This is a genomic window from Mucilaginibacter segetis, assembly GCF_016522075.1.
In the GTDB taxonomy this organism is placed as follows: Bacteria; Bacteroidota; Bacteroidia; order Sphingobacteriales; family Sphingobacteriaceae; genus Mucilaginibacter; species Mucilaginibacter segetis.
Genome location: NZ_JAEHFW010000002.1, coordinates 57,672 through 115,342 on the forward strand (window position 1 = coordinate 57,672; position 57,671 = coordinate 115,342).

The window sequence follows — 57,671 nt, forward strand, 5'->3', positions numbered from 1 at the left end:
ATATCCGGTCACCGTAATTGATATCTGCTCCTGCGATTCTATATATGCCTGTTTGCTCTCGTTGAATTTTAAAGGCTCAATCGTTTTATCCCACTTTAACTGATTAAACTGAAACAAGGGCTGACTATAGCCCAATGCATAAGGCACCCCATTATAAAGGTTATTATGCCGGTCAAAATCATGAAACCGCTGCATAGAACTGGTGCCGTAAATGGTACCGCCGGTAGCTGTGATACTTTGACTAAAATCAAGTTGCAATGACGAATTATCGTTATTTACCGCTCTAAAGACAATTGTGCCGTCTGGCTGTAGTACCGGCTGTGTAGTTTTACTATAACCTGGTAAAATACCATTTAATGATAATTGCGGCTGATAATTAGATTTAAATGTACGCCATTGCCAGTATTTGGTTTCACGGACGGTAGCAGCCTGTTTAGCAGCTATAGAATTGTTTTTGGCCATCTCAACAACCTGCCGGAGGCTTAATCTAACTGTATCGCTGCGGTTATTAGCTGCAAATACCCTTGTTCCTGTTGCAAATATGATGATGAGGTATAAATATTTCATAGCATCATTATTTTATCGTAAGCTCTTTGGCATTCTTATACTCGCTCATATCTGATGTGATAACCACATCACCAGGTTTTAGGCCATCTTTTATCTCTACAAAATCAAAGTTGCTTAAGCCGATTTGCACAGCCCTGCGTTTTGCCTTATCGCCATTTACGACGAATATATTCTGGTTTGCAGCCCCTTTAAATGCTGCGCCATTAGTAACACGCAGGGTATTGCTGTGCACAGCCGTAATCAGGTAAACATCCACTTTCATATTGGGACGAAGCTGCTTATTGTTGCGTTCTTCAAGCTGCACATCAAAATTTACTATACTATTTTGCACGGACGGATATACATTAACCACACTCCCTTTTAACTGCATGTCATTTATGCGCACTAACACTGGCATACCATTATGCAGCTGATCCAAGTAAGTATCACTAATGCTGCCCATCACTTTAAAACTCCCCAGATCAGCAATACGTGCAAGAGCATCGCCTTCGTGAACCGTGGCGCCAATATTTTTATTTACATAAGTAACTACACCGCTACGGGTAGCTACAATATCAGCCAGTTGCAGCTTGCGGTGAAGTTCATCCAGATCGTTTTGCTGGATCGCTAAAGCTATCTCGGCTTCTTTTATTTCGATCTGCATGGTTTGCTGCTTGCTTTTTATCTCATTTTCCAACTGTTTTTTCTCCAGTTGCGCTACTTTCAGGTTAAGTTCTGCTTGTTCAATATCTTCACGGGTTCCTCCACCGGCTTTAAAAAGTCGCTTGGCGTTTTCCACAGCATCGGCCAGACTGGCAATGCGAAGTTGTTTAATGTCGTTATTTGATTGAATATCAAAGAATGTTTTGCTAAGGTCGAGTTTGAGCTTGCTTATTTCGTTTCGCTTGCTTTGCAGTTGAAAATTGTTCTTTTCAAATTCCGCCTGTGCCGCAGATTTATCCAGGGCCAGAATAGATTGCCCATGCCTTACCGCATTACCGGCATCCATCACTACGCTTTTTATAGATGCATTGATAGGGCTGGTCAATATTTCCTCAAATTCCGGCAATACCTCACCCGAGGCATTCAAGGTATTTTCCACGCTGCCTATGCTTACTACAGCCGTAGTGATATCGCTTTTTTTAATACTACTTTTCAAGATGGTGCGCACAAGCCAAATTGCACCACCCAGCAAAAGTACTGCAACAATGCCTGTAATGATCCCTTTCTTCTTCTTTTGGGTTCTAACTTCCTGTTCTATTACTTGGTCCATTTATGATGTTATGACCAACTTCATTTACAAGATAAGTACCAAATTTAACAACCTATTATTCAAGTACTTAAGTAAAATAAATATTAAAAAGTGATCGATATCGGACAAAGTTTTTCGATAGTGGGATAATTGTGTGTATGGGATGCTGAGAATAATTTAATAAACCCATCCCGCTCCGGGAACGCCTCCAAAGACACGACTAAATTTGGGGCGTTTTTGAAAGATTTGATTAATGATATAAGTAAATCGAGCATTTTTAGGCCTATAATGACTGGCGGACGTGGACATCGAATCATCGAACCGCTTTAACAAGTGAGCTTTACTCTTGTATCTACTTGATTAACAGTAAGATAAAGTAATAAAAGAAGGGCAAGCGACCAATTTTTCGTGCTTGCCCATTCTGGCTCCCCAGAATGGCCTCGAACCCCAATCAAATAGCAGTAAAGATTTGCAAATCCTGAACCAAACGGTTCGAGTTTAGTCCTATTGGGGCTACCTGAAAATGAGGCCTTTAGATTAACTTCTAAGGGCCTTTGTTTTTTCTGGTCATATTAGCATAAAATTTTTACTTCTTATAACCAGCCTTCGCTTTATTCGCCTTTTGGTGTTGCTGAATATAAAAACTATTGGTTGTTATTCTGATCGAATCACGCTCGACGGCAACTTCCTGTAACGAGTTTTCGTCGATATAAAACTTGGTTATATCAGTTATCTTTTCACCGTCTGCAATCGTCGGATAATGGTTAAAGTCAATTTTTCGTTTCTCAAAGAAATCTTTGAGCGGCAAAAGATTGGCATCGCTTTTTAACTTGACCAGCAACACGCTCTTTTCAGGAATATCACCGAAGCGTTGCTTTATTTGATCAACATCCAATACATCCATCTTTTCGATTTGAAAAGAGCTCATGATGATATGATGCGCCTTGATATCGGATTTGCCGTCTCGGCTTTTTATTACCCAAAGCACACTGTCATCTTGTTTAGATAATTGCGCAGCAGCAAATAATGGCACTAATGACATCCACAAAAATATTCGAAACGATAATTTCATATTAATTATTTGGTTTAAATCCCGAAACTTCGATAACTCTCACAAAGGCATTAGGAGGCACCGGTGAGGCATAATGGCCCGTTTCGGGATCAAAATATTCAATTGTGCCGTTATCATTATAGCCTGTTATCATCACTGCGTGCTGATTGCCCGGCATTGTTTCAATTAAGCCCATCATAGGATGTCCACTGTTTATTGATCCGATAATATTGCCAGGGGCAGATTCCGTAAAGCTCATATAATGATCCAATAATTCGGTAACGCGTTGCGGAGATATACCATCTACGCCACTTAAAATATTATTGATTTGTTGACTGTTCAATTGATAATTTTGAAAGTACCATTGGAAACTAGTTCCGACAGAAATATTACCCCCTAAGTATTTGGAAATCCACTCCAATGTTTTAAAACTACACATCCCGCCCACTTGTTGATCAGTGTTGTTTTTTGACGGCAGGCGATTTTTGTTGGCCAGTTGATGCTGTGCGTTGCCACCGCCTGGGGGCGCAGTTCCGCCACCATTATTTGGCTGCGTTGTGTTTGTCGTTGAGCATGAAGTTCCAAGATATTCAGAAGAAACAAGGACGTTGTCTACATAAGTATCTAAGTACCAACTGGTGCAAACAACTTGCGGATTATCAGAAACCGGGCCACCTCCGCTGCCAGGGTCTTGCACCAAATTCGGCTTGACGCTTTGTGTCTTAGAACTATTAGCACCATACTTCACCAATGGGGCAAAATTGCCGTGCGTGTAGATGCCGCCAAACACAAAGTCTCCTGTTGGTGTGAATAGGAGCTCACTACCTCCAAAATCTGCATCCATGTGATTATAGCTATTGGCATTAAATTTTTCTAATCCCTTTGTGCTGTAAGCCGAATCGGCTGAAAGCACCCTGATGAAACCCATATATTTGCCATTATTTTTCACAAACACAAAAGACGTTTTTGTGTACTTTCCGGTGGGATTTCCAGACAGAGCCGATTTGAATTTTGATGTAATTTTAGACGGGTCATCAAGCGGTATTTCTAAAATAGTTACCCCATATTCGGAGTATTGGACTGCTTTATTCCAATTAGGTTTTACTAACTTACTGTAATCCGGATTTTTATTGTTCGAAACCGAAAATGTTTGAGCATTTTGACCCGACTGAGCAGTACTATTATAATTAATGTCATACCAATTTTTCGCTTCGCTAACATCTAATGCTGGCCCGACCACAGCATGTGAAATTTGTCTATCGTCTTCTTTGGTGCAGCCATAAAACACAATCACGGCAAAGCAAATAGTTGCGAGTAAGCGAGCAGGAAAGTGAAAGTAATTTTCATTCATAAAAAGCGCTTTTGTGAGTTTCTCGAAACGAAACGAATTTACGCAATAGATATGAAATTTATTGATAGTTGATCGAATTATCTGACATTCCGGTATAATTACCTGTAAGGAAAGTTGAACGCTTCAACTGCCCAAGGCTATCCTGTTAGATTTTTGGGCATCCTATTGTATACCATGCCGCGAACAGATGCCCGACCTCAAAGCTTTATATAATAAGTATAAAAGCAAAGGTTTTGAAATCGTATCTGTTTCCATTGACGAGGATCAATGGAAATGGAAAAAAGCATCTGCTCAGGATTCCATCCCGTGGTATAATATCGCTGAATGTGTTGACCAAAGTGATTCCAAAAATATCAGGAATTTTGTTATTAAAAGTATCCCGGCAAATTATGTATTAAACAACAAAGGTGAGTTGATGGGACGTAACATGAATTTGGATAGCTTAAAAGATATGCTTAAGGATAAATTAAACAAATAACTTAGAAGCCGCCAACCCCATCTGGCGCGAGTATGTAGCACGGGATGAAAATGTTTGGTGCTTGTGCCGCTTATGCTCGGTAAATCACAGGGTCTGTTGAAATTATTTCAAACAATCCCGGTATTCCACAATAATCTTCGCGCTCTGCTGTACGTATAATCTTCTGTACGTTCAGTAGGGGCACGAGTACGCCCGGCACTTGACCAACGCTGCATCTCGCGCCAGAATGAGTATTTGGTGAACTGAATACATTGTCGGTCAAATTAATAGTTAGTCTTATTTGATCAGATAATCCGGCGGAAATATTTCCTGATTATACTTATTTGCAATTGATGTAAGTTGCTCTGCAACCTGCGGCGTCATTTCCGGTACCGGTAAAAACTCGCCGAAGGCTACAGGTGTACCTATTTCTTTGAAGAACTCTTCAAGACCGGCCGCAACCACAACACACAAGATATGGGCATTACGCGCGCTTTCATTTTTGAAGGCATGTATTGCGCCGCCTTTTGAAATGCTGATAAAAGCCCCTTTTTTTGCAATATAAGTCTGGGTTTCTGATCGAACCACAATTTCCCCGTCGATTACATAAAATGATTCCTGAAAGCCGGCATGGGCATGCGGACCCGGCCCCCCTCCGGGAGGGATCAGCATATCTATCATGGCGAACGCTCCATTTGTTTCTTTACCGGTAATAAGCAACCGGTAGTTATTCCCCGCAACTGCTAAATTAGTACCAGCCTGCGGGTCTATTGTAATGATGTTTGTTGGTCTCATGTTTTTTATTTTTAAGGATGTGTGTTAAAGAATTTTCAGCATAAAGCGTTAATTAAATAATACCGGATAATCGGTATAACCTTTGGCGCCCGGGGTGTAAAGGGTGGTAAAGTCGGGTGCGTTCAGTTCTGAGCCATTGATGATACGCTGATCCAGATCAGGGTTGGCCAGAAATCCCCGCCCGAATGCGATCAGGTCTGCATCCCCTTTTTCAAGTTCAGCTTCGGCCTTCTCGGCGGTAAATGTATTACAGTAGATCAATGTACCCTCAAATTCGGTACGGATAGCGTTCAAGGTTTGTGCAGGAACCTGCGGACTTAAACTGATGTGGATGTAAGCAAGGCCAATGCGATTGAACTCCCGGCTTAAATGAACGTAAGTCTCCTCGGTGGTGTCTGCGTCATAAACTTGCAGATCTCCAAGAGTAGAATTAGGTGATATTCTTATACCTACCTTATCTTTACCTATAGCATCAGCTACTTGCTGTGCAACTTCAATAGCAAACCTCGACCGGTTTTCAACACTCCCTCCATAGCTGTCTGTACGATCATTAACGTTCGGGTTAAGGAATTGCTCGATCAGGTAACCATTTGCACCATGCAATTCTACTCCGTCAAAACCAGCAGCTATCGCATTTTTAGCGGCGGCTACATACTGGTCAATCACCTCTTTTACGCCTTGTGTTGATAACGCTACAGGTACGGGGTAATCCTGCATACCTGCGGTATCGGTGTGCATTTGCCCCGCTGCCGGAATAGCGGACACGCCAACTACCTGCACACCTTGGGGCAGGTTAGCCTGATGACCGATACGCCCGGTATGCATGAGCTGCACAAATATTTTGGTATTGTTTTGATGTACGGCTTCGGTTGTTAATTTCCAGCCTTCTATCTGTTCTTTGGAAAATATACCGGGGATACGGGCATAACCAAGCCCTTCAGGTGCCGGTGCGGTTCCTTCGGTAATGATCAATCCTGCTCCGCGGCGCTGGCTGTAATATTCGGCCATTAAGGCATTTGGCAGGTTATCAATAGTGCGGCTGCGGGTCATGGGAGCCATTACTAAATGATTTTTTAAATTCAGGGCCGGGCCATTATAAGGCATCAGTAACTTTTTCATATCGTTGTTTTGTTTTAAATGATATGTCAAAGGTCTGCAGGAAGCCGCGTTAAAAATAGCGCGTCGCGCCCGAAAAATAGTCCAATCCGCCAGAAGTATTGAAAAGTGGTTTATCCGGCGAGCGTATACTTTTTAGGGGTGGTGCCGAAATGCATTTCGAAAAGTCTTGAAAAATGGCTCAGGTTTGAAAAGCCCAGCCGATAACCCGCCTCAGACACCGAGTAACCGGCATGCTTTAATAAAAAACCCGCTTGCTGCATCCTTTCATTCTGGTAAAAATTATAAATGGTGTCGCCAAACGTCTGCTTAAATAAATGCTTCATTTTGGTTTCGCTTAAGCCCGCCTTAACAGCAAGTTCGCTCAAATGAGGCGGCTGCCCCAAATCAGCCAGTATTATGGTCCTGATGAGGTATAATTTATCGACATCAGATTTATTTACCGGGCTTTGCTTCTCCCTATCCCTATCCAGCAGTTTATCAAATAAGAGATAGATCATTTCATGCGCCTTAATACTGTAAAACAGATCGCTTAGTTTATTTTGCTCGTTGATCTCAGAAACGAGCTTCAACACCCTTGCCACTTCCGGATGCATTTTTTCGTGGTAAAAGAAATGACCATTGCTATGTAAAATTGTTTCCAAAGGGCCGTTTACCTGATCTATCCGCAGCAGCGAAGAGAGCACTTGCCGCCTGATGCCGATCACGCCAAAATAAACCTCAACATTAGCCGGAAAAATTGTTTCTGTAGATAGCGCGGTTGATGCTACCTGAATGGACGATCCGTTCTTTTTTAAAAACTCAATTGCGGTTTCCCTGTCAACAGCCGATGTTGCAGGCAGCTCATTGCTATTAAATACAATAGATATTAAATCACTATCCCCCGCGGGCGATTTACGCTTTAAATGAAAATCTTCTTTTAGCGTATAATGGTGCAGCACAAACTTAAAGCCGGGCTCTATATCAACCATCTTAATATGCCCTTCGCCCATATGTGCCGGTATTTTCAGTTCATTATTAAAAACGGGGATATTAAAATAATCGCCAAAACTTTTTACAAAATCAAAGCCTGCCTGCACTGTAAATTCGAAAGTCATGTTTAAAAATAGGTTTTTAATCTCAATTTTCTGTATCGCATCATTCACCTTAATCATAAGGTTCAGATAAATAAAACTGTAAAAAAGAAAGATCGTATATACTTTAGTCAGGCTCCCGAGTCGCCCACTCAAAACCTTTAACTATTCCATTAAAATATTTTGTTTAGTTGTCGTTTTATCAATATTTTGTTTTCTCAAATCTCGCTATATGAAAACAATCGTACTGGTATATTTATGCATCATTACTTGCGGGTCAGCTTTTGCCCAAAAGATCTACACCGGGAATGAAGCCGCTGATTATGTTCAAAGTGAAAGAGACAAGGCCTGGGTTTATTATGATAAAAAAGATCACAGCATGGCCGAAATTGAAAAAGCTATTCGCATACTCGATAATGCAGTTGCTTTTCTGGACACACCTTACATAAAGGAAATGGCCAAAACCAACCCCTACCTTTATTACAGAAGGCAGGATGCCCTGCGCGACCTTGCCGGTGGTTATGCAATGGCTAATAAGAACGACTCAGCCAGATTAACGCTGATCAGGATGTATAATGCTAACGCAACCTCCAACGCAGCGAGAATTTTGTTGACGGATACCATTTTTACTACTGTCCGTGATGAACCATGGTTCCGCGATATTGTTACCAAGCTGCAAAACAAGGGGAATATGTGGAATTACAAGGCATTGAATACACCTTACCAGGCATCGCTTCCCGAAGCGGAGAAGCTGGCGGGGCTTGCTTTGCTTTGGACGCAGGCCAGATACAATTTTGTGAATTTTGACCGCTTAGATAAAGACTGGAATCAAACCTATCTCGATTTTATCCCCAAAGTTCAAAATACTAAAACCACAGCTGAATACTATAGGGTGCTTATGAATTTTTATGCACAACTCAAGGATGGACATACCAATGTTTATGTGCCCGATTCTTTGGCCGCTGAGTTTTATTCCAGACCGCCATTCCGTACAGAACTAATAGAAGGCAGAGTGTTCGTGACGCAGGTGATGAGTGACAGCTTACTTAAAACCGGCATTACACCCGGTTTAGAGGTGCTAAAAATAGATGGGCAGCCCGTAATAAGCTACGCGGAGCAAAATGTAAAACCCTATCAAAGCAGCTCTACCCCGCAGGATATGGAAGTAAGAGAATTTACTTACGGCCTGTTATCAGGACCGAAAAACAAGCCTATAGCCTTTCAGTTCAAAGATCAGAAAGGCAACATCATTGACCGCATAGTTCCACGTACCGGTTATCATGATGTAAAAGGTTTAAAAACAATGGAATATAAAACCATCAATAACATTGGTTATCTCACTATCAATAATTTTGAAGATAATTCTATCATCAAGCAATTTGATTCGCTTTATACCGCAGAAATTTCAAAAACCAAGGGATTAATTATAGATATCAGGTATAACGGAGGTGGAAGCGGCAATATAGGCTTTAATATTATTAGCCGTTTAACTGACAAACCGTTTAAGATCTCCGCGTCTAAAACACTAAAATATGTATCCAAACCAAATGCAGAGCCTTTTTGGGAAGATAATGGCCCCGGGATATGGAATGCTAACGGAAAAATTTATTATGACAAACCTGTAATTGTTCTTATAGGTCCGCGCACATTCTCTGCGGCGGAAGATTTTACGGTGGCTTTTGATTTTATGAAACGGGGCAGGTTAGTTGGCATGGCAACGGGTGGCAGCACCGGGCAGCCTGTACCATTTGATTTACCGGGTGGCGGCTCCGCCCGTGTTTGCGGTAAGCATGATAGCTACCCGGACGGGAAGGAATTTGTAGGTATAGGTATTATGCCTGATATTGTAGTAAAGAAAACCATTAAAGACTTAAGGAACGGAAGAGACGCTGCAAAGGAAACCGCGCTAAAGCTATTAAATTAATTATCAGCGTTCGATGATCAAAACCTAATATACATGTTACTCAAACCGGTGTTTGATAAATGAGAAATATTTATAGAGCTATTATAGGATATATAACACAATCAATCTACTTTTAAAGCCTATAATTATTTATATGAATAAACAATTAATAGTTGTAACACTATTACTGATTTTAGTTCTTAATGGTTGCAAAAAGGATAAGAATGATCAAACAGATAAGCTTACAAATTTGGAAGGCAGCTATCATTCATCAACAAATATGGAATTAACCCCACCTGTTATGTATACACAGAGTGGGATTACAACTGATATAACAGTTATAAAAAATTATTTAACGCGAAAAAATATAATAGCGGATTTCAAGTTTGATACAAATACAGAATCTGTACAAACGGAACTACTGACTATAAATATTGATGAAAATTTAAATGTAAACGGAAGGATATTTGTTGAAGGCTTTGCAAGTACAAATTATAAGAATGTAAACGGAATAATCATTACCCAATCCGATACAGATATGCTTATACAGGGTAACAAACCCGATACTACTTACCTTAATAATTATATATTCCTAAATGTAGGCAAAACAGAGCCGATAAATAGTGCTCTTCCAAACGGGAAGTATGTTACTTTACCTCAATTAAGATTGGCAATAAAAGGGAGGGATATTTATCTATCTGAACTGAAATATTATTATTATTCACAAAACAATAACGGATATTCTACTGCATCTTCACATACATATGACCTTGTAAATCCAAACCTCTGCAAGGAACTATTTTCAAGAGACACCGTCATTGTTCAACAAGGGCTAATTAAATTAATTAAATAGATACACACTAATAAATTAAATCATATTTATAACTATCCGTAAAAGCAATATCATCGCTTTGGCTATTATATGCGATATGTGTACTTGTAACACTCTCCAGTACGTTATTGCTTATCTTATAATCATAACTATATTCATTATAAACCTTTCCATGTAAATCAGCATTAAAATACATTTTCATAGACTTAGGTAGCTTTTTAACTAAAGCCAAAGCAATAGGATTTAGGTCACCATAACCTAAAAATTGTATAACTTCCGGATCAACCTCAATTTCTTCCGTAGCTCCCGCTATTATCCAGGTGTTCCCTCCCGTGAAATCCCCTTTTTCCTGCCAAATACATTTGGTTAATTCATTATTATTATTGTATTCATAATCATAATAATATTGTTCCTCCCTATAATGGTATATACCCAAAGGCTTTGTTAGTGTTATGCGTAATACTTTACCGGCGCTATCGTAGTTATAATCATATTCGTCCGACACCTCATTATAGGGCACAAACGTACCATTACCTATTTCATGATATTGCAAAGGGATAATTTGTATTTTAATTAAGCGCCCCGCCGTATCATATATGTATTTATTTATTAAAGTGTTATCACCTTGTTTAGTAGTCACTTCGCTTATTCTTCCATTTTCATAAGCATAGGTTGTAAGTGTATTTTGACTAACGTTTCCGTTTGCATTAAGCACTTTACTTGAAATCAAATGGCGATTATCATCATAAGTATAAACCTTGTTAAAAACCTCATTACCTGATGATAACGCCGACTGCTTGATTAAAGTTACCTGCGATGCAGCTTTAACAATCCCGGGCTCATCCTTTTTACACGCGGTTGCTGAAAACAAAAGAACTATAAAAACAATAAAAAGTCGTAGGTTTAATAGCTTCATTATATTATAAAGTTAATTATGCGAACATAATCAATAATTGAATTCTACGTATGTTTTTACCTAACACTTTTCAGTACTTGCTTTAACCTTCTGTAAAGTTATTAAATAAAGCATTTAAAGAATTTTAGTAATAAACGGCTACTTCATTAAGCGCTTTTCTTTTAATGTCAGGAATAAAGCATTCCTCTGCAGGATACCCTACCGGCAACAACAGGAAAGGTTTTTCGTTATCGGGTCGTTGCAGCACCTTCGATAAAAAATTCATCGGGCTGGGTGTGTGTGTTAAAGTAACCAATCCTGCATGATGAATGGCAGCTAACATAAACCCACAGGCTAAACCGAGCGATTCGCTTACATAGTAGTTGTTTATCTTTTTATGGTCTTCACCAAACTCATAATTCCTTTTAAAGGCTACTATAAGCCAGGGAGCAGTTTCCAAAAAGGGTTTATGCCAGTCGGTACCCAATGGTTTAAGTGCTTCCAGCCACTCGTCGGGCATCCTTTTGTTATAACTTTCGTATTCTTCCTTTTCGGCTGCCTCCCTGATTTGCTTTTTTATTACGGCGTCACTAACGGCACAAAACGTCCAGGGTTGTTTATGTGCGCCTGACGGAGCGGTTGATGCCGTTAAAATAAGATGATCAATAACCTGCTTTGGCACTGGCTTGTCAGAGAAATCCCTCACCGTGCGCCGCTCATCCATCCACCGCAAAAACTCTCCGCTTTTTTTGATCATCTCAATTTCGCCGATTTCTTGTTTATGATAAGCGATGTACGGGTACCCATCTATCAGTTTACTTTCGGAATTTTCCATTTTACTGCTTTTTTAGCAAAGTAAAGTATTGCAAATGAATAAACGCAGTTGGCTTTGTTGTAATTTATGCATTTAATTTGACAGTACTTTTATAGGTTTGCTGTTAATGGAACACCTACTGGATAACCCCGCATGGAGCGCCTTAACGTCTAACAATAAAAATTTGTCGAATGGTAATGCTCATGCCAGGTATTTTGATAAAGAAGTTTCGCCCATAGTCGGCCTTATTGAAAATACAGAGGAGAATTTACTGGAACTATATAATTTAATTCCGGATGATAGCCCTAAACTATTTGTTTCGAAGGATGAAATGCAAATTCCACAGCCCTGGGAGGTATTAAACTACATCCCGGGTTATCAGATGGTACATGAAACTCAAACCCCGTTAACCGAAAGTGGTTTAGCAATATCACCGCTAAATGAAATGCATATACCACAAATGCTGGCGCTTACCAAACTTACCAAACCCGGTCCTTTTGCAACTCGTACTATCGAATTCGGGCACTATTCAGGGATATTTGAAGCAGGCCAACTGGCGGCTATGGCCGGGCAGCGTATGCATGCCTATAATTATGCTGAGGTGAGCGCTGTATGTACTCACCCGGATCACACCGGTAAAGGGTATGCCCGGCAATTGCTCATTCAGCATATTAACCGCATCCTGGCAAATGGTGAAATCCCTTTTCTGCACGTACGGGATGATAACGATCGCGCTATAAAAGTTTACCAAAGGCTGGGTTTTGTAATTCGTACACGGGTGAATTTTTATTTTATAAAAAAGTAAGGATAATAAGCATTTTTTTTATTGTTTTACAATAAATAATAATTGTTTATTAATAAATTATAATTTATTATTGTGTTATAATAAATTATACATGAAAGTCAAAATCAATACAAATTTTTTGGTGAACAGCATTGTTACCATCATTGTAATATTGCTCTTAATTTATTTTGCAGTTATAATTTTAGGCACGTCGCAAAGTGTAAGTGATGATATCGTTTATGTTACTGAAGACTACCTTAAACCTATTGAACCTGTTGTTTCAGATTCTTTGCCTTATTCGGAGTACAAGGAGTTAAGTAAGAAGGCCGAGAAGATACGGGATCTGAAGAACGGCGACTGGCTGCATTTTGGAGGTATTGGTATTGCGGAAGTTATAGGAACGGGTGGGGCAATGTATTGTGATACCTGCACAATGGCGAATACCACAGATATACCGGGTGTAAAGCAGGATTATATTTTATTACATGGATGGACTTTAAAACCTGAAAGTTGGATATATGACGACATTGTTTTTCACATTGAAAACGGTCAATCTTACATCCGTAAAACCGTAAAAGATAAACGAAAATACGGTTTTAAAAGGGTAGATGTCCCTGTAAAGTTTCGTTATTCGCGCACAGATGATTGTTTAATGATTCCTATAAGTAGCTCTTTAAAAATGATTTTAAACATTGTATTAGGCGTGATTGAATTTTCAATTTTTATTTATATGTTTTATTTGATCGCTGCCTTTTTAAAGTTCATTGTTGATATTTCAAAAGGCCTCCCATTTACCGACAGCAATTTACGCCGACTTAAACTTATCGCTGTTAGTTTAATAGCCTTTCCGATCATTACCTTTCTATTGAATTATGTTGTGCGGGTGATATTTAATAACTATTTCACTCCTGATGTGGCGGCTAAAATAGGTGTTTGGGGTAGTTGGTGGCGATTTATGATTACCGGTATTATATTTTTGATGCTGTTTAAAGCTTTTAAACAAGGGAAAACTTTAAAAGAAGAACAGGACCTAACCATTTAGCCATGCCGATAATAATTAATCTTGATGTAATGATGGCTAAGCGAAAAATGTCACTAACAGAGCTTAGCGAAAAAGTAGGCATAACTATGGCTAATTTATCTATACTTAAAACGGGCAAGGCAAAAGCTGTACGCCTGGAAACATTAGAGAATATTTGCCGGATATTGGATTGCCAGCCCGGCGATATCCTGGAGTATGTCAAATAAGCACTCTATTTATTATTATCTTCCATTCTTTGTAATTTGACAGCTTGTTATATCCAAAATTTCAATACGGGTTAAAATATGGCTACAAATGACCAAATTATGGGTAGTATCAGGGATATAAATGATCTAATTTTGGGGTAAATAACAAAACAATCATGAAAGTAATCTGGAAAGGTGTATTCCCGGCGGTCACCACAAAATTTACTGCCGATGACCAGCTTGATTTTGCCGCGTTCGATAAGAATATTGAAGCGCAGATAGCAGCAGGTATTGATGGTATAGTTTTATGCGGTTCGTTAGGTGAAGCCAGTACGCTTGCAGATAATGAAAAGATCAGCCTGGTTAAGCATACGGTATCGCTTTCAAATGGCCGTTTACCGGTTATATTTAATATTGCCGAACAAGCTACAAAAGCGGCCATAGCCATTGGCAAAAAAGCATTGGATGCGGGTGCCGATGGACTGATGGTATTACCGCCTATGCGTTATAAAGCAGATGATCATGAAACCGTAACCTTTTTTAAGGAAGTGGCTAAAAATGTGCCCTTGCCTATCCTTATTTATAATAATCCGGTGGATTATGCTATAAATATTACGATGGATATGTTCGCACAACTGGCAGAAGAAAGCAATATACAGGCCATTAAAGAATCCTCACGCGATGTTAGCAATATTACCCGCCTGTTCAACCGTTTTGGTAACAGGTTCAGCGTGTTCACAGGAGTAGATACCCTTGGTATGGAAAGCCTCGCCGTAGGTGCCGATGGCTGGCTGGCCGGTTTGGTGAATGCCTTTCCACGCGAAACGGTAGCCATCTATCGTTTAATGCAAGCAGGCCGTTATGATGAAGCCAGAACTATTTACCGCTGGTTTTTACCATTGCTGGAGTTGGATATTCATCCTAAACTGGTGCAATATATCAAACTTGCCGAAGCATGCGCAGGTTTAGGTACCGAATATGTACGTGCGCCGCGTTTAGCAATTACCGGGGCCGAGCGCGAAAAAATATTGAATATTATAAATCCGGCCATAGCCAATCGACCGCAATTACCCGAAGGTAGCTGGGGCGTGGCAAATAAATTAGTTATATAACCCGTACTATGACAGGACAAAATTTAACAGGTTATACCTACCAACCCGCTACTACTAAACCCTTCACAGCCATAAATCCGGTAACGGGAAAGCAGTTGGAGGGTGATTTTTACCCGGCTAACCATGCCCATGTAAACCACGCGGTACAATTAGCTACTCAGGCCTTTCCGGTATATAAAAATATAGCTAAAGACAAAAAAGCTGCTTTTTTGCGCGCTATTGCTACGGAAATTGAGGCTTTGGGCGATGTGCTTATTGAGCGTGCATCTGCAGAAAGCGGCTTGCCCTTAGGGCGCATAAAAGGTGAGCTTGGGCGCACTTGCGGACAGTTACGCCTGTTTGCCGATGTAGTTGCCGAAGGATCATGGGTAGAGGCCGTTATTGATAGCCCGTTGCCAAACCGCGAGCCGATGCCGCGCCCGGGCTTGTGTAAAATGCTGGTGGCACTTGGTCCGGTGGTGGTATTCGGGGCCAGTAATTTTCCGCTGGCTTTTTCTGTGGCGGGTGGCGATACAGCTTCGGCACTTGCAGCCGGATGCCCGGTTATCGTTAAAGCACACCCGGCACATCCGGGTACGGGTGCTTTAGTTGCTGAGGCCATACGTAAGGCTGCAGAACAAACTCAAATGCCTGATGGTGTTTTTTCATTACTTTTTGATGATGGCTTTAGTGTTGGCGAGGCATTGGTAAAACACGAAAACATTAAGGCAGTTACCTTTACCGGCTCGTTTAAAGGCGGTATGGCTATATATCAGTTGGCGCAACAGCGCCGCGAACCTATTCCTGTTTTTGCGGAAATGGGGAGTATTAATCCGGTGGTATTGTTACCGGGCATCCTGCAAAATAAAGCAGAAGATATTGCTGCGCAATACGCGGGTTCTATTACCTTGGGTGCCGGGCAGTTTTGTACTAATCCGGGCCTGCTGTTAGGTGTGGCATCCCCTGAGCTGGCCCGTTTTGAAATGGCTTTGGCTAAAGCCATTTCAGCCGTACCTCCATCTACCATGCTTACACCGGGCATATACCAGAACTTTAAACATTTATCCGCAGAACTACTTCAGCAAAAAGGAATTGAAGTGATAGGTACAGGTGCAGAACCGGAAAGCGATGGCGATAATCAGGCTGGTGCATTGGTAGCTAAAGTAAAAGCGGTTGATTTTATAGCTAATCCGGCACTTAGCCAGGAGGTTTTTGGCCCGTATTCCTTATTAGTAGTGGCAGATACCGTGGAACAATTAAAACAACTGATAGATGTACTGGATGGACAGCTCACCGTCACCATTATGGGTGAAACGGACGAGCTTTCGGACCATAAAGAATTAATTGAAAAGGCTGGTAATAAAGCCGGGCGTATCATTTTAAATGGTGTGCCCACGGGCGTTGAGGTTTGCGCCGCAATGCAGCACGGCGGCCCCTTCCCTGCAACTACCGACAGCCGTTTTACATCGGTTGGTACATCGGCAATACGCCGGTTTGTGCGCCCGGTAAGCTGGCAAGGATGGGGGCAGGATTTTTTACCGGATGAATTGAAGGATGGTAATCCTTTAAATATATGGCGAATGGTTGATCAGCAATGGACAAAGGACTAATATGGCGGTAAAAACATTTTTTTGTGTAGATGCCCACACCTGCGGCAACCCTGTACGGCTGGTAGCCGGGGGCGGCCCTGTGCTGCATGGCAACAACATGAGCGAAAAGCGCCAGCATTTTTTAAAGGAATATGACTGGATAAGACGCGGCCTGATGTTTGAACCCCGCGGGCACGATATGATGTCCGGCAGTATACTTTATCCACCGCACAATCCGGAAAATGATGTTGCTGTTCTGTTTATTGAAACCAGTGGCTGCTTACCCATGTGCGGGCATGGCACTATCGGCACTATAACTATTGCTATTGAGGAGGGCCTGATAAAACCTAAGGTGCCCGGTATTGTGCGTATGGAAGCACCCGCCGGATTGGTGATGATCGCTTATAAACAGGACGGCCAAAAGGTAACTTCGGTAAAACTAACCAATGTGCCATCGTACCTGGCGGCAGAAAACCTGGAAGCGGAGTGCCCCGGCTTGGGCAGGCTTACATTTGATGTAAGTTACGGAGGGAATTACTATGCCATCATCGACCCGCAAAAAAACTTTAGCGGTTTAGAAAATTACGCGGCCGACCAGCTTATTGCCTGGAGCCGTGAATTGCGCAAACGAATAAATGAACAATATACTTTTGTTCATCCGCAAAATCCGACCATTAATAGTTGTTCTCATATTTTATGGGCTGGTAAAACTTTATCGGACGATGCCACAGCGCGCAACGCGGTGTTTTACGGTGATAAAGCCATAGACCGTTCGCCATGTGGAACGGGTACTTCTGCTCGGATGGCACAATGGTTTGCGCAGGGTAAACTGAAGGTGGGTGATGAGTTTATACACGAAAGTATAATTGGCAGTAAGTTTACTGGCCGCGTGGAGGATGTGGTGGATATGGAAGGCCATAAAGCCATTATACCAAGTATTGAGGGCTGGGCCCGGATTTACGGGTACAATACTATAAAGATTGATGACGACGACCCGTATGCTTATGGGTTTCAGGTAATATAATTGGCGGCAGATGCATAAAGTAGTTGTAATAGGCGGCGGTATTATCGGGCTAAGCACAGCGTATTACCTGAATAACGCAGGTGTTGATGTGGTGGTGCTTGATAAAGGACCGCTTGACGATAATTGTTCGTTCGGGAATGCAGGCATGATAGTGCCGAGTCATTTTGTTCCCCTTGCCGCACCCGGTATGGTAGAGCAGGGCATCCGCTGGATGTTTAACAGCAAAAGCCCCTTTTATGTAAGGCCATCCTTAAACATGGAACTTATCTCGTGGGGATTGAAGTTTTTAAAGAGTGCCAGCAAAAAGCATGTGGAGCGATCGGCTGTTCCTTTGCGCGACCTGTCTCTGTTGAGCAAAAGTTTGTACGCTGAGATGGCCGAAGAGGATGGCTTTAACTTTGGATTGGCCAACAACGGGATATTAATGCTGTTTAAAACACAAAAAGCAGCTGACGAAGAGGTGCACCTTGCCAAGCGAGCGCAAGCCCTCGGGCTGGATGTAGAGGTGCTGTCGCCGGAAGCCTGCGGACAGTTACAACCCCACTTAAAACTCGATGTAGCAGGCGCGATACATTACCGCTGCGACGGGCATTTAATGCCGCATATACTGATGCGCCAGCTATTAATCCATTTGCAAAGCAAAGGTGTTGCTATTAAACGTAACAGCGAAGTTGTGAAGATTGAACAAACTCAAAATAAATTAACAAAGATACACACCACTTCCGGCGTGTTTGAAGCAAACGAAGTGGTAATAGCAGGTGGCGCATGGTCGCCGCAGGTAGCCAAACTTGCCGGACTAAAATTACCTTTAATGCCGGGTAAGGGTTATTCCTTTATGCACGATGAACCCCAAAAGCGGATGGATATTGCAGCTTTGCTAATGGAAGCGCGCGTATCGGTAACACCAATGGGCAATCAGATACGTTTTGGCGGCACTATGGAGCTTGGCCCTGTAAATCATCAAATTAACCGTAACCGTGTGAGGGGAATAGTAGAATCCATTCCCGAATACTTTCCTGATTTTACACCGCAGATGCCCGATAATGCAAATATATGGCATGGTTTCCGCCCGTGCTCACCCGATGGATTACCTTACATCGGCAGGGCAAAAAATTACAGCAACCTGCTGATAGCAGGCGGCCATGGCATGATGGGGCTGAGCCTGGGGCCCGCCACCGGCAAGCTGATAACTGAATTAATAACGGGTAAACCAACATCAATGCCTTTAACAGCATTTGATCCCGGCAGGTACCAATAATTATTGCCGTAATGAAAGTATTGCCGTTCACTATTCCGGTCCCGCATGATCATACCATAATTGTGCAGGATGAGGTGCTGCCATACTTTTATCCACATTTGCACCGTCATAAAGAAATACAGCTCACTCATATTTTAGAAGGCGACGGAACGCTGATAGTAGTGAATAACATGCACACGTTCAGATCGGGTGATGTGTTTTTATTAGGACCTAACCAGCCACATGTTTTTAAAAATGGTACTGAATATTTTGAGCCGGATAGTACTAAACAAGTTCGTGCCCTGACACTTTTCTTTGATCCGGAAGGAAAACTAAAATCGCTTTTTACTTTACCCGAAATGAAGGCGATACATGGCTTTATACAACAAATGGGTAGCGGGTTTAAAGTACCGCAGGCCCAGCAGGCGGCGATATTAATATTACTGAAGGCGTTAGTAAACAGCGAAGGAACAGATCAGCTACTTAATTTTATACACCTACTTAAGTATTTCAGTAAAGCCGGAGATATGCAACCAATTGCCCCCGGCGGTTATACCGGGATTATTACCGATACCGAGGGTATGCGTATAGGCGTAATATATGATTATATAGTGGAGAATGCGGGTAAGGCTATGTCACTTGAGGAGATAGCCACACGGGCGCACATGACCGTACCTGCCTTTTGCCGTTATTTTAAAAAGCATACGCGACATACTTTTGTAGCCTTTTTAAATAAAATAAGGATTAACAATGTTTGCAAAATGCTGAACGAAAAGCAAGGAGCCAACATTAGCGCCATAGCTTATACCTGCGGCTTTACAAGTATTAATAATTTTAACCGTGTATTTAAAACCGTTACAGGTAAAACCCCGCGCGAATACATACAACATTACAACGGACTGCAACGCCATTAAATTCTAAAAACAAACGCTTTCGGCAAGCAACAAAAGCGAAACCACCCTAAGTTACAGGGGGCTTCGCTGTATAGCCTATATAGTTTATGGATGTCCGCTTCCACCTGCTGCACCATACACCTGGCCGGTGGCAAAGCTGGCGTCATTTGCGGCAAGTTGCACATAAATTGAGCCAAGTTCAGCTGGTTGTCCCGGTCTGCCCAGCGGTGTTTGTCCGCCAAATTGCTTTAGTTTTTCCTGACTTGCTCCTCCGCTAACCTGTAAAGGAGTCCATACGGGGCCCGGCGCTACACCATTAACACGAATGCCTTTAGGGCCTAATTGTTTAGCCAGCGATCGCACATAATTGGTAGTGGCCGCTTTGGTTTGGGCATAATCATACAAATCCGGTGTGGGGTCGGTAGCCTGTTCGGAAGTTGTGCTAATTATCACAGAACCGGGTTTTAAATGAGGCAAAGCCGCCTTAATTATCCAGAATGGCGCATAAATATTTGTCTTCATCGTCCAGTCGAACTGCTCGGTAGATATATCAAGAATAGAATCATGACTTTGCTGCCTCCCGGCATTACTTACCAGAATATCCAATCCACCGAGTTGGGCAACCGCTTCGGAAACAAGTTGTTTGCAAAAATCCTCTTCGCGCAAATCGCCGGGAATCGCAATAGCTTTAACGCCTTCCGCTTTTATAAGCTCAATTACCTCCCGGGCGTCAGGCTCCTCTGTAGGGTAATAGTTGATAGCCACATCTGCACCCTCGCGTGCGTAGGCAATAGCTGCGGCACGTCCCATACCGGAATCGCCCCCTGTTATAAGTGCCCTACGTCCTTTTAGCCTGCCACTGCCTTTGTAGCTTTTCTCTCCATGATCGGGCTTGGGATCCATTTGGCTGGATAAACCCGGCCAGGGTTGCGATTGGCCATTAAAGGGTGGCTGCGGATATTTAGTTGTAGGATCCTCTAAAGGAATTGCTGATCGTGCTTGTGAAGAGCCGCTTCCCCCTCCAAATGCCGGTGCTGCCGCTAAGGCAGCAATAGCTGTTTCTTCGCTGTCGTCCAGCTTTAGGCGGTTTGTATTGTGTTGTTCGCTCATAGTTTATTTCTTTTAATAAAGAAACCAAATGAATTTAGATAGGTTTTTAATTTTTAATTAAATTCAGAACATCTATCAGCAACGGGAATTGTGGGATTTTTATTGATCATTTTGTGGAAAGATGCGTATCACCTTCATAAATCTGCCCATGTAATAACTATTTAGCGGTGTTTCTGTAACTCCATATGCACCACCCGAGGTAGAGTGGATAAATTTCAACGGTTCACCAAAGCGCGATACCAATATCCCCATATGTCCTACTATTCTTACCGTACTATCGGTACCGGTAAAAAGTATCAGGTCTCCGGCCGTGGCTTGTTTCAAGGCTATTGTTCTGTTAACGTGGGTGAAGTCAACTGAACTACGGGGTACATTAATACCAAAATGATTAAATACATAAGTGATAAAGCCGGAGCAATCAAAACCAAGCGAGGGATCAGCAGAACCATATTTATAAGGAACACCCTGCAGTGTACGGGCAAAATTGATTAATTGTGCCGGGGTGGTTTTTCCGGTAAAAATGGTATCTGTTGAGGAATGGATATTGCTCACGCGTGTCTCCTGATTATCCGGAAATACCGTTACCATAGAGTCGTCAACTAAAGTACCGCCAGTGTCGCTTGCGGTATAAACAAATGTACGCCCGTTATCTGCGCTATTACACGACAGAAAAACAATCAGCAAAAAAACATAACTGGTTAAATAGCGCATACTTTCATAAAAGAGAATTACACGCAGGTTGTTTGATTAGTTTGTATCAATGTTGTAAACAATTGATATATTGTTAGCGAAATCTATTGCCTGAACATTATTGTGAACAACATCAGCGTTTTTTTGAGAATCGCTAAACCTGTACAAAGTTAATGAATGCCCAAAACACCAATCCTGAGCTCCTGCAAACAAAAAAGCATTTTGAAATTCTTGACGGGCTAAGGGGTGTGGCTGCTTTAGCCGTTGTTACTTTCCATTTCATGGAGATGGCTTATACCGATTACAGCCAGAATTTTATTGCGCATGGGTTTTTAGCCGTGGATTTTTTCTTTTGCCTTTCGGGATTTGTTATTGCTTACGCTTACGATGATCGTATTGCCCATATAGGTGTGATAGAGTTTTTCAAGTCAAGACTTATCAGGCTGCATCCTCTGGTTATTTTAGGCTCCATATTGGGGCTACTGGCCTTTATGTTTGATCCGTTTGGCACTTCGGCCAACTCTTACGGCACAGGTAAGTTAATACTTATATTTCTGAGTTCTGTATTGATGATTCCCTATCCGGTGATGCCTGAACGGGCATTTAACTTGTTCGGGTTAAATGCACCCGCATGGTCATTATTTTGGGAATATGTAGCTAATATATTTTATGCCTTTGTTTTATATAAAACAGGTAGGCGTTGGCTGGGCTGGTTAACTATGCTTGCCGCTGCAGGCATTTGCATAGTGGCATACCGGTCAGATAATTTACTGGGTGGCTGGGCCGGCTCTAATTTTTGGGATGGATGTGCGCGAATAAGTTATTCTTTTTTAGCCGGAATGCTTATATATCGCAGCAACTGGATCATCAAAAATAGACTGGGTTTTCCCGGACTAACAGTGTTGTTAGTAGTTGCCTTTATAATGCCTTTCAGCGCATGGAACTGGTTAACAGAGCCGCTGGTAGTGCTATTTTACTTCCCCCTGTTAATAGCATTGGGTGCAGGATCGGTTTTATCAACTGGCTTAAAAAGGCTGTGCGTATTCTCCGGTAAAATATCCTACCCCTTATATATGACGCATTATGCCGCTTTATGGATTTTTATGAACTACTACACCGCCTATAAACCGGGTACAGCTAAATTATCATTGATCATAATAACGGCAATTATATTATTAATAAGCGTTGCCTGGCTGGTAATGCTATTATATGACAATCCGTTACGCAAGTACCTCAACAGAAAAAGAAACAGCGCTAATCAAGTTAAATAGCATTATTCGCTCTCGTAAATGGTTGAATAGATGGAGGTAAGTGTGTTGGCATTAAAATTAAGCTGTACCACATTGTATTGCCTGCTATTTATTACCGATGTAAAATACCATTGCGTTGAAGCGCTCATTGCGGGATCATAAACCTTGTTAATATCTTTGGAGAAAATAGATAAGCGTTCAAATTTATTAGCATAGGATGCTATTTTTTTAATGTTTACCAGTTTTTGGTAAATGGTACTGATCTGATCGTTAACAGCGATGGTGGCATTTGTTGAATTGCCGACCGGCCACTTATTAAGCTGTATCCCGTCATTCGTCCAGATGGATTTTACTTTATCATTCTCAAAATAAATTTGGATCCCCGTGCCTGTGCCCTTTTGCTCATCTAACAAGATCGAGGTATACAAAGGGAGCCTGTCCTTCAAACTATCAAGTTGAGTAAATACATTACCCACCACATTTAGATAGCTGATTTGTTGAGTGGTTTTGTTAGCCTGAATGGTAGCATATATACCGGTGCTCGTTTGGCCGATAGTTAAGCCCAAAAACTGACCACTGGTAAGTGTATCCTGCGAAATGATCTTTGCAGCAGGCGGATCAATTATGATACCATTGCCGGTGTTTTCTTTTTTACAACTAAAAAATGCAGCAGAGACCAATAGGAAAATATAAAGCTTTTTCATGTCTAAACGAGTGGTTTGTTACTTATACGTGCCACATTAAAAAAACGCTACAGGGTTTATGTTTAAAACCAATCATGTCGCGATACACCCCTTACATTGGCACAATAACACTCCGTTTTTTATTTGCTATGCTATAAATTTGACTTGCTAATCAATTATCAATATGAAAATAGTAAGGGTACAATACACCACCAAAGCCGAATATGCTGCCCGCAATCAGGAAAACATTAAAGCTGTTGTAGCGGAGCTGAAAAGCATTAACCATCCGGGTGTTAAATACAGCACCTATTTGCTGCCGGACGGGAAAACTTTTATGCATTTTGATCATTTTGAAAACGAAGAAGCGCACCAATTTTTAACTTCGTTAGCCTCATTCAAAAAATTCGCGGATGAGTTAGAAGCAAGTGAACCGGAAACAGAACCTAAGCTGGAATTGCTAACCCTGGTTGCCTCTACTGAGGATCTTTTTGAATAATATTCTGATGGCGCCTGTCCTTTTTTAATTTGACAAGTAAAATAGCAGCCATAATTTCCACCCCTAATCCAAATCCGGTTAACAGGCCGGCTAAAAGATCGGTAAGATGAAACACTTTGTGTATTGCCGGAACCGTTGATACCACCAAAAGGCCAACGATAAGCATCATTGTTAGTTTTTTTGCATCGAGGTTTTTCATACTTGTTTTTCTAATAATTATTAGATGCCGCTTTAATGCATCTGTTACGGATTAGCCGGCTTATTTAACTAAAAACTATGCTAATCAATATTTGGTGTGTTAAATATATGAATTTACACAAGCATATTTGAATAACAAGTGATTGTAATTGAAGTTTTTATGGGCTATATTTACTTTTATAAACCAAACGGGTGATTGTACCACCACATTAACTAAATCAAATCATGAAAATTAAGCTGTTTGCCTGCCTGTTATTAAGTGCCTTTATATGGGCAAATACTACTGTTAACGCCCAGGCCCCTACTAATAAAGCAATAGAAACCAGGATAGCGGCGACCATAAAAAAATTAACGCTTGAAGAAAAAATATCTATGTTGCATGCCAACGGTATTTTCAGCACTGCGGGGGTGCCACGCTTAGGTATCCCGGGATTGATGACCGACGATGGGCCATTGGGGGTGCGGGAAGATGTTAAGGAAGGATGGGGGTCAGCTAACCTAACTACTGATTCTGCTACATTTTTCCCTAACGGATCGGCATTGGCAGCAACCTGGAACCCGGCTTTAGCTTACCGCTACGGGCATGATTTGGGCGAAGAAGCACGGGCGCGAAATAAAAGTATAATACTTGCTCCGGCATTTAATATAACCCGCACACCCTTAGGCGGCCGTACTTATGAATATTATTCCGAAGATCCTTTTCTGAACTCTCAACTGGCAGTACAATCCGTAAAAGGTATACAAAGCCAGCATGTTGCTGCATGTGTAAAGCATTACGCTGTAAATAATCAGGAAGTTGAGCGTGGCCGGGTTAATGTGCTGGTAGATGAACGGGCACTACGTGAAATATACCTGCCTGCTTTTAAAGCTTCAATAACCGAAGGTAACGCATGGACTATCATGGCAGCATATAATAAGTTCCGCGGGGTATATTGTTCGGAAAATGATTATCTGCTTAATAAGATATTAAGAGATGAATGGGGCTTTAAAGGTATTGTTATTAGTGATTGGGGCGGCACACACAGTACGGTTGATGCCGCAAACAATGGTCTTGATCTGGAAATGGGATCGAGACCGCCTTATAAAAACTATTATTTTGCTGATAAACTACTGGATTCGGTAAAAGCCGGCAAGGTAAGTATGAAGGTAATTGATGAAAAAGTACATCACATTTTATGGGTGATGTATCACACTGTTTTAAGTACTAATGAGCCTAAAGGTAAAATAAATACCCCTGAGCATAGTAAAACAGTTTACGACATCGCGTCCGAATCAATTGTGCTGTTAAAAAACGATAAACATCTATTACCAATAAATACCACTGCTGTAAAAAGTATAGCAGTAATAGGTGATAACGCCACACGCACTTTTCATTTGGGTGGCTTTGGTGCAGGTGTTAAAGCGCGTTACGAAGTTACCGCACTTGCCGGCTTGCAAAGCAGGTTGGGCAATAAAGTTACTATCAATTACGCGCAGGGATATTCGGGCGTGTATAAGCCATTCCGGAGAAAGACTGATACTGTACCTGACAAACCCGACCCGGCCTTGCTGCAACAGGCAGTAGCCATCGCTAAAAGTTCGGATATGGCTATCCTGTTTATTGGTGGTAACCGTGACTATGAAAGTGAGGGACGCGACCGTGCCGATCTTAGTTTGCCGTTTCACGAACAGGAGCTGGTTGATGCGGTAACTGCAGTAAACCCAAACACTATTGTTGTAGTGGTTGGCGGCGCACCTTATGACATAGGGAAGATCAAAAAGAATAACCATACCATCGTGTGGTCCTGGTATAATGGATCGGAAAATGGAAACGCCTTAGCTGATATGCTAACCGGGAAAATAAACCCTTCCGGTAAATTACCATTTACCTTCCCTGCACAATTAAAGGACTCCCCTGCTCATGCTTTAAATGCTTATCCGGGTGAAAACCTGCAGGTAGATTACAAAGAAGGCATATTGGTGGGATACCGTTGGTTCGATACGAAAAAAATTGCGCCCCTTTACTGTTTTGGTTACGGGTTATCTTATACCGATTTTCAATACCAGGGTTTAAGCGTAGCTAAAAAAGCATATAATCCGGCAGAAAATATCAGTGTTACTGTAAAAGTTAAGAATAATGGTAAATACGCGGGTAAAGAAACCGTTCAGCTATACATAAGTAAGGCCGGTTCGGTGGTTGAACGTCCTGAAAAAGAATTGAAGGCATTTAAAAAGGTTTTAATACCCGCAGGGCAGGTTGCTGACGTTGTTTTAAATGTACCGGTTAAAGATCTGGCGTATTATGATGTTAAAAGCAGCAAATGGATAGTTGAACCCGGTGAATATAAAATATTGGCAGGCACATCATCAGAAGATATTAAAGAACATAGTACAATTAAGGTAAATTAAGCCTTTTATATTAACTCTTTGGCGTGAGTTGACAGCACGTTGGATATCTTGGCTGCTAATTTCATTGCATACTGTGATATAATTTGTTTACGGACCTATAGTATGATCTGATCCATTCTATTTAATATCTGCAAACAGAATATTTTTAAATAAAAAACCAGGCCTTTTTACAGGCCTGGTCATCTTAATTTAAACTACCAACGATCTCCATCTAAATTAAGTGGATTGCTTTACGGATCTTACTCCGGTATTTTATCTAACGGTGCAATGTTTGTTTCTGAACCTGAATACCCTTTATTCTGGTTAATATGCCCGTCAATATTCAGATCAATATCCCTTTGTGGTATAGGCCATAACACATGATAAGGAGATATGGTGAAATGGTTACCCGAATTAGTTACTACCGCCGGATTTTTGTAAAAATCATTTTTCTCCATTATACGGTCATAAAAAAAGTTATTGGTAGAAAAATCCTGCATGTTATAGGTTTTACCATTGTAAGCTGTTTTACCTGTTTGCGCAAAAATGTAGGCGATACGGGTAAGTTCGGTTTTACGTGGCTCCTCCCAATATAACTCCCTTTGGCGCTCATCCAGTATGGTACCTATATTCACCGCGCTCGGATCGGTTAACAATTGTGCCTGTGCTCGGGCGCGTACTTTGTTAATATCTGCCATGGCAAGCGCTGTTTGTCCCTTCCAGTAATAAGCTTCGGCACGCAACAGATAGGTTTCCGCTAAACGGAATACATACCAGTCGGTATTGGTACCACGCGGAGGGCTCCACCATTTATCCTGCGCGTAAGTACCTGAACCGATAAATACTTTATAATGCGGCCAGCCAAACCATGCACGAATGGTATCTTTAGCGCCATTTAAAAAACGTTGGTTTACATTAGCCGCAGTATATTGCTCCAGATGTTTGCCATACCAGTTAGGGTCGGTTTTTTTAATTGCCGGATTATTGTAAACCAGGTCGGTCATATCAACCCACATACCCTTTGCGTGGCGCAGGTCGGTATTATCCGTCCAGATGTACTTGGTTGCGTAAGGTGTACCCCGCAAGCGACCAATACCCCTACCGTACAGTAAAGTAAGCGGTATTTCTTCTGTAACCTTATCTGATATGCCCGGTTTAAGCGCACCCGGAGTTAGTATGGTGCCGTTATGCCACATAGGTACACAATTACGCATAACCTGCGAGCCGCTTGGGGTGGCCCCTTCTAAGTTTTCGCGGTCAATAACTACATATAATGCTTCGGTATTTGTCGCGATAGATTTATTTTCAGGGCGATGAAGATCCCATACCACATTTTTTGTAGCATCGTCTGCTACTATACCAAAGCGGCTTGTCATTAAGGCATACGGACCGTTTATGGCAATATTTGCTGAATTGATGGCGTCATCAAATAAACCCATGGCCAGGTTTATTTTAGTTAATAAATGCGCGGCGGCACCTTTTGATGGTTCGCCTTTATTCCCATTATCAACTAATTTTCCTACAGCAAATTCCAGGTCAGTTTTCATTTGCTTTAGTATCACCATACGTTGCGTGCTATAGTAACCAGTGTTTAATCCGGTTTCCTCTTTTAGCACTAAAGGCACATCACCAAACTCGTGTACCAACCTGTAATAGCGATATGCGCGATGAAAATAGGCGCCAGCCAAAACCTTATCTCTTTCGTCCTGACTTGGCCAGGTAATATCATCTATTCTGGAGATGATAACATTGGCATCATGCACCCCCTGGTACCACATCTGCCAGTAATACCCTATTTTATTATAGTCATTACTATTCAGGTTAGCTGTAGGTGTTATTCGCACATTCAGATCCTGGGCCGGGGTAGTTTTATCAGTCGTACCCTCCACTGCAGCATCTGTAAAGATAGATTCAGTTAGTAAAGGGGCCGAATCTCCAAAAAACTCAAACCGTACACCCAGGTTAAGGTTAGTAAGCGCGCTTTGAAAAGCAGCCGGAGACGATAACGTATTATTAGGTGTAAATTTTGAGGGAGCCTCCGGGAACAGGTCGCTTCGTTTTGTACATCCGCCTGCTGTAAGCATAGCCGCTACAGCAATCCCCGCTATTATATTTTTTTTAAAATTTTTCATATCTAATCAATTTATCCGTTAAAAAGTCACGTTAAAGCCTGCCGCAAGATACCTCGGTGTTGGTCCGTTGTTTTGGGGATCCCATAAAGGCCAGTCAGAGAAAACTGCGGCATTTGTTGCATTCACGAAAAGTTTAGCGCTTGACATTCCTAAATGCTTAATAAGCTGAGGGCTGAAAGTGTATCCTAATGACACTGTTTGTACTCTTACAAATGAAGCCTTACGCCAAACATTTATAGTTGTACCTGACGAGCCGGAATTTAACCGTGCGTAGTCGTTTATCGGGTTATCCGGTGTCCAGTAAGGTAATACATAGGAATTTGTACGACCGAAACCAACACTGCCCGGGTTATTTTTAGCATCGTTAAACTGCCGTAACTGACCCATGCTTGATACCAGCATAAAAGAGAAATCAAAGTTCTTGAGGAAGTTGAACTCATTACGTAACGACCATGTGAATTTAGGACTTGTAGAGCCCAGGAAAACCTTATCATCATTGTTAAATACAAAATCGCCGTTCATGTCCTGGAGTTTAAAATCACCGGGTTTGGCTTTATATTTTGCAGCTTCATCAGCTTCATCAGTTTGCCATACGCCTAAAATTTTATAGTCCCATACGGCGTTCACATCATGCCCTATAAACCATCCGTTACCAATATCATCGTTCTCTCTGGTTACAGTATTGCCATTTGCATCCGTTGTTTGGTAATCGCCATAAAGGTGTACTATCTTGTTACGGTTCAGATAAAATGTTCCTGTAGCATTCCAGTTAAAGTTTTTACTGCTCATTACCTTACCTTGCAGTAACACCTCAATACCTTTATTATTAACCTCCCCTATATTGGTTAACACGCTCGGATCAGCAAGCCCCTGTACATACAGTTCAGATCTGTCAACTATAAGGTTGGTTGTTTTACGATTGTAAACATCAATTGAACCACTTAAACGGTTATGCAACATGGCAAAATCCAAACCAATGTTGGGGCCGGTAGTACGCTCCCAGGTTAGTTCGTCGTTCTGAAGTGTGCGTACATAAATGGTATTATTGTTTACAACCACACCACCCGGGGTTACCGTTGGATACTTATTAGTTGCAATTACGGCAAGCGCTAAACTCGGATCGGCGGTACCACTTGATAACCGGTTACCGTTTGATCCGTAACCTACACGCAGTTTACCATAGTCGAGCCATTTAAAGAAGTCTGTTTTAAAGAACTTTTCATCGGTAAACGTCCATGCCACAGCACCGTTTGCATAGTTTTGTCTTGGTGCTTTTAAGCCAAAGGGTGAGAACCCATCGCGACGGGCGGTAAAGGTGACGTTATATTTACCCATAAGGTTATAATTTAAACGTCCCATCAACGCGTCTGCATTATATATGCGGTCATCGCTGCTTTCAACAGGTAAGGTACCCGCGCCTATACTATGATAACCTAAAACATCACTCGGGCTAAACTGGGTATTGGATGCCCGGGTGTACCAGGTCTGATATTTTTCTTTATTTAATAAGAAGGTTGCATCAAACGTATGAACACCGAATGTTTTATTCCAGTTCAAAATATTGTCCAGATTATAACGGTAACGGTTTTCCATTGTTCTGATACCCGTGCCGCCTGAAAGTTCGTTAGGGTTAGCAACCGGCCTGAAGAAGAAGTTGCGGTACGACTCTAACTGAGGGGAAAAGTTCAGGGTATATTTAAACCCGAATGGCAGATCAACCTTAGCGTACAGGGTTGAAAATAAAACGTTCTGCACATTTACATTTGAATTGTATTGCTTACCCAGGAAAGGGTTGCGCTGGTTTAACCCGCTATCATCGGTATCAATACGGCGCAAGGACCCATCTTCATTGTAAACATCACCATACGGAGACGAGTTAATGATCTGCCCCCAATCGGCCTCGGTACGGTCAATAGCCTGCCCGCTTAATGAACTACCCGATGCACCTTCATCCCTCACAGAATACTGCGCATTTAGGCCAATGGTTAAAAACTTGGCAGCTTTACCTTCCAGGTTTGCACGAAAACGTACATCGTTATATTCGCCGCCCTGTATAAGGTTTTGGTTTTTAGTAAAGTTACCCGAGAAATAGTAGCTGACATTATCTCCCCTTCCGGATAAACTTGCGGTATAATCCTGGCGTAATCCGTTTCTGAAGATAAGTTTCGACCAATCGGTAACCTTACCGTTCATATAGTTATCTATCTCGTTCTGAAACAAGCCTAAACGCTGCAAATAAACAGTAACAGGGTCTCCGGTAGCACCGTTTAAAAACTGATCTACAGTTACCCCGTCAGGTAAGCTCCGCGGATCGCTGTAGTAATAATACGGGTTTGATGAGTTTGCACTGCGCTGAACATCGGCGCGCCAGTTCAGAAAATCTACTCCCTGGTAATATTTTTGATTTTGCAGTAACTGCGCAACGCCCATATTCGCGTTAAGCGTAATCACCGAGCCGCCTTTTTTACCTTTTTTGGTAGTAATGGCAACAACCCCACCTGCCGACTGTGCACCATAAACGGCTAATGCGCTTGGATCGCGTAAAACATCAACCCTGTCAATATCGTTTGGATTGATGTCTGCCAGATCGCCGGGATAGATTACCCCATCCAACACTATAAGCGGATTAGTACTTCCGGACAAAGAGTTACGCCCCCTGATCTGCAGATCGCCAACACTGCCACCTTTTGGAGATGTGTTAAGGGCGACAGAAATACCCGGTACCGAGCCGCGCAATATATCGTTAACACTTGCAGGGTTATCGTTCTCAAATTTATCTGCCTTAACGCTGGTTATAGCACCGGTTACATCTTTTTGTGCACGTGTACCATAACCAATAACCACCACTTCATTCAAATCCTTTGAGGATGGCAGCAATTTAACGTTTAATGAAGTACGGCCGTTTAAAGCCACCTCCTGGGTGGTATAGCCCACAAATGAGAATTCAAGAGTGGCATCACCATCAGTTTCAATGGTATAATTACCCTTTACATCGGTTACAACGGCTACTGTTGTACCTTTTACCCTTACGGTAACCCCGGGTAACGGAAGGTTATTTTCATCAGTTACCACACCGGTTATTTTAGCCTGCTTTGCGCCAGGCTTGTGCAGTGCTAAATTGGACGTGTTTACCCAAGACGAATTAGCCGCCCCACTATATGCATAGGTATCGCCTGCGGTTACAAGCAATGATACCGCTGATAAAATAGCACACGTTTTAAATGATCTTTGTAAATGTCTATTCTTCATATTTATATGTTAAGAATTAATTTTTCCATTTTTTTTTGACAAAACGATCCCAGGACGACTATTCATCGTCTTTTTTTGGATGTTAATAAAGGATCGGATTTTAAATTCTGCCAGAATTTGGCATTAGCGATATCTTAAATCGCTACTCGATTTCTTTTCTTTCCATAATTGTTCAGTTTAGTTGGATTTATGTTGGTTAATGATTTAGTTGCTTTTTAAAATAAGATACTTAGCGAGATCGGCGGCGGCCTTGTTGTTTTCATAAACAGCGGGTAACCTGCCGTTAACATATTCATTGTAAAGCCAGGGATCTGCAACGGCAAGTACGGTTCCTTTACCATAGGCGGTAACAGCCGCTATAGTTGCACCACTTGTTGAACGCAAAACAGTTTTAGCCTTTTTTGAAATACTTATGCTGCACACATCTTTCATGAAAGCCATTTTAGCCGTTTTAAATATGGGGTTATTGTTAAGCACCACCTCCCCGTCGTTAAAGTGAGCATCGTCAGTTACATGATTCTGCAGATCGTTATTAAAGTGCATCCCAAACCTGCCTGCCAGTATATTAAAATGAGTAAGTTCCACATTCGCGCTGTCATTAGCCATCATCACCAAAACGCCGCCGTTTTTAACCCACTGCGCAATATTATCAGCATCGCACTTAGTTATGTAGTTAGGGTTTGGATTTTCCTTTTTACTGTCAGGATCAACAATGATGTATATTGCAACTCCCTTTAAGTTTTGTGACGTAGGTGCGGAATCGATATGGGTAAGTGTTGCGCCCTGTGATCTGAAAATATCCCCCCATATGGAAAATCCGGAGTTGGCTGTATCCTCCCACATATAATGAAACCTGGCAACCGTACCATTTTTCTCCCGGTGTGTTTCGTGATTGAAATAATAATCGAGCGCAACAGTTTGTGCACTTACTTTTAAAATAGCAATTGGATACACGAAGAGTATAATAATGAAAAACTTTCGTTTCATTCTATAATAAGATTTATCGATATGCAGGATTTATAATTGGCGCAGTTTTAACTGCACATATCAAAAATACCTTGATTACCTTTGGCTTCGCAGTTTTAGCACATATTTATTTACGATATCGTTTTCGCTCGGCGATAATCAAGGCCAAAATAAGGCCATCCTCATCCCTGCGATCAGGGAAAAGTTAAAAACACTAAGTACTGTTGTAAATTAACTGATGATCAGTTTTTAGGAGAGGTTGACCGGCGCGTTACCAATTGGGTAGGAAGCACCATTGTTTCAAATTCGTAAACGGGCCTTTTACTGAGTATAAGATTTAACAATAGTTCTGTTGCCTTTTGCCCCATTTCAAACCCGGGTTGATAAACAGAGCTTAATGAGGGGCTCAAAACATCGGCTAACATGGTGTTTGTAAAACCAACGATCGCCATTTCCTGTGGTATTTTTATACCTAATTTATTAAGGAGAAATAAAGAAGTAGTGGTAATACGATCTGATGTTGTTAAAATAGCATCCGGTTTATTTTTTAACAACAGTAATTCATTTAATGCTTTCTCTATTTCGCCTACATCACGTCCGCCGTGCGGACAATGTTTAATGTATTCATCAGGAATTGTTATACCGGCTTCTTCCATCGCTTTTTTATAACCGGCAAACCGCTCTCGGGTGATAGAAATATTTGGCGGGCTGGTAATATGAGCAATACGCCTGTACCCGCCATCCAGTAAATGGCGCGTAGCATCGTATCCTCCTTTAAAGTTATCGGATATTACTTTATGTGTTTCGATCTCGTCAGTAATACGATCAAAAAAAACAATAGGTAAACCCAGTTCATTCAGCCTTTTAAGATGTCCCAGATCATGCGTTTCTGTAGAAAGGGAGATAAGCAGCCCATCTATAGACCGATGGGTAAGGTGCTCCACGTTTTTCACCTCCAGATCATAAGACTCGTGTGTTTGTGTTATAATAACATTAAACCCGGCTTTATATGCTACGGACTCGATACCATTTATAACCTGCGAAAAAAACTGATTTTCAATTGTAGATACTACTATCCCTATTGATTTGCTATTCCCTTGTTTTAAACTCTGAGCAATAGGATTAGGACGATAGTTATGCTCACGGGCATAATCATTTACCAGTTTTTTGGTCTTCTCACTTATCTCGTAACTATCGCGCAGCGCTTTTGATACCGTTGATACCGATAGATTAAGCGCTGTAGCAATATCTTTTATGGTAATAGTATTAAAGTTCATATGGGCCGCGTGTTAAGTACAAGTACCGTGCTTAACATTGTACCAATGTAAAGAAAATACTATCTAATTGCTAATTTAATTGCACTACAATTTCACAACTTTCATACGGGGTGCCAGCAAATGCATTATTAACCAGGCAAATAGGTAGGCACATGCGCATACGGTAAAAATGATGTTATATCCGGCGGTAATATTACCGGCATCCTTATATGTTTCCAGTACCCAGCCAATGAAAGACGGGAAAATTATACCGCCGATGGAACCTGCCATACCGCCTATCCCTACAACAGAACTCACTGCTTTTTTAGGGAACATATCTGATGTGGTAGTAAAAATATTAGCGCTCCAGGCCTGATGTGCAGCGGCCGCTAAACTTATCAAACCTACCGCCTGCCAAATATTTGTAGCATAGCGTGCTGCAAATATGGGCACTACACAAAGCGCAAAAATAAGCATAGTGGTTTTGCGGGCTCTGAATACAGGCATTCCGCTTTTTATTAACCACGACGACAAATATCCGCCGCCAATACTGCCAACGGTAGTTGCCGTGTAAACCAATGCCAGCGGCAAACTTGGTTTAGAAAGGTCCAGATTGAATGTACTTGAAAAATAGGATGGCAACCAAAATAAAAAGAAATACCAAATTGGATCGGTAAGGAATTTACCCACTACAAATACCCAGGTTTGCCTTATACCAAACAGCCTCGTCCATTTTACCTTCTGCCGGGGTTCGTCAGAAGGTTCATCTGAATCACTATGTACATGCTCATATTCAGCCGCGTTTATTTTTTTATGCTTATTAGGTATCTCGTAAAATATCCACCAGAAAATGAGCCATACAAAACCCAACGCGCCCGTAATAATAAACGCCATTTGCCATCCGTAGATGCCTAATATCCACGGAACCATTACCGGGGCCAGTACCGCGCCTATATTTGCACCCGAATTAAATATACCTGTTGCCAGTGCACGTTCCTTTTTTGGAAACCATTCTGCCACTACTTTAATAGCTGCAGGGAAATTTCCCGACTCGCCTAAACCCAACGCCGCCCGCACGGAAGCAAAACCAAGTGTTGTTTTAACAACCGCGTGCAACATGGCCGCTACACTCCAAACTATTAATGAAACTGCATATCCTAACTTAGTGCCCAGTTTATCAATAAATCCGCCAAAAGCAAGTAACCCCAAGGCGTAAGCAGCCTGAAAAGCCATAACAATATGACTATAGTCTTCTTCCGTCCATGCAAACTGCTTTTCCAATGTAGGTTTTAACAACCCTATAACCTGCCTGTCTAAATAATTTATGGTTGTGGCAAAAAACAATAAGGTTACTACCACCCAGCGGTAGTTGGTTTTTTTGATATCGGTCATAATTGGTTTACTTAAAATTACCTTGCGTTATTTACTAATTGTATAGCCCGCAAAGCTTCTGTATATAATTGATCGTATGCTTTGTTCTCTAACACGGCCTGGGTTATCAGCTTGCTTCCCATTCCAACAGCTGATGCTCCTGCGTTAAACCATCCACCTATATTTTGCTGGCTCATCTCCACCCCTCCGGTTGGCATCATGGCAAGTTCGGGAAAAATATCCTTAACTGCTGATAAAAATCCGGGGCCTAATATGTTTGAAGGGAAAAGCTTTACCATGGTTGCACCAAGCAGTTGTGCTTTATATATTTCCGTTGGGGTCATGCAGCCCGGTATCCAAAGCAGGTCGTGTTGCTGAGCAATCGTGGCAACATCCGGATTTACCAGCGGAGCAATAATAAAATCTGCCCCTACGTTTATGAAACGCGTGGCTTCTTCTTTGCTTTTTACAGTACCAATGCCCAACAGCATATCAGGCAGCTCAGTTTGCTGTAGCTTTTTTAGTATCGCAAAGTTTCCTTCAGCATTTGCGCCCCGGTTGGTATACTCAATAACCCGGATTCCTGCTTTATACAAGGCCCGGGTAATGGCAATACTGCCCTCAGAACTTGCATCATAAAATAAAGGAAGTAAGCCCTGTTTAATGATACTATTTTTAATATGTTCTTTAGTCATCATGTTTAATAGCTTTAATTACCTGTGCAACAGTACTGTTTGTAGCATCTCCTTTAATAAATAATTTCTTAAAGGCGGCGGCTGTTGCAAAACTCAAACATTCCGAAACCGGCAGTTTATTATAATAGCCATAAATAAGGCCGGCCATAAAACAGTCACCGCTTCCTACTTTATCAATCACACTTTCGGCATTGTATTCAGATGAAACTTCCATCTTACCCTGCTGAAATAAGGTGGTATAATATTTTATATGACCGTTATCACCAAACCTGAAAGTGTTGGCAACCGCTTTGCAATCAGGGTACTGTTCTGTAAGTTTTTTCGAAACACTCAATGCTTCGGTTAGGTAATCGGCCTTGCTGCATTGCTGTTGTAACTGTTTATTAACGGGTATACCCAGCAAACTTTCCGCGGCCCAGATATTACCCATTATCAGGTTACAATATTTAACTAACCCCGGCATTACTTCCGTTGAAGAAACGCCATATTGCCATAACTTTGAGCGGTAATTGAGATCAACAGAAATGGTAATATCACGTGCCGATGCAGCTATTAACGCTTCTTCGCATAACTTAGCAGCCTTCAAACTTACCGCGGGGCAAATTGCGCTGAAATGAAACCATGTTACGCCGGTTAATATTTCATCCCAGTTAACGGTATCCGTCTCCAGTTCAGCAAACGCCGATGCCGCACGATCATACACCACGGTATCGTGTTTCATATCCGCACCGGTTGTTAAGTAAAACAGGCCAAGCCTTGCGCCGCTTTTAAAAATAGCCGAGGTAACCACACCCCGGCCACCAATATAATTAATCAACCACTCTGCAAGTCCGTTATCAGGTAGTACCGTAAAGTATTTTGTTTCGATTCCCCATAATGCCAGGGCCGTTGCCACATTTAATTCAGCGCCGCCAACATACACCGGTAGCTGATTATTTTTAAGCCAGTTACCTTCACTATCCGGACTAAGCCGTAACAGCAGTTCGCCAAAGGTTAATACCGTTCCGTTGCCTGCTGTAGTTAAACCCATTATACCCCGCCAAATATTGAGAAACCGCCATCCACACATATCATTGAACCGGTCACAAACGCCGATGCATCACTAAGCAGCCAAACCAATGCCCCTATCAACTCATCCGGATTGCCAAAACGTTTAAAGGGGGTTTGCTTAATAACCAATTCGCCCCTTGGGGTATATCCTCCCTCAGGCTTAGTTAGCAGATCCCGGTTTTGTTCCGTCAGGAAAAAGCCCGGAGCCAAAGCGTTCATTCTTATGGCATCTCCGTAACGGTTAGCCAATTCAACCGAGAACCATTGATTATAGCAATCAACCGCAGCCTTTCCCATATTGTAACCCAATACTTTGGTTATGGCCCGTTTTGAATTCATAGAAGAGATATTTACAATACTGCCTTTGCCTGTTTTAGCAATAGCTTCGCCAAAAACCTGCGTAGGCAACAGCGTACCCCAAAGGTTCAGGCCCATTACCTTTTTCATGCCCTGCAGATTCATGCTGAAAATATCTTCGCCGGGTTGCAGCACCCCATCCGGCATATTACCACCGGCTCCGTTCACCAATCCGTCTATCCGCCCGAATTTATCCATAATAAGCGCCTTTGCGCGTTGTAAAGACTCCTCCTCCATAACATCCGCCACCAAAGCAACAGCACTTCCGCCATTTTTATTGATCGCTTCAGCACGCTCTTCAGCTACAGCCTTGTTTCTTCCTAAAATACCAACAGCACCACCCGCAGCTACAATACCATTAATGAACGATTTGCCGAGTATGCCCGTGCCGCCTGTTACTACTATTACTTTCCCTGTTAATGAATAATTACCTGCCATTATATTATCTTATATCCTCTATCCTGATCGCATCCATATCGGTGTAGTCAAGATTTTCACCCCCCATGCCCCAGATAAAACTATAGTTACTGGTACCTGCACCGGAGTGCATGCTCCAGGGCGGCGACACTACTACACCGTAATTATCTATTAAAACATGCCTTGATTCGGTTTCCTCGCCCATCAAATGAAACACACGTTGCCCTTCGGGTATGTCAAAATAAAAATACGCTTCCATCCTCCTGTCATGAACATGCGGAGGCATGGTATTCCATACACTACCCGGATGTAATATGGTAAGCCCCATTACCAGTTGACAGCTTTTTATACCGTTTGTGTGGATATACTTGTTTATAGTCCGCTTATTTGACATTGCAGCATCTCCTGCATGTACCTTTTCCGCGCTATCTATCGGCATTAAAACCGTAGGGTATGTTTTATGAGCCGGTGCCGACAGCAAATAAAAAACCGGAGGCTTTGCGCTATCCTTTGCCCTAAAAGTAACACCCTGTACGCCCCTGCCTACGTAAAGGCAATCAAGCTTGTTTAAAGTATAGGTTTCATTTGCTACGGTTATCTCTCCTTCACCACCCACATTAATGATACCCACTTCGCGGCGTTCTAAAAAAAAGTCAGATTTCAGGTTATCATAGTTCCCAAGATCAATACTTTTATTAACCGGGTGCACAACACCCGCTATAATTCTGTCGTAATGGGTGTATACACAGTTGATCTCATCTGCTTTTAACAGATCTGCAACTAAAAAACGGTCACGAATTTGAGCGGTCTGATAACTTTTAAAATCATCAGGATGAACGCTATGTAGTACTTTCAATGCAAAAAGTGTTATTTGGTAAACTTATAATTGTTCAGCAAGTGTACAATTATGACACTTTAATTTGAAACAAAAGACCTGATATTTCTACGCAAACGTTATCGAAGATTTTTAAAACCAGGGTAATGTTTATACACTCTGCTACGATAACGTTTGCGTAGAAATAGTGCCTTAAAAGGCATTTAATATGCCATTTACATCGTAATATTGAACTTGTAACTTTAAGCGGATACTTCCGGCACACATGTTACTACTTATAAACCAAGTTATAATCTATCATGAAAGTTAAACTTATATACCGGCTTGCAATAGCCATGATTGGTTTTATTACAATGGAAAACACTGCAATTGCACAGCAAAACATAAGTCATAAAAATGCCGAAAAATGGCTTAAAAAGGGTGAATGGAAAAACGGCCTTAAATTAAAGGTTGATAATTCTGTAGACGCCGATGAATTTTACAAACAATATCATCATAATAAAGCTGTTTGGGATAAGGTATTTACCTTTTTAAAGCAAACCAACCTGGATACTTTAAGCCCCGGTAAACATATCATAGATGGTGATAATGCCTACGCCAGCGTTACAGAGGGCCCTTCAAAAGAACCTGATAAGGCTACCTGGGAGTCGCATAAAAAATACATTGATCTGCAATACGTAATAAAGGGGAAAGAGAAAATAGAAGTGGCAGATGTAAGCACGGCTCATGTTATAAAGCCCTATGATGCCGCAAAAGATGTAGCTAATTATACAGCAAACGGCATCACTTATACCGCCGCTCCAGGCACATTTTTCCTGTTCTTTCCGCAAAATGCGCATAAGCCAAACATAAAAGTAACCGGATACGATATTGTAAAAAAACTGGTAATAAAAATTAAGGTAGCCGAGTAAGGCTCCATAAATATATATTCATGAATATTAAACAACAAATACCCCTTTTGCTGTTATGCGCTTGTACACTAAGCGCCTGCTCTCAGCATATCACGTCCAAAACATTCCGGTTTGCGAAAAATCAGACAAAAGTATTATTAACAGAAACCGCCAAGGCAAAAAAGGAAGCCGCAAAACCCAATTTATTTTCTCCGCGATCAATAGATAAGGATGGCAATCTGGTACTGGTATCATCAAAAGATTGGTGCAGTGGTTTTTTTGCAGGTAACCTGTGGTTTTTGTATGAATATACGGGCGATAAATTCTGGATGGAACAATCCCTGCCGTTTACTGCCATAATGGAAGGCGAAAAAACTGACGGCGGCACCCATGATATGGGCTTTAAACTATATAACAGCGTTGGTAATGCCTATCGCCTAACGCATAATGAAAAATACAAAGAGGATATAATACAAGCAGCGAAAACGCTGATGACCCGTTTTAACCCGGTGGTGGGCTGCATAAAATCATGGGATAACCGTAAAGAATGGAAATACCCTGTTATTATAGATAACATGATGAATCTGGAATTGCTTTTTGAAGCAACCCGCCTTAGCGGCGATTCCAGTTTTTATAAAGTTGCGGTCACCCACGCTAATACTACACTAAAAAATCATTTCCGTGCCGATAACAGCTCTTATCATGTAATTGACTATGATCCGCAAACGGGCGAAGTGCTGCATAAACAAACCCTGCAAGGTTTTGCAGATAGCTCGGCCTGGGCACGCGGCCAGGCATGGGGATTATATGGTTATACCATGTGTTACCGCGAAACACACAATAAGGCCTATTTATTACAGGCAGAAAAGATCGCCAAATTTATTTTCACTAATCCGCAAATGCCGGATGACCTGGTGCCCTATTGGGATTATGATGCCGCTAAATTACCGGGCCAACCACGTGATGCTTCGGCTGCCGCAATTGCCGCTTCTGCATTATATGAGCTGAGCACCTATAGTGCAAACAGTAAATCCTATAAAAAAACGGCAGATAAAATATTGAACAGTCTGTCCAAACATTACCAGCCGCAGCCGGGCGGAGCAAAGGGTTTTTTGTTGCTGCACAGCACAGGGCACAAACCGGCCAACAGCGAAATTGATGTACCTATAATCTATGCCGATTACTATTACCTGGAGGCTTTGCTTCGTCAGCAACGGGTCGCGGATAAAAAACCGGTTATTAATGCCGACGGTTTGTTAAAGAACTAACGCCTTTATGATACAGAGTAATTTATTTCAGTTTGAGGACAATACCTCATGGCAGAAGGTGGGCGAAGGTGTTTTAAGACAAGTAATGGGTTTTGATGATAAGCTGATGCTTGTAAAGGTTAAGTTCGACAAAGGGGCAACGGGCATATTACACAGTCACGCACATGCGCAGGTAAGTTATGTGGAAAGCGGTGTTTTTGAAATGACCATGGGCGAAACAATTAAAATAATCCGCAAGGGCGATGGTTATTACGTACCGCCATTTACCATACACGGTTGCGTTTGTTTGGAAACAGGTATGCTTGTGGATGCCTTTAGCCCCGCGCGATGGGATTTTTTGCCTACTAACGGCAGACAATATACTTTGTAACTTAGGGAAATTTTTTAAGATGAGCTTAGAACAAACATGGCGTTGGTACGGCCCTGATGACCCTGTTAGCCTTGCAGATGCTAAACAGGCCGGAGCCACCGGAATTGTGACCGCACTGCATCATATCCCTAACGGCGAGGTATGGACGGTTGAACAGATCATGCAGCGAAAACAATTGATTACGGATGCAGGGCTTGCGTGGTCAGTTATTGAAAGTATTCCGGTACATGAAGATATCAAGAAAAGAACAGGCAATTACCAGCAGTATATCGCTAATTATTGCCAAAGTATTTTAAATGCCGGCAGCTGCGGTATTAATACTGTTTGTTATAATTTTATGCCGATACTGGACTGGACACGTACCGATCTGGATTATCTGATGCCTGATGGCTCAACGGGCTTACGTTTTTCAATGATTGCTTTTGCGGCATTTGATATCCATATTTTAAAAAGGCCGGGAGCTGAAAGTGATTATCCGGAATGGTTAAAAACAAAGGCAACCTCCTACTATAATGAACTGACCGCTGATGACATAAACCGGCTCACCTATAACATAATTGCCGGTTTACCCGGCGCAGAAGAAGGATATACCATAGAAGAGTTTTTAAAAGTCCTGGCTTCATATAATAACATTGGCCCTGACTCGCTTAAGGACAATTTATTTTATTTTTTGAAACAAGTAATACCTGCGGCAGAGCAGGCGGGCGTACGTATGTGTATCCATCCGGATGATCCGCCGTATGCCATACTTGGACTGCCGCGGGTAGTAAGTACCGAACAGGATATAGTTGAAATTTATAATGCAGTAGATAGCCCCAATAATGGCCTTACCTTTTGTACGGGTTCGTTTGGAGTAATAGCCGCTAACGATTTGCCCGGGATGGTAAAGCGCCTTGGCCAACGTATACACTTTATCCATTTACGAAACACCAAACGCGATGCTGAAGGCAATTTTCATGAGGCCGACCACCTTGCCGGAGACACGGACATGTATGCCGTAATGAAGGCCCTGTTAGAGGAGCAGCAAAAACGCAGGGCAGCAGGCCGCGGAGACATAGCCATGCCCTTCAGGCCGGATCATGGTCATAAAATGCTGGACGATCTGCAAAAGAAAACTAATCCGGGTTACTCTGCTATAGGCCGTTTAAGAGGTTTGGCAGAATTGCGCGGACTTGAACTGGGCATTAAAAGATCATTAGAAAGCTAAAATATATATGAAAAAGTTGGTTTGTTTTTTTTGCTTTTCCGCCATCACCATTACGCTTAAGGCACAAATCGTAAGCCTTGATAAAAAAGAGGTGTCAATTATGCGCAAGGCCATTAAACATAACAAACAGTATCAGGAATTATTTGAGCCTTATAAACAGGCGGCGTATCAAGCCCTGCAGGAATCACCCAATCCGATAGCGGTAATACAATCGCAGGGTTTACTGGCAGGCGACCCCAGAAAAACCGCAAGCCTTAAATCCCTGGAAGACGCCTACAAAATTTATTCACTGGCTTTTGCTTATAAGGTTTTGGGGGATAAGGCGATGTTGAATAAAGCGACTGAATATTTAGTTGCCTGGGCCAAAGTAAATAAAGCGACTGACGATCCTATCAACGAAACCAAAATTGAAGATATAGTGACCGCTTATGACCTGATAAGGGATGATATAAGCGCAGCCGACAGGAAAGTGACCGACACCTGGATGCACAGCAAGGCCGATGCGCTGGTAGATAGCAAATACGCGAAGGGAAACCGGGGCACCGCTATTAACAACTGGAACTCGCACCGCATAAAAATGATAACGCTGATAGCATATACCCTGCATGATGACAGTTACGATACCATTATTACACGCGAACTTGAAAAGCAACTTAACGTTAACCTTAACCCCGACGGCACCACGCACGATCTGGTAGAACGCGATGCCTTCCATTACCAAACCTATGACCTGGAACCGCTTATATCGGCCTGTATAGCTATTTACCGTGCAACGGGAAAAGATTATTTCAGGTGGAAAACCACTAACGGCTCATTCATCAAAAACTGCGTGGATTACATGACGCCATTTATGACCGGAGAAAAAAAACATCCTGAATTTGTAAAAAGCACGGTGCCATTTGATCTGAAACGGGCGCAGAACAACGAAAAAGGTTATGCATCCGGCACCTTGTTTGAGCCTAAAAACGGGGTTAACACATTTGCCCTCGCCGCTTACTTTGACAAGAGCTACAATAAAATTATACAACAAGCTATGCAAAATAACAACTACATCAACTGGCGCATGGCTCTGAATAATTTTACCGCGAAATAAGTTCTCTGAATTAGCTTAGCCGATTAACGTATTTAATTAACTGGGTCTGGTAGTGATGGGTTTGCCGGGTCATAAACCGCGACAGCTACCTTCGAATCGGCACAACCATAATACAGGAACCATTTTTTGTTAAAGTACACCATCCCTTCAATAAACACTGTGCCGTTAACATACTGGCCGCTTTTTTCGAAAGGCTCCATCGGCCGTAAAAAGGGCACATCCAGCCTCGTAATTGGTTTTGACGGATCGTTTTTATCGAACAGCGCCTGCCCTGCACAATAAGAGTTTGCATTGAAGCGCCTATCTCCGTCATCCCCGGCCTTATTCTTTCCGTTATAAAATAAGATGATACCCTTATCTGTCCATATTGCCGGGGGACCGCATTCGGTAAGCTCGCTGTCAAAGTAACCTTTTCTGGGCGAGATGAGTTCTTTTAAAGAACCATCAGCATTTACAACAGGCTTCCAATCTACCAGATTATCTGATGTTGCTGCATAAACATGCAGCTCACCCCAGTACATCCAGTATTTGCCTTTTATTTTGATAACCACCTGCTTGCCGTTTACTACTTTGGTAAGTATGGAAGCCGATTTGTGTGGTATATTTAAAAACTTGCCGTTATACGCATCCTCGAAGATCGGGCCGTGTTTAACCCAGTGTTTAAGATCTCTTGAAGTTGCCACGCCCAGGCGAGGTGTTTCACGGTTCCATTGCGTATAAAACACTACATACGTACCTTTTGCTGTAACTGCCACTCTTGGATCCTCGCAGCCTCCGGGCCATTCGTACTTTTTCTGACTGTCATTATCCGGATAAAAAACGGGTGTTTTACGGCGAACAAAATGCAGGCCGTCGCTGCTGCTGGCATAGCCTAAACGAGATGTACGAAAACCTATACCAACGCCCGAGTGGTCTTCCGCCCTGTATAAAACTACTATCTTATTGTTCAGCAAAGCTGCTCCGGGGTTAAAAGTATCATTTGATTCCCACCCAACCAGCTTTTTTAAAACAGGATCCATAAACCGGGATGAACTGTCCGGAGAAATAATCGGATTAATATGAGCAGGGCGTTTAAATCCGCCAAAGGCCCAATCCGGAAGCCGTCCGCGCTGTGCAAACGCACCTGCCGAGATCAGCAACAATAAAAATGTACATTTTACAAAAGCGGTTAGTTTCTTCATCCTTGATCAGTAAGTTTCTGAAGTATGATCCGGAGAACCTTTAAAGTTTAACCGGAATAAAATTGGTTGCACGATTATACAAATATATAATCATCTGTCCATAAAATACCGTGTATTTATACGGGGTAATTACATTCCCCTATCAAAAAAAACGCTGCCGGATCTCACAACCGACAGCGCGCATATATTAACCAATTTACCAACTAAATGCTTTTACTTTCCCTTTTGCAGGATACTTAAGCGGGCATATAATTCCGCTATGCAGGCTTCATCCAAAAGCCACTTATGTTTCTTTAACTCTTCGGGTTTAGGCAGCCAGCTATGAGTAGTAAAACCATACAGATCGCGGGAATTTTGCCAGGCATAATTAAGATCGTGTTCAATAGCGGCGATATACCGGTAGTTATGATCGATCTTATATAAGGCTTCATAACCTCTGAATAATACGGTTACAAACCACGGCAGATCAATATGCAGGTTCAAATTTTTATCATGGGGAACACTGCTGTAATATTTATAACTATCAGCAGCTAACTGTTTAGCCTGCACCAGATATTTTTGCTCGCCTGTAAAGTGGTAAAGCAGTACGGCAGCTTCTAATAACGAGCCGGTATTATAGGTCCAGAAAACACGGTTTTGCTTACCGTCAAGTTTTACATCGTTAACAATAATACCTGTAGTGGTGTCGCGCAGGGTACTGTACATCCAGTGGTAAAACCTTTTTCCCTGATCCAGGTAATATTTATCTTTACTCCCTTCATATATCTTAAGCGCGGTTAAAGTTGCCATTCCGTTTGTACAGGCCGGTTTTTGATCGTTGTGGCCCTCTAACCAGGTTACACCACCACCAACATCATTGTTCCATCCGCTTAAAATAAATTTAAACACCTCTTTTGCACGCTGCAGATATACCGGGTTTTTTGTGTTGAAATACGATTCCATATAATCTATGCCCACCAATCCATTGTCATCATAATAACGGTCGGCCTTTTCAAACTTCACCGGGTATGCCTGGTAACCCACAGGCTTGCGTACCGTATCACGGTATTGCCTTACACCCGCTACTAAACTATCCTGATATATTTTATATTTATCTTTTAGTCCGGGCACCCTCATTATCACATTTGTTGCGGTAAACATACCGGAGAACGGCCACAAAAAACTCACCTCCTTTTCCTTTACCCCATCCCCCTGGAAATAATTTAAAGTATCTTTTTTACCGGATGGATAATTCTCCGAAAACAAACCTTTTTGCGTTTGTACACGATATTTTTGCCAGATATTGGCATACATTTCCTCTGCACGCTGCCTGTACATTACACCTTTGCTTTTTTGCTGCGCTATAGACGACCGGAAACATCCAAACAGAATAGTGGCTGTAAAAATGAAATGCGAATACTTCTTTATTAAATTCATCAGTTTTTCTTTTATTATTTATCTGTAATCAGACAACATTGCCTGGGTGCGCTGCATCCAGGCCTGATCAACACCCTCCATTCTGGTTTCTACACCACTGCCGTCGAAATTGCAGAAATGATAATACCCGTTGTTAGTGGTATTACGCAGTTTAGCGTTCATGTAATCAATGTTTTGCTGCGCGTAATCAAGCCAGGCTGTATTACCATCTCTTTGGTAAAGTTTTATCATGGCCTGTGATCCCCAAACACACCAGGCAGGATTTATCCTGCCATCAGTAGTATTAAATATGTACACATGGTAGGTGCTGTTCCATAAAGTAGTGTTCATACTAATGCCCAGATTTTGTGCTTTGGTTACGTAAGTATTATCAGCCATTATCTGCCCGTATAATAAAAAAGCCTCTACCATTATAGCATTGTCATACGTAAACTTTTCAGTATGTTTTGTACCGCTACCCGCACCGTCTATTTTCCAGATGTATAACCCCGTAACGGGATCGAGCATATTGCCAACCAACCAGTTTTTTACAGATATCGCCCAGTCCCGGTAATAGGTTTGGCCTGTAATTTGGTAAAGGCGCAAAAATAGCTGCAGTGCCAGTCCGTTAGTTTGCGTTGGCTTACTTTCTTTTATGGTGTTCCACCAAAAACCACCACCGTAGGTATTGTCCCACTGTCCGCTGTTCATTAACCAGTTTGCACATGCTTTAGCAGCATTTAAGTAGTTGGTTTGTGTGGTGCCTGTAGTTACATCATATGCATCGAGGTATGTTACACCCGACAGGGCGTTATCATCCGTGTATTTATCGCCCGATGCACCGGTGCCGTTTACATTAGCCGAGGCGTAATACCCACCGGCAGGGTTTCCGCCATCCCACATATTGTTCATCCAGGTAAAGGTGTTATTCATATATGGCGCATATGCTGTGGCGCCCAACTTTACCATAGCCGCATCGGCATATATCTGGCTTATGTTATACCACTCGTAAGCAGTAGTGGTTTGGGTAGTTGTATTAACCCGGTAGCTATTGTAACTGGTTAATAAACTACCATATACAAAGTTGTGCGTTTCCCCTGCCTTAATGTAATAAGCCGAAGTTACACTTTGCGTTTTCATCTTTTTTTCCACCGCCACAGGTTCCTCATCAACTTGTTTTACAGAAGTGGGCACCTGTTCTTTTTTGCAGGCAACAATACAAACGCCCAGCATAACACATGCTGAAAGTAACTTTATAATTTGCTTAGTTTTCATAATAGATGTTTATATAGGTTTATAGATTATACTTTATAATTCCCTCTTCATCTAATCTCCTGCTTATGGCAAATTAAATTTACTGTGCCGATGGGGGAGGTGTGGCAGTGCCCCAACTCTCGTTTGGCCGGTTTCCCATAGTAAATATCAGTTCGCCACCCTTCATTAACTCATCACGATATAACCAGCAGTTATTTAATGGCTTACCATTAAAAGTTGCCGACTGCACATAAACATTTTCTGCAGAGTTATTTACTGTTTTAACAGTAAGTGTTTTTTTGTTGCCCAACGTAATGGTAGCTTTATCAAACAGCGGACTTCCAAACTCTATAATCGGCCGCAGATCGGTAAGTCCTTTTACATCAAACAGGCCAAGCGCATTCATCACATACCATGAGCCCAACTGTCCCTGATCTTCGTCCTGGCCATATCCATACCCGTGAATAGGCTCGGTACCATAGAATTCTTTACCGATAAGTCTGGTCCATTTTTGGGTTAACCATGGTTTGCCTGAAAAATTGAACAGCCAGCTGATATGCAAATTAGGCTGATTACCATGATTATAGATAGAGTTGATACCTGCAAATGCATCAATGGTTTTTCCACCGCCAAAACCTTGTTTTTCTGATACGGTGAAAATACTGTCAAGTCTTTTATTAAAATTATCTTTACCTATAGCATTTATTAAACCTGCAGGATTTTGCGGCACATAAAAAGTGTATTGTACCGCGTTCCCTTCCTGAAATCCCCTCCAGGGTTGATACGGATCAAAGTTTTCGATGAAGTTGCCGTTGGCCCGTTTAGGCTGCATCAGTTTATTTTGCGGATTAAATATTTTCCTCCACCCGTTAGATAATTCAATAAACCTTTTATAGTCATCCGTTTTACCCATAGCCTTAGCCATTTGCGCAGCAGCAAAAGCGCTGTAACTGTATTCTAAAGTATGGGAGCCCGAAAAATTAGAACCTGTGGAATCGGTTACAAAATCACGCCCTGTTTGGTCCATAAAAGGAACGTATCCGTATTTTAAAAAGGCCTTAATATCTAACTTGCCTGAGCCAACCGGACGATTCTTATAATTTAACTCATTTGCTTTTACCGCTTCATATGCCAGGTTAACATCGTAATTACGTATGCCTGCATCATAGGCTGCAGCTACTGCAAGCCCTACAAAATTTGTACCCACACCAGATACGTATTCGCTGTTGGCAATACCATCACCAAACCAGCCTTTGTCTTTATAAAGTTGTAGCTGTGTGTTCACAAAGCTACCGTACCATTTAGGGTATGATAAGGCCCATAGCTGGGTAATGTTCCAGAAACCGCCCCAAATTGCATCGGTATTAATAAATTCAGCTTTAAGGTCATTATCAGTCTGATCAGGCAACTGGCCTATTTTACCGCCATGTTTTGGATATGCGCCATTTACATCGCTGGCTATACCCCGGCCTAATAAGGCATGAAAAAGCCCGGTGTAAAATTTAGTTTTGTTTTGCTCATCAGTACCTTCAACTGTAATTTTTCCTAATTGCTCGTCCCAGGTATGCTGCGCATTTTCGCGGGCCTGTTCAAAAGATAACCCCGTAGCCTCTGTATCAAAATTTAATTTAGCATTAGCTGTTGATGTGTAAGAAAGCCCTGTTTTAACTTCTATTACTTCTTTATCGGTGGTCTGATAGTTAAGTACCAGTCCTGCGCCTCTTCCGTTAGCTGTGTTAGTGTTCGGTTGTACTTTATTCCCGATAAAAGCGGTAACATTTTCAGGCTTTTTGCTCACCTCACCATAAAAATACATATTCACCTTTCCTTCCGGATCGTATATTTTTACATATTTAGGGTAGGTGCTTACATACCCCTCAAAATGGGTATCATCTATCATTTTAATAGAGGCATCAGTAACTATATCACTTTCTCCCTGCTTGTTACCGATATCCAATATAATATGCGACTGCTGATTCTCAGGAAAAGTATAACGCTGAAAACCCACCCTTTTGGTTGCTGTAAGCTCGGCGGTTATGCCATAATCATCTAATAGAACTTTATAATAGCCGGGTTGTGCCACCTGGTTCTTGCGATCGAAAGTTGACCGGTAACCGCTTGACGGGTTTTCTAACTCACCGGGATTCACTTTAAGCGGACCATTAGTTGGCATGTAACTTATACCACCAACCTGCCATTCGTGAAAATGCACAAAGCCTTCAATAGAGTTTTGCCGGGTATCGTACCCAACAGCTTCCCATCCTGAGGCATTGCCATAATGCCCGTTGGTTGATGGCGCTAATTTGGCCATGCCATAAGGTACAGCCGCAGGTGTGTAAAAAAACCAACGACTGTGTGCTGTACCAATATTAGGATCAACATATTTTAGGACACTTTCGTGCTTAACACTACACCCCGCCATCATCAGCGCTATTAAAGCAACGCCTGAGCTGAACTTACCTTTCATATAATTTATTTTATGGTCGCGGCAAGCCGCGTTGTATTTTTGCTTATTCGTATTTAGACATCATAGCCTGTATCCGCTGCATCCAGGCCTGGTCAACCCCTTCTATTTCGGGCGAACGGTCGTTGCCGGCAAACCCTGAAAAGAAATAATAGGCGTGTGTGTCTTTATTCCTTGCCGCTTTATTTAATGCGTCGATATTATTTTTGGCGTATGTGAGCCATTTGGCGTCATTATCCTGCTCATATAATCTTATCATGCCCTGTGTTCCCCATCCGCACCAGGCAGGATTTACACGGGTTTGTGTGGGGTCGGTATTAAATATATAGCCTTTATATGCTGAATTCCATAATACACTATTCATAGCATTACCCAGCGCCTGCGCTTTTGACAAGTAGCTGGCATCATTAGTGGCTTTACCAAACAGTATGTCAGCTTCAATCATTATAGCGTTATCGTAGGTAAATTTTTCGGTGTGTTTAGTTCCCGCACCTGCTCCGTCTATTTTCCATATATACAAACCTGTGGCGCTATCCATCATATTATTGCGCAGCCAATTGTTAACCATAACTGCCCAGTCACGATAAATAGTTTCTCCGGTTATGGTGTATAAACGGGCAAACAACTGCATAGCCACCCCATTACTTTGGGTAGGCTTATCAGGTTTAGAAGTATTCCACCAAAAACCACCGCCATAAGTGCTATCCCACAAACCACTGTTTATCAGCCAGTCGGCACATGCTTTGGCTTTATCCAGGTATGCTTGTTTATCATTACCGGAAGTAATATCATACGCTTCCAGATACACCATACCGGTTAGGCCATTATCGTCAACAAATTTATCGCCCGCCGCACCGGTACCGTCAAGGTTAACCGATGCAAAATATCCACCCCGCAAGTCGGCCTTATCCCAAAAGTTTTCCATAAAGGCAAAGGTTTTATTCATATAAGGCAAGGCGGATGCATCACCGGCTGATACCAATGCTGCATCGGCATATATTTGACTTACATTATACCATTCATAACAATTGTTTGAATGCGTGGTAGTATTAGCGCGGTAGCTAAAACTGGAGGTAAGAAAATTATTAGTTATAAAACTGCGCGTTTCTTTTGCCAGTGTTAAATATGATGTGGTAGTTACCGGTGTATCTGTTGGCGGTTTACTACCGCCGCCACCGGGCGTTGGTTGTACCGTTTTATCTTTACTGCACGATGATAACGCTACAATAGTAACCGTTACCAACCCAAATAATACTTTTTTCATGATGATAGAATTTAATAGCACCTGCAGCAAAAAAACCGCAGGTGCGTAAATGTTTGTAACGGCTTATAGTACCGTTACCTTATGCGTATAAGCGTCAGGGGTAAACATTACATCAACCTTAACATGTTTTCCATCAGCAGACGGATCAAACTTGTAGGTGTTATCCCACTGCGCATTAGTTACCGGCACTAAATAAAAGTAAGAGGCAGGTTGGCCTGCAGGCGCAACGTTATTAGCATTAGAACTACCCATATACTCCATACCTGCTGCAGTATGCAATATGAATTTATAACGCTCATCGCGGCCCCATGAGAACTGGTAAAACTCAACCGGTACATTAGCAGCTTCAAAAGTACCGTTCGACGTATAATTAAGCGTACCTATCTCTGTATTATATGCAGACATATACAGGCCGATCGATTGTATTTCGAGCGATTTTGCAGTTGCAGATGTAAAGTCGAAATTTAAGCGATAAGCCTTTTGCGAACCGCTAACCGTAATTGGTGTGCTGCCTTCTTTAATTACGCCGTTTTCAACATAATACTGTTTTCCGCCATCGCCGGGCTTGTCTGTAAGCAAATAGTCACCAGCCTTTAAAGAGGTATAAATCTCAAATACACCATCTTCTATCTTTTTGAGTTTAACAGCTTTGGTAATATCCGTACCACCTTCAGTTGCCGAACCGGTCAAATAAAGTTCGGCCGGGTTTTCAGCAAAACCTGCAGGGCGATCTACCTGTAATGTTCTGGATACCGTACCCACTTTATTATTAGTTCCCTTTGATGCTATAACTGTCCACTTCAACTTTCCGGTACTTAAGGACTGGATACCGGCCATGCTGGCTATCTTATTAAGTTGCTTATGAGTTATGGTGATCTGAGCGTCCACACCACCACCATCAGATACGGTTTTGTAAACCGGGTTACTAAAATCACCCCCTTCTTTATCAAAAGCAATTTCATATAGTATCAGGGTGCCATTTTCTGAAGTAGCAGGCTCCCATTTAAATAACACCGATGCCTGACTTGTCGGGTCTAATGCTATATCCTCATTATCATTAGGCGATGCTAATGTACCTACCGGGGTCAAACTTAAGTCTAACGGCCGACTATCCTTTTTACAGGAGGTGATTGAAATAATGGCAAGCAGCATTATACCGCCCAATCTCATTAAATTTTTCATATCGTTTAAATTTTTAAAATTCTTAATTATTGTAACCGGGATTTTGGGTAAGGTTGCTGTTCAACTGAATATCGTGTGCCGGTATAGCCCACAAATAATCTCTTTGCGGATTGAACTTCCTTAATTGTACACGTATATATCCGTTATCGGTGTTTTGATCTGATGAGAACTTAGCGCCGTGTGCATATCCGTTCATCACATTTTCAGCTATTTTCCAACGGCGGATATCATCTGTCCGCAAGCCCTCTAAAGCAAATTCCACCCTTCTTTCGCGTCTGATGATATTGGTCATATCAGCAGGACCCGGATAGTTTAACGCACTGGCTTGGGTAAAACCGGCTCTTGCGCGAAGTGCTCCAATGGTTTTATTCCACACGCTGGCATCCATCTGGCCAAGGCTTTGTTTAGCTTCGGCATAATCAAGCAAGATCTCTGCATATCTGAACAGGTGCAGATTATTACCCGATACAAAGTTTGCCTGTGCACTTGGGTCGAAATATTTTCTCCAATAGTAACCAGTTGCCGATGCAGCCTGTGATCCTGCGCTATACTCGTCCAATCCGGGTTGTACGGGATCGGAACCTGGCTTAATATATATTGTTTTGGTAGTATTATCCGGTTTAACCCATTGGTATCCGTCATAAACTACTGTGGCAGTTAAACGCGGATCGCGGTTGGCATAAGGGTTGCTTTCCGAAAAGCCTGATCCTGCCTCGTTAATACCTTTACCATTCAACATAATATAATCATTAACAAGCTCCTGTGTAGGCGCAAGGCTGCTCACACGGCCACCAACAGTACGTGGGGCAAAATCCCAAAAGTCCTGCCAGGTGCGTATGGTTGGCACGTATTGTAACGACAGGATAATTTCGTCGCTGTTCTTATTAACATTAGGATCGCTGAACAAGGCACTATAGCTCGGAGCCAAAGAGTAAGTTCCGTAAGTGGCCTGGTCGTTCATTAATTTTTCACAAACGGTTACCACATCTGCCATGCGGTCGCCCTGGTACAATAATACCCTTGCCTCTAAAGCTAAGGCCGCACCTTTAGTTATACGTCCGTTTTCGGAAGCCGGCAATTCATTTTTTGAGGGAAGATCAGCGATGGATGCATCCAGTTCATCAAGTATAAACTTAACTACATCAGCCTTAGGCGAACGCGGTATTACCTGTGCTTCTTCAGGCGTGCCGTTATGATCCATAATAGGAACATCGCCGTACCATTTGGTTAAATTAAAATGCTGAAAAGCGCGTATAAAACGAGTTTCGGCTTTTAAGCGGGCAATGGTTGCAGCAGGTAACGTTGTGTTTTGGTCAACATTATCCAAAAATATATTACATGATTTTATGGACGAATAGTAAAACGCCCAGTCATTCTGAAACTTAGCCGTAAGCGAGGTGGCATTACCACTGGCTATCAGGTTAAGGTCGCCGCTTGGGGAGTAGGCATTATCAGATAATGCTTCGGCATTAAAATATAACCCGCTGTTATAAATTAAGCTGTAATTATTGTACAAAGCGCTGTACACGTTCTCATCAACCTTCCAAAAGGTAAGGTCTGAGAATTTATCTGTTGGCGCAATATCGAGTTTTTTACAACCCGATACGATTATAATCGCAACAGATACGATCAAAAGCTTTTTTAAAAATTTCATTTTTATATGTTTTAAATATGATCTGTTTAGAATGTTACATCAAGTCCTAACCCGTAAAATACAGGTAGCGGATACTGCCTTGCACTGTTTGAGGCAGATGTCGGATTTAGGTTATTACCAAACTCGGTTGTTTCAGGGTCAATAAAGTTTAATTTGCTTATAGTGGCTAAATTTTGGCCTATAATTGATAACCTCAATTTTTCGATACCTAATTTTTGGGTGATATTTCTCCCGAAGTTATAGCCGATGTTAACATTTTTCAACCTTGCGTAAGCCGCATTATACTTATACAGGTCTGAACCGGTGCGCCAGTTGTTGGTATTAGATGGCGAACCGATATTAGCCAATATCGGATATCGTGCATCCGGATTGGTAGGTGACCAAATATCAGTTTGATGTTCATATACAGTTGCCCCGTAACCATAATGGAAAGGCTCAACAAGTTCACCGCGAAGAAATGCATCACGCTTGCCCACACCTTGTATAAATACCGACATATCAAACCCTTTGTAAGCTATACGGTATGTAAAACCAAAAGTGTAGCGGGGGAAAGGATTACCTAATATGGTTTTATCTTTCTCGTCAATTATGCCATCGCCGTTCAGATCTTTAAATTTAAGATCGCCTGGCTGTACGGTATTCCCGGCAATTTTAGGGGAATTTGCTATATCCTGCTGATCCTGGAAAAAGCCATTTGTTTCATATCCGTAATATTGTGTTACGGGCTCGCCTACTCTGCGTATAAGCTGGAACACATCCTGGTTATAAATTTGCTCCCTGGTATCACCGGTCAACTTCAACAATTTATTTTGATTGTCGGCAACGTTCACACTAAAGCTTTGGGTAACATTTTTACCTCGCAAATTATAGGTTAATGATGCTTCCCATCCTGTAGCACGTACTTTAGCCACATTAAAATCAGGAGATGCTGCGCCAAATATTAAAGGCACATCCTGTCTTGGCTGCAATATATCACTGGTTGTTTTTCTGAAATATTCAAACGTAGCGGTTAGTTTATCATTAAATAATCCCGCATCAAAACCTAAGTTTAAACTTGCAGCACGCTCCCAGGTAAGATCATGATTTGACAGTAATGTTCCTGCACCACCTACCGGTATATTATTGAAACCATAGGCGCTGGCATAATTAAAGTAAGTAGTTTGATATTGGTAGTTATTTACGTTTTGGTTACCTACCACACCATATGATGCTCTTAATTTAAAAGTGCTTACCGTATTGCGAATGTTTTGCATAAACGGTTCTTCACTAACTATCCAGCCTGCACTTACTGACGGGAAAAAACTCGCCCTGTTACCTGCCGCGAATTTTGATGAAGCATCATCACGGAAAAGTGCTTCTAATAAATAACGGTTTTTGTAGGTGTAATTTACCCTGCCAAATAACGAAAGCAAACTGTTTGAATTGATGCCTATACTGTTATTTGAATTGATAGGATCAACTATTGTTCCGGTGGTAGGTGTTCCTAACAGCGGATCGGTTAACGTTTTTTGTAACTGGAAACCACGCTGCGAATAATTTTCGCTTGATGCACCTAACTGAATTTTAAATTCGTGATCGGATATTTTTTTGGCGTATTCGGCATAAACCTTTGTATTCAGCAATAAGGATTTACTGTTGCCATCTAATACGGTAAGGTCATTACCATAAACACCGGCCGGCAAATAATCTACCTGTGTTCTTCTGAAAAAGGTGCCATTATTCTGAATAGTTCCGCCAAATTCTCCGGTTAATTTTAAGTCTTTGGTGATACTTAATTGTCCGTTAAACGCGCCAAATATCTCATCATTATCGGCCTGGTTATAACCACCTTTTTCAAGTACGCCGTACTCATTATACTGTGATGCTACCGGATTGGTAAGATAGTTTCCATCAGCATCCTGCCAGTTATAATTATGCGGCACACGGTTAGCATCTGCAAAAATGTTGTTATCGCCTACGCTGTTTGTTTTATTGCGCGTTTTGGTATAATTAAGAATAATATTGGTTCTTAATTTGCCTATTACAGATGTCTGGTTTAACCTCAGGTTATACTTTTGATAACCAAAATCGGCACCCGAACCGCCGTTACCTATTAAATTACTACCCTGGTTTTGGTAACCGGCAGATATATAATAAGAACTGTTTTCGCCACCGCCTGTAATACTCACATTATGAGATTGCTGCGGAGCCTGCTTCAGCAGGTGTTCTACATCCCACGTACCTGTACCCTGATCGGCGATATCCTGTATCTGCTCGGGGGTATAGGCAGGCGGCAAACCTGAATTAACCAACGACTGATTTTTATAAAACGCATTCTGGGCGGCATCTACCTTGTGTACCAATACCCTTGCATCCTGCAAGCCAAAGCTACCGGAATATGATATACTTTGTTTTGAATTGAATTTACCGGCCTTAGTGGTCACCAAAATTACGCCATTGGCAGCACGTGAACCATAAATAGCCGCGGAACCTGCGTCTTTTAATATAGATACGCTTTCGATATCATTAGGGTTAAGCGTATTTAAGTTCCCTCCAACTATACCGTCAATAACTACCAGCGGGCTATTATCTCCCAGTGTACCTACACCGCGTATGTTAACGGTAACATCACTACCAGGATCTAAGGTACTTTGCTGAATAATTAAGTTAGGTGATTCGCCTTGCAAGGCCTGAAAAGTATTTAATACGGGCTTGTTCTCTATATCCTTTGAGCCGATAGTAGCTACAGCACCGGTAAGGTTGATTCTTTTTTGTGTACCGTAACCTACAACTACAACTTCATTCAGCTTATTATCTTCAGGTTTTAAGCTGATGTTTATTTCAGATTTACCTGCAATAGCAACTTCCTGAGTTGCAAAACCGATGAATGAGAATGTAAGGCTTTTATTTGCATATGCATCAGGTATGTTTAATTTATAAATACCATTAACATCGGTTACTGTACCTATGGTAGTTCCCGCGATACTAACATTTACGCCCGGTAATGGCTGGTTGGTATCATCAACCACTTTACCGCTAACGGTGATATCAAATGCATGTTTTACATACCGGTTATTAGCGGCTACCGCCTTTGCCTGTGTAAATCCGCAAGGCAACACAGCAAAGCCAAGCAGCCCGGCTACCAGCGATCTGTTATAAAGTCGCTTTAGTTTTTTTAATTTGTGTAATAATTTTAATCTCATAACGGTGGTGTTTTATTGGTTATATATTGTTATTGGGTATAATTGCTTTTTATAATTCAGTTTTATACTTTGCTTTATAGGTCTCTTTCCAGTAGTTCTCAATGTTCTCCAGTGAACGGCCTTTGGTTTCGGGTATAAGTTTCCAGGTTATCCACAGGGCGGGCGAACAGCAAATGGCAAAAATCCAGAACGTCCAGGACGAGCCCAGGCCTTCC

50 protein-coding genes (2 of these 50 cut by a window edge) are annotated in these 57,671 nt (G+C 41.9%); 19 read left to right on the plus strand and 31 right to left on the minus strand.

Translation table 11 applies throughout. From position 1 onward, the window contains the following. From I5M19_RS09945 to I5M19_RS09960, 4 genes are all read right to left on the minus strand, one after another. Positions 1-567 carry the 5' portion of a TolC family protein gene (locus I5M19_RS09945; RefSeq protein WP_200066185.1) on the minus strand. The gene continues 894 nt to the left of window position 1, outside the view, so the window shows 567 of its 1,461 coding nt (coding positions 1-567); it begins with the start codon at positions 565-567; its stop codon lies beyond the left edge, outside the window. 7 nt (positions 568-574) lie between these two features. Beyond that, the gene (locus I5M19_RS09950) at positions 575-1,819 is read right to left on the minus strand and encodes an efflux RND transporter periplasmic adaptor subunit (RefSeq protein ID WP_200066186.1); all 1,245 of its coding nucleotides are present in this window, start codon (positions 1,817-1,819) and stop codon (positions 575-577) included. A 565-nt stretch (positions 1,820-2,384) separates the two neighbouring features. Next, positions 2,385-2,870 (minus strand): hypothetical protein, encoded by a 486-nt coding sequence (locus I5M19_RS09955; protein WP_200066187.1) that lies wholly within the window; start codon positions 2,868-2,870, stop codon positions 2,385-2,387. 1 nt (position 2,871) lies between these two features. Further along, positions 2,872-4,200 carry a C39 family peptidase gene (locus I5M19_RS09960; RefSeq protein WP_200066188.1) on the minus strand — a complete coding sequence of 443 codons (1,329 nt, stop codon included), beginning with the start codon at positions 4,198-4,200 and terminating at the stop codon, positions 2,872-2,874. Positions 4,201-4,387: 187 nt separating this feature from the next. On the opposite strand from I5M19_RS09960, the gene I5M19_RS09965 reads away from it, so the two are divergent. Beyond that, a complete protein-coding gene (locus I5M19_RS09965) occupies positions 4,388-4,678 on the plus strand; it encodes a TlpA family protein disulfide reductase (RefSeq protein ID WP_235985819.1) in 291 nt (96 codons plus the stop codon). Positions 4,679-4,954: 276 nt separating this feature from the next. Here I5M19_RS09965 and I5M19_RS09970 read toward each other — a convergent pair whose 3' ends face one another. From I5M19_RS09970 to I5M19_RS09980, 3 genes are all read right to left on the minus strand, one after another. Continuing rightward, a complete protein-coding gene (locus I5M19_RS09970; RefSeq protein ID WP_214653053.1) occupies positions 4,955-5,452 on the minus strand; it encodes a cupin domain-containing protein in 498 nt (165 codons plus the stop codon). Between the two features lie 48 nt (positions 5,453-5,500). Continuing rightward, positions 5,501-6,571 (minus strand): alkene reductase, encoded by a 1,071-nt coding sequence (locus I5M19_RS09975; protein ID WP_200066189.1) that lies wholly within the window; start codon positions 6,569-6,571, stop codon positions 5,501-5,503. Between the two features lie 110 nt (positions 6,572-6,681). Then, entirely contained in the window at positions 6,682-7,665 is a 984-nt protein-coding gene (locus tag I5M19_RS09980; protein ID WP_200066190.1) for a helix-turn-helix domain-containing protein, read from the minus strand. Positions 7,666-7,873: 208 nt separating this feature from the next. On the opposite strand from I5M19_RS09980, the gene I5M19_RS09985 reads away from it, so the two are divergent. Further along, the gene (locus I5M19_RS09985; RefSeq protein WP_200066191.1) at positions 7,874-9,565 is read left to right on the plus strand and encodes a S41 family peptidase; all 1,692 of its coding nucleotides are present in this window, start codon (positions 7,874-7,876) and stop codon (positions 9,563-9,565) included. A 133-nt stretch (positions 9,566-9,698) separates the two neighbouring features. Further along, positions 9,699-10,397 carry a hypothetical protein gene (locus I5M19_RS09990; RefSeq protein WP_200066192.1) on the plus strand — a complete coding sequence of 233 codons (699 nt, stop codon included), beginning with the start codon at positions 9,699-9,701 and terminating at the stop codon, positions 10,395-10,397. Between the two features lie 7 nt (positions 10,398-10,404). Here the strand turns inward: I5M19_RS09990 and I5M19_RS09995 are convergent, their stop codons facing one another. Together I5M19_RS09995 and I5M19_RS10000 are read right to left on the minus strand one after the other, a co-directional pair. Next, on the minus strand, positions 10,405-11,292 hold the full coding sequence (locus tag I5M19_RS09995; protein ID WP_200066193.1) for a hypothetical protein: 888 nt from the start codon (positions 11,290-11,292) through the stop codon (positions 10,405-10,407). 124 nt (positions 11,293-11,416) lie between these two features. Then, positions 11,417-12,106: a nitroreductase family protein gene (locus I5M19_RS10000; RefSeq protein WP_200066194.1), complete on the minus strand. Its 690-nt coding sequence runs from the start codon at positions 12,104-12,106 to the stop codon at positions 11,417-11,419. 106 nt (positions 12,107-12,212) lie between these two features. On the opposite strand from I5M19_RS10000, the gene I5M19_RS10005 reads away from it, so the two are divergent. The 8 genes from I5M19_RS10005 to I5M19_RS10040 all read left to right on the plus strand — a co-directional run bounded on the left by I5M19_RS10005 (position 12,213) and on the right by I5M19_RS10040 (position 19,951). Continuing rightward, complete coding sequence (locus I5M19_RS10005; protein WP_200066195.1) at positions 12,213-12,890, plus strand: GNAT family N-acetyltransferase; 678 nt, start codon at positions 12,213-12,215, stop codon at positions 12,888-12,890. A 91-nt stretch (positions 12,891-12,981) separates the two neighbouring features. Beyond that, positions 12,982-13,911 carry a DUF2975 domain-containing protein gene (locus I5M19_RS10010; protein WP_200066196.1) on the plus strand — a complete coding sequence of 310 codons (930 nt, stop codon included), beginning with the start codon at positions 12,982-12,984 and terminating at the stop codon, positions 13,909-13,911. 2 nt (positions 13,912-13,913) lie between these two features. Next, on the plus strand, positions 13,914-14,117 hold the full coding sequence (locus I5M19_RS10015; RefSeq protein WP_200066197.1) for a helix-turn-helix domain-containing protein: 204 nt from the start codon (positions 13,914-13,916) through the stop codon (positions 14,115-14,117). A 155-nt stretch (positions 14,118-14,272) separates the two neighbouring features. Continuing rightward, positions 14,273-15,208, plus strand: a complete 936-nt coding sequence (locus I5M19_RS10020) for a dihydrodipicolinate synthase family protein (protein ID WP_214653054.1) — start codon at positions 14,273-14,275, stop codon at positions 15,206-15,208. Positions 15,209-15,216: 8 nt separating this feature from the next. Beyond that, positions 15,217-16,797 (plus strand): aldehyde dehydrogenase (NADP(+)), encoded by a 1,581-nt coding sequence (locus I5M19_RS10025; RefSeq protein ID WP_200066198.1) that lies wholly within the window; start codon positions 15,217-15,219, stop codon positions 16,795-16,797. A gap of 1 nt (position 16,798) precedes the next feature. Beyond that, positions 16,799-17,800 carry a 4-hydroxyproline epimerase gene (locus I5M19_RS10030; protein ID WP_200066199.1) on the plus strand — a complete coding sequence of 334 codons (1,002 nt, stop codon included), beginning with the start codon at positions 16,799-16,801 and terminating at the stop codon, positions 17,798-17,800. Between the two features lie 10 nt (positions 17,801-17,810). Continuing rightward, positions 17,811-19,058 carry an NAD(P)/FAD-dependent oxidoreductase gene (locus I5M19_RS10035; RefSeq protein ID WP_200066200.1) on the plus strand — a complete coding sequence of 416 codons (1,248 nt, stop codon included), beginning with the start codon at positions 17,811-17,813 and terminating at the stop codon, positions 19,056-19,058. An 11-nt stretch (positions 19,059-19,069) separates the two neighbouring features. Continuing rightward, positions 19,070-19,951, plus strand: a complete 882-nt coding sequence (locus I5M19_RS10040; protein WP_200066201.1) for an AraC family transcriptional regulator — start codon at positions 19,070-19,072, stop codon at positions 19,949-19,951. Positions 19,952-20,035: 84 nt separating this feature from the next. Here I5M19_RS10040 and I5M19_RS10045 read toward each other — a convergent pair whose 3' ends face one another. Then, positions 20,036-21,040 carry an SDR family oxidoreductase gene (locus I5M19_RS10045; protein WP_200066202.1) on the minus strand — a complete coding sequence of 335 codons (1,005 nt, stop codon included), beginning with the start codon at positions 21,038-21,040 and terminating at the stop codon, positions 20,036-20,038. A 99-nt stretch (positions 21,041-21,139) separates the two neighbouring features. Further along, positions 21,140-21,751 (minus strand): C40 family peptidase, encoded by a 612-nt coding sequence (locus I5M19_RS10050; RefSeq protein ID WP_200066203.1) that lies wholly within the window; start codon positions 21,749-21,751, stop codon positions 21,140-21,142. Positions 21,752-21,903: 152 nt separating this feature from the next. On the opposite strand from I5M19_RS10050, the gene I5M19_RS10055 reads away from it, so the two are divergent. Continuing rightward, positions 21,904-23,001, plus strand: a complete 1,098-nt coding sequence (locus I5M19_RS10055; RefSeq protein WP_200066204.1) for an acyltransferase family protein — start codon at positions 21,904-21,906, stop codon at positions 22,999-23,001. Between the two features lie 2 nt (positions 23,002-23,003). On the opposite strand, the gene I5M19_RS10060 is transcribed toward I5M19_RS10055, so the two are convergent. After that, positions 23,004-23,684, minus strand: a complete 681-nt coding sequence (locus tag I5M19_RS10060) for a hypothetical protein (protein WP_200066205.1) — start codon at positions 23,682-23,684, stop codon at positions 23,004-23,006. A 163-nt stretch (positions 23,685-23,847) separates the two neighbouring features. Here I5M19_RS10060 and I5M19_RS10065 point away from each other — a divergent pair, with 163 nt between their 5' ends. Beyond that, positions 23,848-24,159: a hypothetical protein gene (locus tag I5M19_RS10065; protein WP_200066206.1), complete on the plus strand. Its 312-nt coding sequence runs from the start codon at positions 23,848-23,850 to the stop codon at positions 24,157-24,159. Here I5M19_RS10065 and I5M19_RS10070 read toward each other — a convergent pair. Continuing rightward, positions 24,137-24,358 carry a hypothetical protein gene (locus I5M19_RS10070; RefSeq protein WP_200066207.1) on the minus strand — a complete coding sequence of 74 codons (222 nt, stop codon included), beginning with the start codon at positions 24,356-24,358 and terminating at the stop codon, positions 24,137-24,139. The two genes, I5M19_RS10065 and I5M19_RS10070, sit on opposite strands and share 23 nt — an antisense overlap. 224 nt (positions 24,359-24,582) lie before the next feature. Between I5M19_RS10070 and I5M19_RS10075 the strand changes: the two genes are divergently transcribed. After that, positions 24,583-26,745: a glycoside hydrolase family 3 C-terminal domain-containing protein gene (locus I5M19_RS10075; protein WP_200066208.1), complete on the plus strand. Its 2,163-nt coding sequence runs from the start codon at positions 24,583-24,585 to the stop codon at positions 26,743-26,745. 239 nt (positions 26,746-26,984) lie between these two features. Here the strand turns inward: I5M19_RS10075 and I5M19_RS10080 are convergent, their stop codons facing one another. The 9 genes from I5M19_RS10080 to kduI form a co-directional block, all read right to left on the minus strand. Next, positions 26,985-28,856 carry a RagB/SusD family nutrient uptake outer membrane protein gene (locus I5M19_RS10080; protein ID WP_200066209.1) on the minus strand — a complete coding sequence of 624 codons (1,872 nt, stop codon included), beginning with the start codon at positions 28,854-28,856 and terminating at the stop codon, positions 26,985-26,987. Positions 28,857-28,874: 18 nt separating this feature from the next. Next, positions 28,875-32,105, minus strand: coding sequence for a SusC/RagA family TonB-linked outer membrane protein (locus I5M19_RS10085; RefSeq protein ID WP_200066210.1), 3,231 nt, complete (start codon positions 32,103-32,105; stop codon positions 28,875-28,877). A gap of 204 nt (positions 32,106-32,309) precedes the next feature. Next, positions 32,310-33,092 carry a DUF4350 domain-containing protein gene (locus I5M19_RS10090; RefSeq protein ID WP_214653055.1) on the minus strand — a complete coding sequence of 261 codons (783 nt, stop codon included), beginning with the start codon at positions 33,090-33,092 and terminating at the stop codon, positions 32,310-32,312. A 221-nt stretch (positions 33,093-33,313) separates the two neighbouring features. Then, positions 33,314-34,348: a LacI family DNA-binding transcriptional regulator gene (locus I5M19_RS10095; RefSeq protein WP_200066211.1), complete on the minus strand. Its 1,035-nt coding sequence runs from the start codon at positions 34,346-34,348 to the stop codon at positions 33,314-33,316. Between the two features lie 84 nt (positions 34,349-34,432). Further along, the gene (locus I5M19_RS10100; protein ID WP_200066212.1) at positions 34,433-35,719 is read right to left on the minus strand and encodes an MFS transporter; all 1,287 of its coding nucleotides are present in this window, start codon (positions 35,717-35,719) and stop codon (positions 34,433-34,435) included. Between the two features lie 17 nt (positions 35,720-35,736). Beyond that, the gene (locus tag I5M19_RS10105) at positions 35,737-36,396 is read right to left on the minus strand and encodes a beta/alpha barrel domain-containing protein (RefSeq protein WP_200066213.1); all 660 of its coding nucleotides are present in this window, start codon (positions 36,394-36,396) and stop codon (positions 35,737-35,739) included. Beyond that, positions 36,386-37,423, minus strand: a complete 1,038-nt coding sequence (locus I5M19_RS10110) for a sugar kinase (protein WP_200066214.1) — start codon at positions 37,421-37,423, stop codon at positions 36,386-36,388. Before I5M19_RS10110 ends, I5M19_RS10105 begins: the two co-directional genes overlap by 11 nt. After that, positions 37,423-38,238: an SDR family oxidoreductase gene (locus I5M19_RS10115; protein ID WP_200066215.1), complete on the minus strand. Its 816-nt coding sequence runs from the start codon at positions 38,236-38,238 to the stop codon at positions 37,423-37,425. The genes I5M19_RS10110 and I5M19_RS10115 overlap by 1 nt, the downstream gene beginning before the upstream one ends. Positions 38,239-38,242: 4 nt before the next feature. Further along, positions 38,243-39,073, minus strand: a complete 831-nt coding sequence (gene kduI, locus I5M19_RS10120; protein WP_200066216.1) for a 5-dehydro-4-deoxy-D-glucuronate isomerase — start codon at positions 39,071-39,073, stop codon at positions 38,243-38,245. 278 nt (positions 39,074-39,351) lie between these two features. Between kduI and I5M19_RS10125 the strand changes: the two genes are divergently transcribed. Genes I5M19_RS10125 through I5M19_RS10145 form a run of 5 tightly spaced genes read left to right on the plus strand, consistent with a single transcriptional unit; the run spans position 39,352 to position 43,880 of the window. Then, complete coding sequence (locus tag I5M19_RS10125; protein WP_200066217.1) at positions 39,352-39,963, plus strand: YhcH/YjgK/YiaL family protein; 612 nt, start codon at positions 39,352-39,354, stop codon at positions 39,961-39,963. A 20-nt stretch (positions 39,964-39,983) separates the two neighbouring features. Beyond that, on the plus strand, positions 39,984-41,210 hold the full coding sequence (locus I5M19_RS10130; RefSeq protein WP_200066218.1) for a glycoside hydrolase family 88 protein: 1,227 nt from the start codon (positions 39,984-39,986) through the stop codon (positions 41,208-41,210). Positions 41,211-41,217: 7 nt separating this feature from the next. Further along, positions 41,218-41,580 (plus strand): cupin domain-containing protein, encoded by a 363-nt coding sequence (locus I5M19_RS10135; RefSeq protein WP_200066219.1) that lies wholly within the window; start codon positions 41,218-41,220, stop codon positions 41,578-41,580. A 19-nt stretch (positions 41,581-41,599) separates the two neighbouring features. Then, a complete protein-coding gene (gene uxuA, locus I5M19_RS10140) occupies positions 41,600-42,787 on the plus strand; it encodes a mannonate dehydratase (protein ID WP_200066220.1) in 1,188 nt (395 codons plus the stop codon). Positions 42,788-42,794: 7 nt separating this feature from the next. Then, on the plus strand, positions 42,795-43,880 hold the full coding sequence (locus I5M19_RS10145) for an alginate lyase family protein (RefSeq protein ID WP_200066221.1): 1,086 nt from the start codon (positions 42,795-42,797) through the stop codon (positions 43,878-43,880). A gap of 32 nt (positions 43,881-43,912) precedes the next feature. Here the strand turns inward: I5M19_RS10145 and I5M19_RS10150 are convergent, their stop codons facing one another. From I5M19_RS10150 to I5M19_RS10190, 9 genes are all read right to left on the minus strand, one after another. Further along, positions 43,913-45,061, minus strand: coding sequence for a glycoside hydrolase family 130 protein (locus I5M19_RS10150; RefSeq protein ID WP_200066222.1), 1,149 nt, complete (start codon positions 45,059-45,061; stop codon positions 43,913-43,915). 213 nt (positions 45,062-45,274) lie between these two features. Then, on the minus strand, positions 45,275-46,477 hold the full coding sequence (locus I5M19_RS10155) for a glycoside hydrolase family 76 protein (RefSeq protein ID WP_200066223.1): 1,203 nt from the start codon (positions 46,475-46,477) through the stop codon (positions 45,275-45,277). 18 nt (positions 46,478-46,495) lie between these two features. Next, positions 46,496-47,731, minus strand: a complete 1,236-nt coding sequence (locus I5M19_RS10160; protein ID WP_235985820.1) for a glycoside hydrolase family 76 protein — start codon at positions 47,729-47,731, stop codon at positions 46,496-46,498. Between the two features lie 79 nt (positions 47,732-47,810). Continuing rightward, a complete protein-coding gene (locus tag I5M19_RS10165; protein WP_200066224.1) occupies positions 47,811-50,177 on the minus strand; it encodes a GH92 family glycosyl hydrolase in 2,367 nt (788 codons plus the stop codon). A gap of 43 nt (positions 50,178-50,220) precedes the next feature. Beyond that, complete coding sequence (locus tag I5M19_RS10170) at positions 50,221-51,438, minus strand: glycoside hydrolase family 76 protein (protein ID WP_200066225.1); 1,218 nt, start codon at positions 51,436-51,438, stop codon at positions 50,221-50,223. 63 nt (positions 51,439-51,501) lie between these two features. Beyond that, positions 51,502-52,620: a SusE domain-containing protein gene (locus I5M19_RS10175; protein WP_200066226.1), complete on the minus strand. Its 1,119-nt coding sequence runs from the start codon at positions 52,618-52,620 to the stop codon at positions 51,502-51,504. A 22-nt stretch (positions 52,621-52,642) separates the two neighbouring features. Then, entirely contained in the window at positions 52,643-54,274 is a 1,632-nt protein-coding gene (locus tag I5M19_RS10180) for a RagB/SusD family nutrient uptake outer membrane protein (RefSeq protein ID WP_200066227.1), read from the minus strand. Between the two features lie 26 nt (positions 54,275-54,300). After that, positions 54,301-57,456 (minus strand): SusC/RagA family TonB-linked outer membrane protein, encoded by a 3,156-nt coding sequence (locus I5M19_RS10185; protein WP_200066228.1) that lies wholly within the window; start codon positions 57,454-57,456, stop codon positions 54,301-54,303. A gap of 49 nt (positions 57,457-57,505) precedes the next feature. Beyond that, on the minus strand, positions 57,506-57,671 hold the 3' end of the coding sequence (locus I5M19_RS10190) for a sugar porter family MFS transporter (RefSeq protein ID WP_200066229.1). 1,262 nt of this gene lie beyond the right edge of the window; the window shows 166 of its 1,428 coding nt (coding positions 1,263-1,428); the start codon falls outside the window, past its right edge; its stop codon occupies positions 57,506-57,508.

Excerpts from the sequence above, each read along its gene's own strand:
- I5M19_RS09950 (WP_200066186.1), bottom strand. The coding sequence starts at position 1,819 with ATGGACCAAGTAATAGAACAGGAAGTTAGAACCCAAAAGAAGAAGAAA.
- I5M19_RS09955 (WP_200066187.1), bottom strand. The coding sequence starts at position 2,870 with ATGAAATTATCGTTTCGAATATTTTTGTGGATGTCATTAGTGCCATTA.
- I5M19_RS09960 (WP_200066188.1), bottom strand. The coding sequence starts at position 4,200 with ATGAATGAAAATTACTTTCACTTTCCTGCTCGCTTACTCGCAACTATT.
- I5M19_RS09965 (WP_235985819.1), top strand. The coding sequence starts at position 4,388 with ATGCCCGACCTCAAAGCTTTATATAATAAGTATAAAAGCAAAGGTTTT.
- I5M19_RS09970 (WP_214653053.1), bottom strand. The coding sequence starts at position 5,452 with ATGAGACCAACAAACATCATTACAATAGACCCGCAGGCTGGTACTAAT.
- I5M19_RS09975 (WP_200066189.1), bottom strand. The coding sequence starts at position 6,571 with ATGAAAAAGTTACTGATGCCTTATAATGGCCCGGCCCTGAATTTAAAA.
- I5M19_RS09980 (WP_200066190.1), bottom strand. The coding sequence starts at position 7,665 with ATGACTTTCGAATTTACAGTGCAGGCAGGCTTTGATTTTGTAAAAAGT.
- I5M19_RS09985 (WP_200066191.1), top strand. The coding sequence starts at position 7,874 with ATGAAAACAATCGTACTGGTATATTTATGCATCATTACTTGCGGGTCA.
- I5M19_RS09990 (WP_200066192.1), top strand. The coding sequence starts at position 9,699 with ATGAATAAACAATTAATAGTTGTAACACTATTACTGATTTTAGTTCTT.
- I5M19_RS09995 (WP_200066193.1), bottom strand. The coding sequence starts at position 11,292 with ATGAAGCTATTAAACCTACGACTTTTTATTGTTTTTATAGTTCTTTTG.
- I5M19_RS10000 (WP_200066194.1), bottom strand. The coding sequence starts at position 12,106 with ATGGAAAATTCCGAAAGTAAACTGATAGATGGGTACCCGTACATCGCT.
- I5M19_RS10005 (WP_200066195.1), top strand. The coding sequence starts at position 12,213 with ATGGAACACCTACTGGATAACCCCGCATGGAGCGCCTTAACGTCTAAC.
- I5M19_RS10010 (WP_200066196.1), top strand. The coding sequence starts at position 12,982 with ATGAAAGTCAAAATCAATACAAATTTTTTGGTGAACAGCATTGTTACC.
- I5M19_RS10015 (WP_200066197.1), top strand. The coding sequence starts at position 13,914 with ATGCCGATAATAATTAATCTTGATGTAATGATGGCTAAGCGAAAAATG.
- I5M19_RS10020 (WP_214653054.1), top strand. The coding sequence starts at position 14,273 with ATGAAAGTAATCTGGAAAGGTGTATTCCCGGCGGTCACCACAAAATTT.
- I5M19_RS10025 (WP_200066198.1), top strand. The coding sequence starts at position 15,217 with ATGACAGGACAAAATTTAACAGGTTATACCTACCAACCCGCTACTACT.
- I5M19_RS10030 (WP_200066199.1), top strand. The coding sequence starts at position 16,799 with ATGGCGGTAAAAACATTTTTTTGTGTAGATGCCCACACCTGCGGCAAC.
- I5M19_RS10035 (WP_200066200.1), top strand. The coding sequence starts at position 17,811 with ATGCATAAAGTAGTTGTAATAGGCGGCGGTATTATCGGGCTAAGCACA.
- I5M19_RS10040 (WP_200066201.1), top strand. The coding sequence starts at position 19,070 with ATGAAAGTATTGCCGTTCACTATTCCGGTCCCGCATGATCATACCATA.
- I5M19_RS10045 (WP_200066202.1), bottom strand. The coding sequence starts at position 21,040 with ATGAGCGAACAACACAATACAAACCGCCTAAAGCTGGACGACAGCGAA.
- I5M19_RS10050 (WP_200066203.1), bottom strand. The coding sequence starts at position 21,751 with ATGCGCTATTTAACCAGTTATGTTTTTTTGCTGATTGTTTTTCTGTCG.
- I5M19_RS10055 (WP_200066204.1), top strand. The coding sequence starts at position 21,904 with ATGAATGCCCAAAACACCAATCCTGAGCTCCTGCAAACAAAAAAGCAT.
- I5M19_RS10060 (WP_200066205.1), bottom strand. The coding sequence starts at position 23,684 with ATGAAAAAGCTTTATATTTTCCTATTGGTCTCTGCTGCATTTTTTAGT.
- I5M19_RS10065 (WP_200066206.1), top strand. The coding sequence starts at position 23,848 with ATGAAAATAGTAAGGGTACAATACACCACCAAAGCCGAATATGCTGCC.
- I5M19_RS10070 (WP_200066207.1), bottom strand. The coding sequence starts at position 24,358 with ATGAAAAACCTCGATGCAAAAAAACTAACAATGATGCTTATCGTTGGC.
- I5M19_RS10075 (WP_200066208.1), top strand. The coding sequence starts at position 24,583 with ATGAAAATTAAGCTGTTTGCCTGCCTGTTATTAAGTGCCTTTATATGG.
- I5M19_RS10080 (WP_200066209.1), bottom strand. The coding sequence starts at position 28,856 with ATGAAAAATTTTAAAAAAAATATAATAGCGGGGATTGCTGTAGCGGCT.
- I5M19_RS10085 (WP_200066210.1), bottom strand. The coding sequence starts at position 32,105 with ATGAAGAATAGACATTTACAAAGATCATTTAAAACGTGTGCTATTTTA.
- I5M19_RS10090 (WP_214653055.1), bottom strand. The coding sequence starts at position 33,092 with ATGAAACGAAAGTTTTTCATTATTATACTCTTCGTGTATCCAATTGCT.
- I5M19_RS10095 (WP_200066211.1), bottom strand. The coding sequence starts at position 34,348 with ATGAACTTTAATACTATTACCATAAAAGATATTGCTACAGCGCTTAAT.
- I5M19_RS10100 (WP_200066212.1), bottom strand. The coding sequence starts at position 35,719 with ATGACCGATATCAAAAAAACCAACTACCGCTGGGTGGTAGTAACCTTA.
- I5M19_RS10105 (WP_200066213.1), bottom strand. The coding sequence starts at position 36,396 with ATGATGACTAAAGAACATATTAAAAATAGTATCATTAAACAGGGCTTA.
- I5M19_RS10110 (WP_200066214.1), bottom strand. The coding sequence starts at position 37,423 with ATGGGTTTAACTACAGCAGGCAACGGAACGGTATTAACCTTTGGCGAA.
- I5M19_RS10115 (WP_200066215.1), bottom strand. The coding sequence starts at position 38,238 with ATGGCAGGTAATTATTCATTAACAGGGAAAGTAATAGTAGTAACAGGC.
- I5M19_RS10125 (WP_200066217.1), top strand. The coding sequence starts at position 39,352 with ATGAAAGTTAAACTTATATACCGGCTTGCAATAGCCATGATTGGTTTT.
- I5M19_RS10130 (WP_200066218.1), top strand. The coding sequence starts at position 39,984 with ATGAATATTAAACAACAAATACCCCTTTTGCTGTTATGCGCTTGTACA.
- I5M19_RS10135 (WP_200066219.1), top strand. The coding sequence starts at position 41,218 with ATGATACAGAGTAATTTATTTCAGTTTGAGGACAATACCTCATGGCAG.
- uxuA (WP_200066220.1), top strand. The coding sequence starts at position 41,600 with ATGAGCTTAGAACAAACATGGCGTTGGTACGGCCCTGATGACCCTGTT.
- I5M19_RS10145 (WP_200066221.1), top strand. The coding sequence starts at position 42,795 with ATGAAAAAGTTGGTTTGTTTTTTTTGCTTTTCCGCCATCACCATTACG.
- I5M19_RS10150 (WP_200066222.1), bottom strand. The coding sequence starts at position 45,061 with ATGAAGAAACTAACCGCTTTTGTAAAATGTACATTTTTATTGTTGCTG.
- I5M19_RS10155 (WP_200066223.1), bottom strand. The coding sequence starts at position 46,477 with ATGAATTTAATAAAGAAGTATTCGCATTTCATTTTTACAGCCACTATT.
- I5M19_RS10160 (WP_235985820.1), bottom strand. The coding sequence starts at position 47,731 with ATGAAAACTAAGCAAATTATAAAGTTACTTTCAGCATGTGTTATGCTG.
- I5M19_RS10165 (WP_200066224.1), bottom strand. The coding sequence starts at position 50,177 with ATGAAAGGTAAGTTCAGCTCAGGCGTTGCTTTAATAGCGCTGATGATG.
- I5M19_RS10170 (WP_200066225.1), bottom strand. The coding sequence starts at position 51,438 with ATGAAAAAAGTATTATTTGGGTTGGTAACGGTTACTATTGTAGCGTTA.
- I5M19_RS10175 (WP_200066226.1), bottom strand. The coding sequence starts at position 52,620 with ATGAAAAATTTAATGAGATTGGGCGGTATAATGCTGCTTGCCATTATT.
- I5M19_RS10180 (WP_200066227.1), bottom strand. The coding sequence starts at position 54,274 with ATGAAATTTTTAAAAAAGCTTTTGATCGTATCTGTTGCGATTATAATC.
- I5M19_RS10185 (WP_200066228.1), bottom strand. The coding sequence starts at position 57,456 with ATGAGATTAAAATTATTACACAAATTAAAAAAACTAAAGCGACTTTAT.